Below are 57,671 nucleotides of genomic sequence, written 5' to 3' on the forward strand. Positions count from 1 at the left end.
AGAGGCTGAGAAATTTGCGACACCTTCGCCGTTACCCAACTTCTTAACTTGAGCATCAACGTTTAGCGGGATAGTGCCAGCACTTGAACGTGAGGTAAATGCGAATGTCAGTACCGGTAGAATTTTCTTCAGGTAACGAATTGGGTTTACGCCCACAAAAGAAACCAGCACCAAGTGCATGACTAATATTAAGCCAAGGCCGACATAAGATGCGACGACAAAATTAATTAAGCTAAGGATATCGCTGTAGTTTGAACCGGCAACGACCTTGGTCATTAGTGCAAGCACACCATAGGGTGTTAGGTTCAGCACCATACGTACGAGTGTACGAACGATTTCTTGAGCAACGTTAACGAATTTTTCAAAGCTCTGGCCTAATTCAGGCTGAGTGCGAATTACCGTTAAACCTGCAACACCAATAAAGGCTGAGAAGATAACAACCGCAATCGTCGACGTTGGGCGACTGCCAGCTAAATCCGCAAAAGGGTTGCCAGGGAAGAAAGAAATGATCATGTCAGCAAAAGACAATGCTTGTACGGCAGTTAGGCGTGTTTCTAGCGCTTCACCGCGTGCAATTTCACGGGCGCCTTGAACAATCCCTTCAGCATTAAGGCCGAACATATTGGTGACAAGAATACCAATCAGTGCAGAAACGGCTGTTGTCGCTAGTAGAATACCGATTGTTAAACCAGAAATCTTACCCAGTGAGCCTGAATCTTTTACTTTGATAATCGCGCCAATAATAGACACCATGATCAGTGGCATGATGATCATTTTTAGCAAGCTAACATAGCCAGCACCAACGATATTAACGTACTCAAGGGTACTTGCTATAACGTCACTTCCACCGCCATAGACAAGCTGTAAAACACCACCAAACATTACGCCTAAACCAAGGCTAGTAAAAACACGTTTCGATAACGTGCTCTCGGTTTTTTGTTGTTTATAAAGAAGGCCAATTAGAAGGGCGAAAATCGCCAAGTTAAGTATTTGGTACATCATAAAAGTTGATCCTACATCTCACTGTGACCTGAAAATCCGTTTACAGGCTTATTAATAACGAATAGGTGGCAATCTTATGATGTGCATCGCAATTCTGGAATACTTTTCGGTTGATTTTGATATGAACTAATTCCCTATGATATTACCAAAAGGTATATGTGGAAGTGTTTGCGTGTAATTTAAGCATATGGGTGATTTCTTCGGTTTTTTTATCGTTTTTCTTTAGATATGGAGCCGGATGGTCGTCTGAAGTTTGGGAGGGTATTAGAAAAATGAGAGAACAATAATGGTTCGTTATTACGCACAGTTTTCATTTGGTCGACCATGGGCACATCGTCTGTTGTTACTGATTATTGTTATATTGCTGATGGGCTCTGTATATCAATTGCTGGCAAATGAGTCTTTGGTTTATATCATCAACATTGGGCTAGTGGCTTGTATTGTACCTGTATTTGCAATGTCTTCAGATTATAAGCGCAAATACTTACACGGTTAGAACACGTTATTGATTCACGCGAATGATGGGTGTTTAGCATTAGTGGCAGGGTATATCAAAGCGATAGAGCGGCTAAAAAACCACCACCCGTGATGAACAGGTGGTGGTTCGACGAAGTAATTGGTAGGCAACTACTTGTTGACTAAGATGTCTTTACATCTGATTGCTGTTCAGGTGTTACGGGTTCTTGAATCTCAGGCGCTTTGGGTTTCACAATGGTTCTTAGTTGTTGCCACCAGCGCCCCATTTTCTCGTACCAGTAACGTTCTGTTTGTTCTAGGTACTTAGCTTGTGGGCGATAGCGTTCCCATGGTTGCTCTATTTTATTACTGGCCAAAAAGTTAGTCGGTGCTGCTGCTGGGTCTAACCCTACCTCTTTAAATTCGTTTATTGCTCGTGTCATATGGCTTGCCGAGGTTACAACGACTAATTTCTTGTCACCCACAACAGACGCGGCCTGAAATGCTTCCTCCCAGGTATCTTTTGCTGTCTCCAGCAATAAGATGTCATTTTTATTCACCCCGAGCGCTAATGCTACTTTTGCCATCATTCGAGCTTGGCTGGTTTCTGTCCCACCTCCATAACCGGATAAGATCATTTTAGAACCTGGGAACAGGCGGTGAATGCGAATACCCTCAGAGAGACGCATTAATGACGTCCGTGATAGCTGTGAGGTTATAGGCATTGCATTATCGATGACATGCCCACTACCGAGTACCATGACATATTCCACTGCTCGACTAGAAGGGACATACGGTGGGTATGCTTTCTCTAATGGGCGGAGTAAGCTAGTTGCGATAGGTTGGAATGACACCAAAAATATCCCTATAAACGCAAAGGCGATGAAAAATGATGCGAGTCCTTTACGGCGGGTGAACCATAAAAGCATTAACCCGAATAACCCAAGAAGTAGCATCGCGGGTAGGGGCATCAAAAAGGTTGAAACAATTTTTTTTAGTTCAAACATGCAATGTCGTCCGAAAAATCAGCAGTTGAGCTCGAAAAAGCATCACAAGCCTTTATTCCTATTTCGCTTGTGAGAAAATAAGCCATATATTTAGAATCACTATCATAACGTAAAGCAGCCGTGATCGAAGATCGAAATTTTGACGACTTAGCGCAAAAATTTGCAAAAAATATTTACGGTACTGCCAAAGGGCAAATTCGCCAAACGGTAGTATGGCAAGATCTTGAGCAAATTTTAGCCGTATTAAAACCGAATGAGCCACTGCATGTATTAGATGCGGGTGGGGGTGTTGGCCAGCTATCGCAAAAAATTGCTGAGTTGGGACATCATGTCACGTTATGTGATCTTTCTGGCGAAATGCTGAAATTGGCTGAGCAAGAAATTGCTAAAAATGGTCTTCTTGAGCAATATCGCCTGGTTCATAGCCCAGTGCAGGAAATCGGCAAGCACCTTGATGAACCTGTAGACCTTATTTTGTTTCATGCGGTGATGGAATGGCTATCAGATCCTAAAGAGGCCTTAGACCGTTTATTAGAGCAAACCAAACCTGGCGGTGTTATTTCAGTCATGTTCTATAACTACAATGGTTTGCTGTTTAAGAACCTGATTTGTGRCAACCTCAGACATATAGAAGAGGGGATGCCACACCGTAAACGCTTTAAGCTGCAACCTCAGCAAGGGATAAAACCCGATGAAGTGTACAGTTGGTTAATCGATGCTGGTTTCACCATTTTGGGAAAAACCGGTGTACGTACCTTCCATGATTACATGCAAACAACCATGGTAGGTGATTACAGTTTTGAGCAGGTTCTTGAGATGGAGCAAAAACTTTGCCGTCAAGAACCTTATTTATCTCTAGGACGTTATATTCACGTCTATGCACAAAAGCCACTGGCTGGCAGTGAGATAAATAAAAACAACAGCAATAAGGACAACGGATGAGTGAAGTTACCCAGACCGTTCCCGAGTTGGTTAATTGGGTTAAGCAACATCAATTAGAGCTTAACCTGCCAACCGAGCGGCTGGCGTTCTTGTTGGCGATTGCGGTGTTAAGCGGCGATCGTTTCGATGAAGAATTAGGTGAAGGTGAGTTAATCGACGCATTTCGTATTGTTAGCGACATGTTTGATCAAACACCGGAAACCGTGGCATTTCGTGCCAATAACGCCATAAATGAGTTGGTTCGCCAACGTTTGATATCCCGCTTTACCAGTGAAGTCACAGACGGTGCGAGTATTTACCGTTTAAGCCCACTTGCGTTGGGCATCACCGATTATTACGCGCGTCACCGTGAGTATTCGACCCTGAAATTGTCAATCCAATTGGCAATGGTGGCAGATGAAATCAATAAAGCAGCTTTAGCTGCCCAAGAGGGCGGTGACGAAAAACACTGGCGTCAAAATGTACATGCTGTTTTGAAGTACTCGGTTGCCGAGATTTTCGATCGCATTGATCTGAACCAACGCACCATGGATGAGCAGCAACAGCAGGTAAAGCATGATATTGCTGAGCTGCTGAATCAAGATTGGCGTGCCGCTATCACCAGCTGTGAAACGTTACTGAATGAGACATCAAGCACGTTACGTGAGTTGCAAGACACTTTGCAGGCTGCGGGTGATCAATTGCAAACGCAACTGCTGATTATTCAGGAAGAAACACAAGGCAATTTTGATTTGGATTTTGTTGATGCAATGGTTTTCAACTTACAAGCGAAGTTGGATCGGATCATCAACTGGGGCCAACAGGCCATTGACTTATGGATTGGCTATGACCGCCATGTCCATAAATTTATCCGTACTGCGATTGATATGGATAAGAACCGTGCGTTCAGTCAGCGTCTTCGCCAATCGGTTACCGACTACTTTGATGCACCATGGGTACTCACATATGCCGATACTGAACGTTTGCTCGATATGCGTGATGAAACCTTGGTGCTACGTGACGATGAAGTGACGGGGATTGTGCCGGAAGAGATGGAGTTTGAAGAACTCAATCTGGTTCAGGATCAGTTAGCTGAAAAAATTGCTGTCATGCTGCAAGCCCATAAAGAAACGGGCGCTGCAATTAACTTAAGTTTGCTTCTTAAAGATTATTTGGCTCAGCACACACAAGCGCAACACTTTGATGTTTCACGCATTGTGATTGATCAGGCTGTAAGACTGGGTTATTCCGAATCGGATTTCAACGCCATTCAACCTGACTGGGAAGCAATTAATGACTACGGAGCCAAGGTACAAGCAAATGTCATTGACAAATATTGAAGAATTTATGCCTGAAAAGCTGGCCAAGGCGATTGCCAACCCGCTTTTCCCTGCTTTAGATAATGCCCTGCGCTCAGGCCGCCATATCTCAAGTGAAGATTTAGACAATCACGCATTCTTGATCGAGTTTGAACAAGAGCTGGTGATGTTTTATAAGCGTTATAACGCAGAGCTCGTTCGTGCGCCAGAAGGTTTCTTGTACCTTCGCCCACGTTCCACCTCGTTAATTGGCCGCTCGGTACTATCTGAAATTGATATGCTGGTGGGTAAAGTATTGTGTTTCCTTTATTTGAGCCCAGAGCGATTGGCAAATGAAGGTATTTTCACCAATCAAGAGATGTTTGAAGAGCTGCTGGCGTTAGCGGACGAGAAGAAGCTAATGAAGCTGGTGACTAACCGTGCAACAGGCTCTGATCTTGACCGAGAAAAACTATACGACAAGGTAAAAACGTCTTTGCGTCGCCTTCGTCGCATTGGAATGCTGATCCCTGTGGGTGAAAACGGCAAGTTCCGTATTAGCGAAGCGGTATTCCGTTTTGGCGCCGATGTGCGTGCTGGCGATGATATGCGTGAAGCACAAATTCGCTTGATCCGTGATGGTGAAGCAGTTGTTGTTCACCAAGAAGAGCCAAGCCAATCAAGCTTGCTTGATGCTGGTTCTATTTATGAACAAGACCAGAAGCAAGATCTAGAACACAGCGAGCAGGAGGGTGAAGCCTAATGGAACGCGGTAAGTATCAATCGCTAACAATGGTCAACTGGAACGGCTTTTTTGCACGTACTTTTGACATTGATAATCTGGTAACGACACTGTCGGGTGGTAATGGCGCGGGTAAATCGACCACCATGGCGGCATTTATCACCTCGTTGATCCCCGATCAGAGTCTACTGCATTTTCGTAATACCACTGAAGCGGGCAGCTCCAATGCATCTCGTGATAAAGGCCTACACGGTAAACTAAAGCCGGGAGCCTGTTACGCGGCACTGGATGTGGTGAACTCTAAAAAACAGCGCATTATCTTTGCGGTGAAATTACAGCAAGTGGCGGGCCGTGATAAGAAAGTCGATATTAAGCCTTTCATTATCCAAGGTTTACCTTCACACGTTAAACCAACGGAATTACTGGTTGAAACCTTGTCTGAAAATCAGGCTCGTGTTCGCCAAATCAATGAAGTTAAAGATATCATCGCCGCTGATTACGAAGGCGTAGTATTTAAAGCTTTCAGTTCGGTGACTGATTACCACGCACAGATGTTTGAGTTTGGTGTGCTGCCTAAGAAACTGCGCAATAGTTCAGACCGCTCGAAGTTCTACCGTTTGATTGAAGCCTCGCTTTACGGTGGTATTTCTAGTGCGATTACACGCTCGCTGCGTGATTACCTACTGCCACAAAATGGTGGTGTGAAAAAAGCATTCCAAGATATGGAAGCGGCGCTGCGTGAAAACCGCATGACGCTTGAAGCCATAAAATTAACGCAAAGCGATCGTGACCTATTTAAGCACTTGATCACTGAAGCAACCAACTATGTTGCTGCTGACTACATGCGTCATGCCAATGAGCGTCGCAAGAAGTTAGAAAAAACCTTAAGTTTACGTAGTGAATTACTAGGTTCACGCAAATCGTTAGATGATCAGCAAGCATCAATGATCAATATGACAGCTGAGTTAGATGAACTGACCGAGCGCGAAGGTGCGCTTGAGCAAGATCATCAAGCTGCATCTGATCACCTGCAATTGGTTCAAACTGCCGTACGTCAGCAAGAAAAAATCGAGCGTTACCGTGAAGATCTTGAAGAGCTGACAGAGCGTCTTGAAGAGCAGGTGATGGTGGTTGAAGAAGCCGCTGAACAGTTGGCGATGGCAGAAGAGCAATCACTATTAACCGAAGAAGAGGTTGATAGCTTAAAAACTCAACTGGCAGATTATCAACAAGCGCTTGATATGCAGCAAACCCGTGCTCTTCAGTACCAGCAAGCGGTACAGGCATTGGAAAAAGCACGTGAGCTATCGGGTGACCATCAGCTACTTGCTGACAAGGCTGTGCCTTACCTTGCGCAGCTTAAGCAAGAGCAAGACACGCAAACAACCGCGTTACTGGCATTGAAGCATAAGCTTGATATGTCATCTGCAGCAGCACAACAGTTTGAGAAAGGCCTGCAAATTGTTACTACCATTGCTGGGGCTGTTGAGCGCGGTGAGGTAAGTACGAAAGCCAAAGAATTGATTGCTAAAGCGCGCCAGCTTCGCTCAGTAACTGAGCGTGGCGAGCAACTTAAAGCGCAATACCGCGATCTTGAGCGTGCAGTTCGTCAGCAACGTCAAGCGACAGAATTAGCGGAAACGTATACCAAGCGTTTTGCAGTAACCCTTGATGGTGAGTTGGCGTTAGCCGAAGAGCAAGCGCGTCATGAAGCAACAATTGAAGCCCTTGAGCAAGAGCAAGAAATTCTTGTTGAACAGCGTAGTGAGCAGCGCCGACACGATCAGCAGTTAGCGGTTCAAATTTCGACATTAGAAGCGGCGGCTCCAGCGTGGATTGCAGCCTCTGATGCGTTAGAAAAACTAGCCGATCAATCAGAGCGTGAGTTGTATGACAGCCAAGCTGTAATGGAAGCCATGCAGCAAACGCTGGATAAAGAGCGTGAAGTATCAAGCAACCGTGATCAACTTGCAGCGCGGAAAAAGCAGCTTGAGCTTGATATTGAACGTTTAGCACAGCCTGGTGGTAGTGACGATGCGCGCCTTCGTGGGTTGGCTGATACCCTAGGCGGTTCATTACTGTCTGAGATTTATGACGACATCACTTTAGCTGATGCCCCTTATTTCAGTGCAATGTACGGCCCGGCTCGCCACGCGATTGTGGTGCCTGATCTAAAAGGGATCAAAGATAAGCTGGTTGCGTTGGACGATTGCCCTGATGATTTGTATATCATTGAAGGTGAAGCTGAATCATTCGATGACAGTGGTTTTGATGTCGATGAGCTTGAAGATGCGGTTTGCGTTCACCTTAATGACCGTCAGCTACGTTATTCTCGCTTCCCTAAAGTGCCATTGTTCGGCCGTGCGGCACGTGAACAACGCTTAGAGATTTTGCGTGATGAGCGTGAACAAGTTGTAGAAAATCACGCCAAAGCGTCGTTTGATTCTCAGAAATTGCAGCGTTTGTATCAAAGCTTCAACAGCTTTGTTGCAAGCCATATGTCAGTGGCTTTCAACGATGATCCTGAAGCAGCATTGAAAGTTGCTCGTGACAAGCGTAACCAAATTGCTCGCCAGCTATCGGAAACTGATGCGAAAGAGCAACAGCAGCGTAGTCAATTGACCTCGGCTCGTGAAGGTTTGGCATTACTCGGCAAAATTAACCCATTGGTTAACTTGCTCGAAGATGACACGTTAACTGCACGATTTGACGAGATTGAACAGCAGTTGGCGCAATTGGATGAAGCAAAATACTTCATCACAACGCACGGTAAAGCAATTGCTGAGCTAGAGTCGCTGGTAACAGCACTCGAAGCCGATCCAGAGCAATTCGATACATTACAAGCTGATTATGAACAGGCTGATGAGAAGCTTCAGGCTCTGAAGACCAAAATCTTTGCGGTTGCCGATTTGGTTGAGCGTCGTCATCACTTTAGCTATGCCGATTCGGTTGAATTGTTGAGCAAGAGCTCTGAGCTGAATGAACAGCTTAAAGCGAAACTTGTTGCAGCTGAGCGTGAACGCACACGCTGCCGTAATGCGTTGAAGCAATCTCGTGCGCAAGCAAATCAGTATAACCAATTACTGGCTTCTCTGAAGAGTTCACATCAGGCGAAACTGGAAACGGTACAAGAGTTTGAGCGTGAGCTACAAGAGCTGGGTGTACGTGCCGATGTTGAAGCGGAAGAACGTGCACGTGTACGTCGTGATGAACTTAATGAGCGCCTGCATTCTTCTCGTACTCGCCGTAGTCAACTTGAAAAAGCCATCACTTCGGTAGAGCTTGAAATGAAAGGCTTGGTAAAGCGCCTACGTAAAGTAGGTAAAGAGTACCAAGAAATTCGTAAGTTGGTGGTAACCGCCAAGGCAGGTTGGTGTGCAGTATTGCGTTTAGCGCGTGAAAGCGATGTTGAACGACGTCTACATCGCCGTGAAATGGCGTATATGTCTGCCGATGAGTTGCGTTCACTATCAGATAAATCGTTGGGTGCGCTTCGTTTAGCCGTCGCTGATAATGAAGATCTGCGTGATGCATTACGTGCATCGGAAGATGTGTCACGACCTGAACGTAAAGTACTGTTCTATATTGCGGTGTACCAACACCTGCGTGAACGTATCCGTCACGATATAATCCGTACTGATGATCCGGTTGAAGCAATCGAAGAAATGGAAGTGGAGCTGGCGCGCTTAAGTGAAGAGCTAACAGCGCGTGAACAGCGTCTGGCGATCAGTTCTGATTCAGTTGCGAATATTATTCGTAAGACGATTCAGCGTGAACAAAACCGTATCCGTATGCTAAACCAAGGTTTGCAGAATATCGGCTTTGGTCAGGTGAAGGGGGTACGTCTGAATGTGAAAGTGCGTGATACGCACGAATCATTATTACATGGCCTAGCTGAACAGCAAGATCAACACCAGGATCTGTTTGGTAATCAACGCTTGTCATTCTCTGAAGCGATTGCCAAATTATTCCAGCGCTTGAATCCGCATATTGATATGGGCCAGCGTTCACCGCAGATCATGGGTGAAGAGTTGCTGGATTACCGTAACTACCTAGAGTTAAGCATTGAAGTAAACCGTGGTACCGATGGTTGGCTACAGGCTGAGTCTGGTGCGTTATCAACCGGTGAGGCGATTGGTACTGGCCAGGCTATTCTGCTGATGGTTGTACAAAGCTGGGAAGAAGAATCACGACGTCTACGTGGTAAGGATATTATCCCTTGTCGTTTATTATTCCTGGATGAGGCAGCACGCCTTGATGCTAAGTCAATTGCGACTCTGTTTGAACTGTGTGATCGTCTTGATATGCAGTTACTGATTGCGGCACCCGAGAATATTAGCCCGGAAAAAGGTACAACCTACAAGTTGGTACGCAAGATCTTTAAAGATCGTGAACACGTGCATGTGGTTGGTTTGCGTGGTTTCGGTCAAGAGCCGAAGCCACAGGCAAATATTCAGGAAGTCCTAGAGCTTAATCCGGTGTAACTGGGTTAGACACAATGCGTTTTTAGCTCGTATTTGACAAGGAAAAGGTAATAGGCCGGTTGTGAAACCGGCCTTTTTTTCGTCTTGTAAGTAAGAACTTTTTCTCATTACTTAATTAGCCTTCGGATAATTTTTTTGCCCTGTCATTAGCTCCTAAAATTTGAACTGTCAGATTCAGATCCGGCCATTTATAACAATACAGCCAAACACTCAGCGGCCAGCAGATTGATTTGGTAACGGCCAGTTTTTACATTGTCGTAGGGGTGATGACATGAACAAAATACTATTACCTATGCTCGCCACGCTTGTCGTAGCCGGGTGTGGCGGTTCAGATGGCGATTCATCAACAGCAGCAGGTGCATCAGCGAACCAGGACAGCGGAACGGCACCTGTGTCGGTTGATATTTCTGTACCGCCGGAAGAAGTACCAAAAGGAGCCGATGATCTCCAAGCCTGTGTAGCCATTGATGCTGTTTCAATTACGGACTTATCAGGTACTATCATTGAATGGACAACAAAAAGTATGAGCGACCCTTATGGGGTGAACTCGCAGCAATGTATTCCTGCTGATTCAGAAATTCCGACTTATAACGATGGTTATCCTAAATTTATCGTGATCGATTTATATGATATTACAGGTATTGATCTCGCTAATTTAATCTCGGAACAGTTAGTACCTGTCGGTGAATATACATCAATGGCATTGTCAGTATTACAAGGTAGCTATGGTGATTTCTTAGATACGCCGTATTCGTATGTGGGGAACCCAGTCGATAAGCTGAAAATGGACATTGTTGATGATCTTAAATTTGATGGTTTGAACATTAATATTGATGTGCCTGAAAAATTCATCATGTCTTTTGACCTTCGTAGCATGATCCAATTAATTAATGATGCTTACGTGCTTAAAGCTGAAGGCTTCCGGGTTGCAAATGAAGCATTATCAGGCACGATTTTAGGTGATGTTGATCTGGGTTCATGTGTTACACCTACCAAAGATGCGTATGTGTACTTGTATGACAAAGATACGAATTACGGTGATTTAGGCTCACAGTATGCGCCCGTTATGACAGCGAAAGTGTCTGACGATAGCCAGTACTCAATGCAATACGTGCCTGAAGGTGATTATGACGTAGTGTTGGTGTGTGACGCTTTGTTAGACTTACCTAACCAAATTGATTTAGATATCGATTTAGATGGTGATGCGCCTAAATACCAAAGCAAGTATATAAAAGCAGGTGAGGAACACTACCTTAACTTGTAACGGCCAGATTGCTGAAGAATGATGTACCGCCAAGATCCTATCTTGGCGGTTTTCTTTTTATGGAGCTAAAAGTGACTCACCAAAAAGAGAACTATGCTGCTGATTAAGTCTATATTCAGCATAATTCCTTATAATCCACAGTAGAAAATCACGATCTATCTCTCATTTCAGACAATCCCCTTCTTTTTTATGCTCTACCTAACACCCTGACAGAAAATGTAATAACTCCAATTGTCTATATTGTTAGGTGTTACTGCCTAATAATGGCTGGTTGTTTTTTAATCGTACATTGATTAAATTGCTTTCCAGAGAAAACGCCTTCGAAAAAAGAGACCACGATATGCCTGCAGTTATGACCCTAAAAAAAGTTGTGTTCGGTGCAATGTTTGGCCTTGCGGTGATGGGCACTACAACGGTTAGTGCATCTGTTACGACTTCACCGGAACATCACCTGTTATCAACATTGAATTATGTTGAGCTAGAAGCAGAACAAGGTGATAAAAACATGCAGCTCTTCCTAGGTCGTGCTTATCTTGAAGGCTCGAATGGCTTGAAAGCAGATCCGCTTAAAGGCATGTATTGGCTTGAAAAAGCGGCAGTTGATATGCCCCAAGTAAAAACCATGATTGGTGATTTATTTAAGTTGGGACAAATGTTGCCACAAGATAATACACAGGCGTTACATTGGTATACTGAAGCCGCGAAAGAAGGTGACGTGCCTGCAATGGTCGAGTTAGGTATGTACTATGCCTCTGGTGCAACAGGCTCAGTTGATTGTGGCAATGCTATCAAATGGTTTAATGAAGCATCAAATGGCGGTTCATTAGAATCAAAACGTAATCTTGTGTGGTTATATGCAACGTGTTCTGATGAACGTATGCGAGATGGTGAACGAGCATTAAAGCTTGCGAAACAAGTATTAAGCCGCTCAGGTGCTGGTGATGCCGGTGATTATGATAACCTTGCTGCCGCTTATGCTGCGTGCGGTGAATTCCGTCAAGCGATAAAAGCACAAGAAAAAGCAATCGGTAAGCTCGATAACACTAGTGAACAGCGAATCGCAAAATTTGAACAGCGTTTGAAGTTATATCAACAGAGTCAAACACTCTATAGTGTTTCGCTGTAAATCTTTCATCGCTGTTTCCCCTCTAAAAATGACGCTTTCAAGCGTCATTTTTTGTTAAGCAAACCTATTCCTCACCACCATTCCCTTAGCTTCGAATGACACATCTCACCTGATATCTGTAGGGATATAAATGTGCCTGCGATCAAATATTTGCTCCGTCCATAACCTTAAGTAACATTGCTATAACATCTTTAACTATACTTACTCGTTATAGCCCTTTCACTGCTGGGCTGACCTATTAGTGAGCATAATAAAAAGGATGTCAGCATGAGTACTCCAGAAGCTGTAAGTGACAAAGATAGAGCTAAATATGAGTGGCGCTCTTTCCTCTTTATAACCATTTTCCTCTTTCCTATTCTTGCTGTTGCCCTTGTCGGAGGTTACGGCTTTATTGTCTGGGCAATGCAAGTGTTCTTATTAGGCCCTCCTGGGCACGGCTAACCGTTAAGCATGCATTTTTAGCCAAATTAAGGAAATAGGTAACGCGTATGATAAGTTTTTTGAAAAAACTGTGGGCAACATTCTGGCGGCCAGCAGTCCATATTAGCCTGGGTGTATTAACGTTAGGCGGGTTCGTCGCTGGGATTATATTTTGGGGAGGATTTAATACTGCACTTGAAGTAACCAATACTGAAAAATTCTGTATTGGTTGTCATGAAATGCGTGACAACGTATACGAAGAGCTAAAAGGTACGGTTCACTGGTCGAATCATTCGGGCGTAAGGGCAACCTGTCCGGACTGTCACGTTCCACATAATTGGACGGATAAGATTGCGCGTAAAATGCAGGCGAGCAAAGAAGTTTATGGTGCGATTTTTGGCACTATCAATACACGTGAAAAATTTTTAGAGAAACGAATTGAGTTAGCTAACCATGAATGGGAGCGTTTCTCTGCTAACGGCTCTTTAGAGTGTAAAAACTGCCATGCATACGAGAGTATGAACTGGGATGAAATGTCAGACATAGCCAGAACGCAGATGAAGCAAGCCGCTGAACGGGATCAAAGCTGTATCGATTGCCATAAAGGTATTGCCCATGAACTACCTGGCAATATGGAAGCGTCAGGTGGGATGATTGCTGGCTTAATACAAAAAGCCGAACGCACATCATTCTCCGAAGGCAAAGATTACTACAGTGTACGCTACCTGCCAATGTACGAAGATGAAGGCTTAACCATTGACGGTGGTCAGCTAAACCCAGCTTCTGCCGTTAAGGTTGTTCAAGTTAAAGATAATACTGTACAGGTTGAAATTGCGGGTTGGCGTAAAACCAAGGGCTTTGGCCGGGTAATCAATGAAGACTTTGGCATGAATATTCCAACAGCAGCTTTAAGTAAAGATGCAGCCTTAAATGAAACACTAGTGGAAAAATTTGAAGAGAAAGAAGACGACTTAACGGGACTTGGGTGGCAACGCGTTTCTGTAAAACTGTGGATGCCGAAAGAATCACTGATTGACGATGTTGAAGTGATTTGGGCGGAGGCTCGCCCTGCTTATAACGACAACTGTAGTGTCTGTCATACCCAACCAGCAGAGAATCATTTCGATGCGAATACTTGGCCTGGTATGTTCAACGGAATGCTCGCGTTCATCAACCTTGACCGTGATAGTGAAGCATTAGTGTTGAAATATTTACAGAAGCACTCGTCAGATTTTTCTGACGCCGACCATTAAAAGAAGCGAAGTGAGGTTAACTATGTCTCTGAGTCGACGACATTTTCTTAAAGGGCTAGCAACAACTAGTGCGGTAGCGGTTATTGGCCCGAGTTTACTAACATCCGCTGCACGGGCTGCAGAAGAGGTTTCATCTCCTTATTCTGCTGATGGTGTTTGGAAAGTATCAGGATCGCACTGGGGTGCGTTCCGCGCCAGAATTTATAACGGTAAAGTGACAGATATCGAACCGTTAGCGCGTGACAAATACCCGACAGATATGCTGAAAGGAATAAAAGGGATCATTTATAACCCTTCACGGGTGAAATACCCAATGGTCCGCCTAGATTGGTTAAAAAAACATAAATACAGTGGGGATACTCGAGGAAACAATCGCTTTGTAAGGGTTACTTGGGATGAAGCACTCGATTTGTTTTACCAAGAACTGGAACGTGTGCAGAAAGACTATGGTCCATGGGCATTGCACGCTGGCATGACAGGCTGGCGTCAAACAGGGCAGTTTCACAGCTGTGGTAACCATATGCAGCGTGCCGTCGGGATGCACGGTAATTTCATGACTAAAATCGGTGACTACTCAACGGGTGCTGGTCAAACGATTATGCCATATATACTTGGCTCAACTGAGGTTTATGCGCAGGGGACGTCGTGGCCTGAAATCTTGGAGAACAGTCAAAATGTTATTTTATGGGCAAATGATCCCATTAAAAATACGCAAGTAGGTTGGCAGTGTGAAACACATGACTCTTACGAATATTATGAACAGCTGAAAGATAAAGTGGCAAAAGGGGAGATCAAAGTGATCTCTATTGATCCAGTTAAGTCAAAAAGCCAAAATTACCTTGGCTGCGATCAGATCTACGTTAACCCCCAAACTGATGTGCCTTTCATGCTTGCCATTGCACATACTCTTTACACTGAAGATCTGTACGATAAAGAATTTATTGATACCTATGCATTAGGTTTTGATGAATTTATTCCATATGTTATTGGTGAAGCTGACGATAAGACTGCGAAAACACCGGAATGGGCTGAGTCTATTTGTGGTGTAAAGGCTGATCAAATCCGTGATTTTGCGCGAATGATCGCGAAAGAACGTACCCAAATTATTTTTGGCTGGGCAGCACAGCGCCAGCAACACGGCGAACAACCTTATTGGATGGGTGCTGTTATCGCGACCATGCTTGGGCAAATCGGTCTTCCTGGTGGTGGTATTTCTTATTCTCACCATTACAGTGGTGTCGGGATCCCACCAACTGGGGCTGCTGGTCCTGGTGGTTTTCCCCGTAATGTTGATGAGGGTAAGAAACCCAAATGGGATAACACCGACTTCAATGGTTACAGTCGGACAATTCCTGTTGCCCGTTGGATTGATGCTATTTTAGAGCCGGGTAAAGAGATCAACTACAACGGCAGTAAGGTGATTTTACCTGACACTAAAATGCTGGTGGTTAGTGGTTGTAATCCGTGGCATCACCATCAAGATCGTAATCGGATGAAACTTGCTTTTCAAAAACTGCAAACTGTTGTCACTATAGAGTTTGCTTGGACAGCCACATGCCGCTTTTCAGACATCGTTTTACCCGCATGTACCCAATTTGAGCGTAATGATATTGACCTTTATGGTGCATACTCAGCGACAGGCATACTGGCTATGCATAAATTGGTTGATCCACTTTATCAATCGCGATCCGATTTCGATATTTTCACTGATTTTTGTCGTCGATTTGGACGTGAAAAAGAGTACACCCGTGGTATGGATGAGATGGAGTGGGTGAGACGTTTATATGATGACTGCCGAGAAGCGAACAAAGCTAATTTTGAAATGCCGGAATTCGAGAAATTCTGGGATATTAATGCAGCTGGCTGGGTCGACTTTGGTGTGGGTAAAAACTTTGTACGCCACGCAGATTTTAGGGAAGACCCGGAAATTAACCCATTAGGCACCCCGTCTGGTTTCATCGAAGTTTATAGCCGAAAAATTGCAAGTTACAACTACGAGCATTGCCAAGGGCATCCAATGTGGTTTGAAAAGGCTGAACGTTCTCATGGCGGCCCTGGTTCAGATAAGCATCCATTATGGTTACAGTCATGCCACCCAGACCAACGTCTTCATTCGCAAATGTGTGAGTCAGATGAATACCGTGCGACATACACTGTACAGGGGCGAGAACCTGTTTATATGAGCCCAGAAGATGCGAAAGCCAGAGGTATTAAAGACGGTGATTTGGTTCGGGTATTTAATGACCGAGGGCAGTTATTAGCAGGGGCACGTGTTTCAGCTGATTATCCTCCGGGTGTTGTGCGCATTTATGAGGGGGCATGGTATGGCCCACTGAATGAAAAGGTTGGGGCAATTGATACTTATGGTGACCCAAATACTGTCACCATGGATGTGGGAACATCCGAGTTGGCTCAGGCAACCAGCGCCAATACAGTAATCGTTGAGATAGAGAAGTTTGTTGGTGACGCTCCGCCAGTAACGGCATTTGGTGGGCCGATATACGAAGCTTGATAACAGGATAGAGACAGAATAAAAAGCCCTTTAACAAAGGGCTTTTTTCGTTAGAGTAGGAGCTTTTTATTTTGACGCCAGCCAAGGACAAACAGCCCTAATGCGATGACGCTTGATGTTGTCGGTTCGGGGATAAAAGGTGTGTCATCTGGCATCGCACCTGAAAAGATCGGACCCCAGATTTTGCCGTATTGGTAATGTTTGTTAACCACCACTGAACCTTTTATTTCAGTATGGTTGGTTAGTGTTGCAAGTGGCGCAAGTACATTGCCATAAATAGCTTTGGTTAAATTAAGTGTTTCTGATTGGTGAAAGTTCCAAATTATTAATTCAGAGATAGCCGAATTAACAAATTCGCTGATTGCATTGGCTGTGTAGGTTGAATCATCGATATCTGTACCGGCGACATTAATGACAATGGCTGAAGGGGCTTGAGTGTTTAGGTTAAGCGAATAACTTTGCACAAAGGGGTTTTCGAATAAATCACTACTATCGATATTAAAGACAGCAAGATCATGACCAACAGAACTACCAACATCGAAACTGGCATTGCCGCAGCATGCTGAAGGCTGTGTTAGCAGCGAGTTAGACGAAAGTGAGGCGAGAAAAGAAGAGTATTGTAATAGATCAGTCTGTATTTGAGCAAAGTTGTAACTACTGGTATCGCTAGTGAGCACTCCTCCGACACCGTTGAGGGATACAACCCCATTGTTGTTACCGCCAACAATAGCACTATAACCATTGTTAACTTGTACATTAACATTGAGGTCTCCACCAACAACTAACCCGACCTCATTTGCCAAAGCCTGTGGCTGCTGAGTTGTATAGTTAGAGGCGGTGCCGTTGAGATCACCCATGATCAGTGCTTTTCCATCCACCTCGCTAGTCGACTCAAGATCGTTGAACACAATGAGTTGATAGTTATTCAATAGGTCAATTGGGCCTGCGAGCAATGAGGGTGCGCAGACAAAGCACAGGGCTGTTAAAAAAATCGAGGTTGGCTTTAGCACGTTATAATGCTCCTTGAAAACAAGTACGACATAGCATGTACTTGTTAGGCAAAACTTAGACCATTTATTTTTTTCGTCTTAAATTGACGATTTCATTTATTGATTGTTATTCAGAGCCTTATGTTGTTTAGATTTTATCTAAACAACACAGCTGTTCATTTTGGTGCGTTTAGAGTGTCAGTTTTATTTACAATTAAAGTCTTCTTAAACACGCTATTCACTAATTCTTATAGTTATAAAGTGAGAAAAATAGGCGTTAAAGCGAGATCGTACGTATCGTTACGTTAATGTGTCAGCCTTTTTTACACGATTAAATATTGTCTTCATGCTGTGTTATTAACCGATGATAAACACAGTTAAGTACAACAGACTTGTTTTTGGGACATTTTGGGTGGTGGCAGTGAGGTATACTTTGCTTACTCCATGTACGTTTGATTAAGCTGTTTTTGCACGCAGAGTGGTATAAATAAGTGATCCAGTGCTTATGGCAGTTTCTCTATCTAAGTAGCAATACCGATATTTATATATTATATTTCAGCCTATTATGAAACCTTACCGACCAGACTGCTCAATGATGAAAAATAAAACAACACCAACTTATGGCTTAGGTGATTCGACCCTGCAGGCTGCTGGTGGTGAAAATGGTGTGAAAACTTTGGTAGATAGTTTTTATCTGCATATGGACACCTTACCTGAAGCTGCTGCTATTCGAGCAATGCACGCTGATGACCTAACGGAGTCAAGTGAAAAACTAACTACGTTCCTAATTGGTTGGATGGGCGGTCCATCACGCTATAGTGAAAAATACGGCTCAATGAACATCCCTGGAGCCCACCGCCACCTCTCAATAGGAATTGCCGAAAAAGAGGCTTGGTTGCTGTGCATGCAAAAAGCGTTGGACGACCAAGGGTATGATGAGGTTTTCAAACGTTACATCATGGTTCAGCTATCATTTCCTGCTGAAATGTGTCGAAATCGGACTTGATCATAAATTCCCGTTCTATGAATTATGCACACTAAGTTTGCGTGCAAAAAAGAGAAAACTGGCACCTAAAAATGCTAACGGTGCTGGCTCTGGTATTTGTGTAGGCGGGATCATCGCTCTCTCATAAGACATTACTTTTGCCGTGATGATAGCTTCATTATCTGCTACTTCTTTGGTTAGGAAGCTAGAAATTGTATTACCGCTGACTTTAAACCCTTCAACCGCAATGGTGTATTGTACGCTGTCGATTAGAAATGTCTGCGTTGCAGCCGCCGAGCTAACGAGTACTCGGTCAGCACAGCCATTATCGTTAACATCTGGTTGTTGGACTGTTTCGGGGTAAGCACATGGCGTGTCATTGTTTGGTGTCTCTTCGTGGTTAAAATCAAACACGAATTCAATGGGAGAAGACGCGGCACCGCCAAGAGAGACTGTTGTCGTTAGTTTTAATTGAGCGTTGTCTAAACTAGGTGGGTAAACGGGGTTATTGGCGTGGGTGAATGTCCCTAAATTGAAGACATCGCTTTGCTCTGTTGCAGAATCAAAGGTTGTGACAAATGTATCTTCCGACTCAAAAGTATAGCCACTTTGCCCGTAGCCAGCACTTCCCCCCCAGCTAATCATTGGGTCGGTTGCCGTTCCTGATTCTGTTGTCGTATTACCTCCATCAGATGTGACGACGTTCTGCCACTCTGCAGTAAAACTACCAAAGGTGATGTCTATTGTTGCCGAATTAGCCCCAAATGAAGTCAGGGCTATTAAAGGAAAGATGTATTTATTAATCATCATACAGGTCGTCCGTTCTGTCATTAAGTGCTGAAGTCGAGTTACCTTAGAACGACTAAGCAAGATGAGTGCCATTAATTTAATTGTTTTTATTCAGGCACTTAATTGCATCTGGTTTCCCGTCATTCTCATTGTGTAGAATTTGAGATTTCATTTAGCGAATCACGATTAAGTCGTTAAAGGAATAGGTTACGGCTTTAGTTTTTCTTTTCTTTATTTAACTAGCACGTAATCTATGCCGCCAGTATTGATGTTGATTGATTAATTAGGTGGTTTAGGTAGTGATGGACATTTCGTGGGATGTGATTGGTGTACTCTTTCTTGTTGCGAGTTTAGCTGGCTTTATTGATGCCTTAGCTGGAGGGGGAGGAATGCTCACAGTTCCGGCGTTACTTGCTGTTGGTATACCACCCGCACAGGCACTTGCGACTAATAAATTACAAAGTTCATTTGGTAGCTTTTCAGCTTCGCTGTATTTTGTCCGTAATGGCCTCGTGAAGCTCAGTGATATGCGTTTGGCCATTTGTTGTACTTTTGTCGGCTCTGCAATCGGGGCGCTGTTGGTACAAGTGATTAACCCTGGGCTTCTTACAAACCTGATCCCTGTGTTACTTGTCTGTATTGCTTTCTATTTTTTATTTGCGCCTGAAGCTGGAAGCGGTGGCGGCCAGCCTAAAATGAGCGAGGCTGGTTTTGCATTAACGGTTGGGGCGGGTATCGGCTTTTATGATGGCTTCTTTGGTCCAGGCACCGGCTCTTTGTTTGCAGTGTGTTTTGTATTGATCGCTCAAGTAGGGATTGTTGAAGCCACAGCTAAAACCAAAGTACTCAACTTCACCTCAAATTTTGCAGCTTTATTGTTTTTCATTTTGGCTGGACTGCCGATTTGGGAAATAGGCTTGATCATGGCAATTGGTGGATTTATAGGGGCTCGCTTAGGCGCGAAAGTCGTCGTAACGAAAGGACGTAAACTTATTCGCCCGTTAGTCGTGGTTGTATCAATGATAATGGCAGCAAAGCTTTTACTTGAACAAAATTCAGAATGGCTTACTTCATTATCCTCGTAGCGGAATACGTAAGCCATGGAATGTATGATATTGGTGGTATGAACCCTGATAACTAAGGGCTATGCCACAAGCTCTACAGTATCTTCGGTTGCCCATTCGATACATGCTTTTGCAAGGATATTCAGTGAATCAAGGCAAAGCTCTGGTTGGTTATGAGCTAATTCTGCCAGTGCGACTGGAATTTCGGTGCAACCTAAGATCACTGCCTCAGCACCCTGAGCGATCAGTGAGTCAAAGACCGGCTTCATTAGCTGGTGGCCAAGCTTTATATCGCCTGCTTTAACGGCATAAATCCCTTCCATAACGGCTTGTTGCTGGGGGGATGTTGTCCCGATTGCCGATATTTGTTTTTGCGCGAGTTTGGTTTGGTACATGCGGGTTTGCATTGTAGCCGTTGTCGCCATAATACCGACTTTCCGGTAATTTCGGCAGTGCGCTTCTTTAACAACGCTATCAAGAATACTGATTGTATGTACGTTGCAGCTATTTGCGAGGCGAGGATACCAATAGTGCGCAGTATTACATGGCATGACAATACATTCTGCGCCTGCTTGCTGTAACTGTTCCATACCTTGCTTAAGTGCTGGATAAGGGTCTGCGCCATTGCTGATGAGAAAGGCAGTGCGATCTGGGATCTGCGGGTTATTACTAACAAGCATAGGGATATGCTGCTGATCGTTATGTGCTGGCGTCTGTGCGATTATTTTCTGCATAAACTCAACGGTCGCCAACGGTCCCATACCACCTAAAATACCCAACTTCCTGCTCATAATGCTGTTCCTACAGTATTTTTAACTGAATTCACTATAAGTTAGCTGTTGCCCTGTGAGAAATGCCGTTGCTGAGCCTGTTATGCATAATCGGTATGACTTGATGGTGAAAGTGTGATCTATATGCCTTGAAATCTCTCTTTGTGTGAAACATGTTTCGTTATACTACGCTTTTCTTTTTATTCGACGTTTATGAATATTGAAAGCAAGTGGTTAGAAGACTTTTTAGTGTTAGCTGAAGTCAGGAATTTTTCATTGGCTGCTGAAAAGCGTAATGTCACCCAACCTGCATTTAGCCGGCGCATTAAAGCACTTGAACATACTGTTGGTGCAGAGTTAATCGATCGGAGCAAAACCCCAGTGGCGTTGACGCCGAGTGGCCGCTTGTTTCGAATTACAGCTCGCACGTTGATGAATCAAATGATGGATGGGATCGGGCAATTGTCTGATCTGTCTAAACTGGGCGGCAATATTGTAAGGGTTGCTGCTGCACACTCGTTAGCAACTAGCCTTGTCCCCTCGGTCCAATCGAAATTATTGGCTGGAAAACATAACCCGTTGTTAAGCGTAGAAGCCATTGATGTCGATCAGGCCATTGAAGAGTTACAAGAAGGGGGCTGTGATTTATTACTGGCTTTTGATGATGAACTACTTCGATTACCCCCTTACCAGTCATTACAAATAGGTGAAGCTGAGCTCTTACCTGTTTGTGCCTGTGATAATGAGGGAAATCCGCTTTATTGTTTTACAAACCGTCAAGAAGTGCCTTGGCTCGCGTATAGCCCAAGTTCTTATATGGGGCGTCAAGTTGAAGCTATACGTGATCAGGTAAGGCTAAAGCCGATCTTTTCATCCTCAATGACAGACTTGTTAAAGATACTTGTTTTGCAAGGGCTTGGGGTTGCATGGCTGCCTGACTATGCCATAAGGGAAGAGTTAAAAACGGGGAAGGTTGCTATTGTCGGTGACACTCACCTGAGACTACCAATTACTTATTATGCCTATCGTTATCAAGCTCGTTTGCATCCTGCAGGAGAGCAAGTTTGGCGGGCACTACGAGAGCATATAGCGGAATAGCATTGAAGCAATAACCAGACAGTTATTGCTTCAATGACAGAATTATCGCGTCATATTAAACAATCATTGGAGCGAGAAGGAAACCGCAAACTGTTGAAACGGCGACCCCAACTAAACCCGGTAATAAGAATGGGTGATCAAAGATATTCTTACCCATTCGAGTCGAGCCTGTTGAATCAAACTCAATGGCAGCTAGCGACGTTGGATAAGTCGGTAAAACAAACACACCAGTCACAGCGACAAACGACGCGAGTATTGCCCAATGAGGCACTTGTAAGCTTAACGCTAAAGGGATGATCAGTGGTGTAGTTGCACCTTGAGAAAGCAGTAATGTACAAGTGCCAAATAATACCAGTGATAGCAGCATTGGGTAAGATTGCAGGAGTGTACCTGCAAACTCTTTAATTTCAGGCAAGTAAGCATTCACCATCGTCGAACCCATTGTCACAATACCCAGAATGACTGCCACAGAGCTCATACCGGAGCGGAATGTTGTTGTACGGATGATTTTGTCTGGGTGAACGTTACACATTGGTACCATCAGACAAGCGACGGCAAACATTGAGACGATAATGATATCGCGTGTCGACATCATGCTGCCATCGGCAAAGTGTGGGCGTAGAGCCGGAAATGCCGCATAGATAACAATGGCAACCGTTGCTAACAAAAACAGCATGACGGAGTATTTAGCTTTTGGATCTAAGGATATATTTTGGCTGGTGTGTTGCTTATGTTCTTGTTGTAACCGCGAGAGATAAACAGGATCATCTTTGAGTTCACAGCCTTGGCGTGAAGCAATGAATGCGCCAACCATGGCTGCAATAAACGAAGCGGGAAGACAAACGGCCATTATTTCAAGGAAGCTTACTCCAATGGGTTCCATGATGGAGATCATCGCAGCCATAGCGGCAGAAATAGGAGAGCCTGAAATAGCGACTTGTGACGCCACAACGGCACCAGCAAGGGGGCGTGAGGGTCTTACCCCAATTTCTTTCGCGACTTCTGATATTACAGGTAATGTTGAAAAAACAGTGTATCCAGTACCTGCCATAATCGTCATTAACCAAGTGATCATCGGCGCTAAAAAGCAAATATAACGAGGGTTACGTCGCATGAGGTTGCCAGCGTGGTGTACCAGCCAGTCCATCCCTCCAGCAGCTTGCATGGTAGAGGCTGCCGTTACAACTGCCATGATGATCAAAATAACATTAACGGCAGGAGCACTAGGCTCGAGCCCGAACCCCAGAGTTAAAATGGCTAAACCTAGTCCCCCAGCTAAACCTACGCCAAGGCCTCCCATTTTGAGTCCCCAATAGATACAGCCCAATACCACCATGAGTTGCAATACTACAAACATAACCCGTCCTCTCCCTAAGGGATGAAATAAAAACCATCAATAACTTGTGGGTATGGTGCGCAAACTGGTCGGCGCTGTTAAATGCTAAATACTGCTTCTCAATAACGAATCGGCATGGCGGTATGGAAATAGTTGAGATTCGGTTAACAGAATAAGTCTATTAAGTCTGATTTTGTGTGAATAATGGCCGGTTAAAGGTTGAAAAATAGGCACTTATTTCTTTCTAGCACAAAATTGACGTATCAGAAGAGCATGATAAAAATACAATCAATTCCTAACTGGAATAGGTTGTCGTCCTTAGTTTCACTGTTCCTTATTGCGTTGCAGTGCTAGTTTCATGCACCTTAACCAGTTGATAGAAGAGATAGTATTTAATGGATTTGTCACTCGACGTGCTTGGGTTACTTTTTTTAGTCGCGGGACTTGCTGGTTTTATTGATGCCATTGCAGGTGGTGGTGGGTTGTTAACAGTGCCAGCTTTACTTGCAGCGGGTATACCGCCGACACAAGCGCTCGCAACGAACAAGCTTCAAGGCTCATTTGGTAGTTTTTCAGCCTCGCTATATTTCGTACGAAATGGTTTTGTCAGTTTACGTGAAATGCGTAATGCAATTGTTTTTACTTTTATTGGTGCTGCGCTAGGTGCTGAGCTTGTACAGCGTATTGATGCCGGGCTACTAACGAGCCTCATCCCTATTTTATTAGTTTGTATTTCACTCTATTTTCTTTTTGCCCCCCAAGCAGGCCAAGGCGGTGGAACGCCTAAATTATCAGAAAACGTTTTTGCACTAACGGTTGGTACGAGTATTGGCTTTTATGATGGTTTTTTTGGCCCCGGTGCTGGTGCGCTATATACCATTTGCTTTGTGGCTATTGCACAATTTGGTTTGGTTGAGGCAACGGCTAGAACCAAAATCTTAAACTTTACTTCAAACTTCGCTGCACTTTTATTTTTCATTGCCGCAGGGCTACCGGTGTGGGAAGTCGGCTTGGTGATGGCTGTCGGAGGCTTTATTGGGGCACGCATGGGGGCAAAAGTTGTAATAGCGAAAGGACGAAAGTTGATCAGACCTATGGTTGTGATTATTTCAATGGTAATGGCGATTAAATTACTGTTGGAACAGAACCCGCAATGGTTTCAATAAGTGTGCGAATGCGTTCTGATTGGTAACTATTTTGCCGATAGCACAGGTGAACTGGGCGAGTGAGAGCATGTAAAAAGTCAAAATGATGGCAATGCTCAGGGCTTATTTTTAAGGTTTTCGTGATTGAAATTGGTACAAGAGCGGGAGCCACACCACCTAATGCGAGCTGAGCGGCGGCTGTGTATGAGTCCATTTCCATTAAAGGAAGGATCCCTGCCTTTTGAAGTATGCCTGCTTGGTTTGCATTTGCTGGGTTATTGAAGTCATTCACCAGTAGCTGGGTTGGTTGTTGTTCAAGTGGCTGTAGACTAACAATTGCAAACGGCTCATCAAACAGATGCTGAGTTGATAAACCATGTTGTGGGGGTAAATGGCCAGCACAAAACCCAACGGTTGCATCGCCAGATTGAACCCTTTCGACGATAACAGGTGTGTGATGTGTGGTGATTGATATATAAGGATCACATTTAAAATAGCGTCCCATTAAGTTGCCGAGGTAGCCTGCGACTAACGTTTCTGAGCAGGCAAGGCGAATGAGAGAATGATCTTGGATACGCTGTTGATCGAAGATTAGCCCTTTCATTGCTTTATAGCTTGGCCCTATATTGTCGATAAGGGCGATGGCATCCGCGGTCAATTTAATGTGGCGTCCTGCGGGTTCGATGAGCTTTTTCCCTAGACGTTGCTCTAGCTTGGCGATTCGCTTACTGACAGCACTTTGACTGAGATAAAGGCGGCTTCCTGCCCGGCTCATCGTTCCTTCTTCAGCAAGAACTAATAATGTTTCAATTCCTTCGAGTAACAAAACGGTACTTCCTGCTGACTATTGATTGCTTATCGTAACGGCTTGTGGAATAACGAGTACTCCACTTAACATTAGTTACCAGCTTCTTGCTGGGTAATGCTACCGACTTCAAGCATCGCTGCGACTTCAAGGTGCTCGGCATTCATCATAGAAGATATACGCTGCACTGAAGAAAGTAACAACGATTGTTCCCATTCTTCTAACTTTTGAAAGCGTGCCACAAAATCTTCTTGAAGAGGTGGTGGTGCTTTTGCTAACACTTCCTTACCTTCCTCTGTTAAATAAGCGTGCACTTTTCGTTTATCAAGTTTGCTACGTTCACGAACAACGAGTTGGCGCTTCTCTAATCGGTCAAGGATCGTTGTCGCTGTTGCCTGGCTCATGTTCGTATTGTTAGAAAGTTGCCTGATAGTCACTTCACCAGAATCTCGGATAGCACGCATTAGTACTAATTGTGGCCCCGTTAAGCCCGCGACCTTATTTAGCTTGCGCGAATGCAGGTCGATGGCTCGGATGATCTGTCGAAGGGCGATCAGGACTTCGTCATGCTTGTCCATAAAACTCTCCTGAAATATTGTTCGGCGAAATTACAACAAACGAGCACAAGTTGGAAGTGTTAGTTTTCAGAATGTTGCACAAACCCGCGATGTGACATTTGTCGTCCTTTTAATAATGACCGCTAATGGCAGGTTTACAAGTTGTTACAATTATGGATATCATAAATGTAATAAAAATAATTATCACTTAGATTTCTATTTAGTTATATCTATAAACAGCTTTCACATGGACGAAAACAATAATGAAAACACCTTTTACACTTAATCTTTTTATGGCTTCATTACTCACGATGCCACTTGCAGCCAATGCAGAGATCACTAAAAGTGATGTGGTTGAACACTATGCCGATATTGCTCACGCGGTCTACAGTGATTCTCTGGCCACAGCGCAGTCACTTGATAAAGCCATTGATTCCCTTATTGCTTCACCTTCGCAAGACAGCCTAGAGAAGGCTCGAAAAGCATGGAAGCAAGCCCGAGTGCCTTACCAGCAATCTGAGGTCTTCCGTTTTGGCAACGCTGTCGTTGATGATTGGGAAGGGCAACTGAATGCGTGGCCATTAGATGAGGGGTTAATTGATTATGTGGCTGACGACTATCAGTATGAATTAGGCAATGAGGGGGCTCAGGCTAATATTGTTGCCAGTCAATCAATCCAAGTCGGCAACCGTAAAGTAAGTGCTGCTAAGATAACGCCTGAGTTATTGGCTGATCTTAATGAAATTGGCGGTTCTGAAGCGAATGTTGCAACGGGTTACCATGCGATTGAATTTTTACTTTGGGGCCAAGATTTAAATGGCACGGGAGAAGGGGCAGGCGAACGGCCGTACACGGATTTTGCTTATGGCGAAGCATGTACCAATGATAACTGTGACCGTCGGCGTGAATATTTGAAAGCTACGTCGGTACTACTTCAACGTGATTTGAGTTGGATGGAGCAACAGTGGTCTGCTAATTCAACGACTAATTACCGAACCGAATTGCTTGCTGATTCAAGCGATAATGGTTTACGTAAAATGCTATTTGGAATGGGGTCTCTATCGCTCGGTGAACTGGCGGGAGAGCGCATGAAGGTGGCACTAGAAGCTAATTCAACAGAAGATGAGCACGATTGCTTCTCTGATAACACCCATAACTCCCATTACTATAATGAGCAGGGTATTTATAACGTTTATACAGGCAACTACATGCGTGTAAACGGTGAGTTGCTATCAGGCCCAAGCATTCATGATTTAGTTGAAAAGAAAGACAAGCAAGCTGCAATGGCCATTCAGGCCGAATTTGATCAGGCCCGCTCACAAGTCTATACCTTGGTGCAATCAGCTGAAAAAGATAACCAGTCATTTGATCAGTTAATCGCTTCAGGTAACAAGGAAGGCCACGCTTTAGTGAACGGTGCCATTATTGCACTGGTTAAGCAAACTGAAGGTATCGAGAAAGCTGCCGGTATTCTTGGGGTGAGTAACCTTAATCCAGACACTGCTGATCACCAGTTTTAATCTTTTATTTTAAATGAAGAATAAATAGGCGAGTTGCGTAGGTGAAATCGTATTCGCCTATGCATGAAGTAAGGGCTCATTAGGCTTTTTCCTAGGAGCCCTTTTGCCGTTATAACGAGTATGTGAGCTATGAAGTTATCGTCATCTTTTTTATTAATTTCGTGGGTATTACTGACATTTGATGCCTTTGCGACCCCTTCTGAACCAGAGAAAAAACGATCAGCAGATCAAATAAAAATAATGAAGTCAGGGGGTAATACGACCGTTAGAAAGTCAGGCCCGAATGCATTTTCTTTGCCTGCTGCTAATTTACCGCTATCAAAACGTTTAGATTTCAGTGTTGGAAACAGTTTCTTTCGCAATCCGTGGGTACAAGCACCTGCAACGACCGATGCGCGCGATGGCCTTGGTCCTCTGTTTAATACCAATGGTTGCCAGAATTGCCACATTAAAGATGGCCGAGGCCATCCTCCTGAAAGTGGTGATAGCAATGCCGTTTCGATGCTTGTGCGTTTGAGTATTCCTGCGGTAACTGACGAACAAAAACGCGCCATCATCACGGATGGCGTGATCCCTGATCCTATCTATGGCGGCCAGTTGCAAGACTTTGCGCTTTCTGGGGCAAAACCAGAAGGGCAAATAGCGATAACCTATCAAGAATTAGCTGTAACTTTCGCTGATGGCGAGGTTGTAATGTTGCGCAAACCAACATTAAAGATAACTGACTTGAATTATGGCCCGATCCACCCTGATGCCATGATGTCGGCACGCGTGGCGCCACCCATGATTGGGCTGGGTTTATTAGAGCAAATTCCAGAAGAAACGTTGATAGAAATGGCGAGTCATCAGTTAACTGAGGGCAAGGGCGTCACAGGTAAAATAAATAAAGTCTGGGATGTTGAACAGCAGAAATTGGTGGCAGGGCGTTTTGGCTGGAAAGCGGGCCAGCCAAACCTGATGCAGCAGAATGCCGCCGCATTTAATGGCGATCTTGGTTTAACGAGCCACCTATTTCCTGTTGAAAACTGTACCAGCATGCAAACAATTTGTCAGGAATTACCCAATGGTGGCGATATTGAAGTGAGTCAAAATGTACTGACATTCGTTGAGTTTTATTCTCGTCACCTTGCTGTGCCTGCAAGGCGCAATATTGATGATCCCCAAGTACAAAAAGGCGAAGTGTTATTTGAAGATGTGGGTTGCAAAAGTTGCCACCAAACGCAATTGAAAACAGCCGCTAACACAGCGCTTCCCGCCTTGTCTGAACAGTTAATAAACCCTTATACAGACTTGTTGTTACATGACATGGGAGAGGGGCTTGCCGATGATCGCGGTGAATATTTAGCGAACGGTCGTGAGTGGCGTACCGCACCGTTATGGGGGCTGGGTTATACCAAAGAAGTTAACGGGCATACAACACTGCTGCATGATGGTCGGGCAAGAACCGTGATGGAAGCCGTGCTATGGCATGGTGGGGAAGCGCAACCAAGTCGTGACAAAGTATTGGCATTGTCGAAAGATAACCGTGATGCCCTAATTGCCTTCCTTGGCTCACTTTAAGGGATTATGTATGAAGCAAACATTGAGGTTAGCCGTGCTGGCGATAGTGACGACAATTATCGGGGGGTGTCAATCAGATGCAGAAACTACTCCAAAAGTCATTCATCAGCAACATACAGTCGCTGCAGAAACATTTTCAGAGGCTGCTAACGAGTTGTCTGCGAGTGTTAACAGGGTATGCCGTAATTACTCCAATGCAGCACTTATTGATGCACAACAAGCATGGCAACGCGCAATGCAGCATTGGATGTTTTTTCAAGGGCGAGAAAAAGGCAGTGAGAATGCACTGGCGTTAAGCTGGGATATTCAGTTTTGGCCAGACAAGAAAAACACCACGGGCCGTAAATTGACTCAACTGTTAGAGCAAGATGTTCAATGGACTGCAACATTGCTAAGTGAGCAGAGTGTGGCGGTGCAGGGTTTAGGAGCCGCAGAGTGGTTTTTATTCGAACATTCAGAGTTGCTAAAACAACCAAAGGGGTGTGAGTTAGCAATAGCGGTTGGGCAGCGTATTACCCAAAACGCAATCCAACTGGAGGCTGCGTGGCAATCTAACCCTTGGCAACAACTGACGCCTCAATTGGCATTAGTTGAATACTTAGGCGCGTTAAGTAATCAGCTTGATTACAGTATGAAAAAATTGACGCGTCCTCTGGGTAAACCCGGTTTCCCAAAGCCTTACCAAGCTGAGTCTTGGCGTTCAGGTACGTCATTAGCAAACTTAAAATTCAGTGTTGAGGCAATGCAACAGCTCTATATTGCAGAGGGAAAAGGTCTTGATGCGTTATTAAGAAGTAAAGAGCACTTTAGTACTGCAGACCGAATAGCACTGAGGTTTCAAACATTGCTAGACAGTTGGCCGACAGAGCCAAGTATGGGGGAGATGTTAACAACACGAGAGGGGTATCGCTCACTCTTGAAGATATCAAATAGCTTAGAGTACATCCAAATTGCACTGCAAGATGACGTTGCACCAGAGCTAGGAATTGTTGTGGGGTTCAATGCAACCGATGGTGACTGATCAAACAAGGCGGAAGTTGTTACAAGGTGCTCTGGGCGGAATTGTACTTTCCCCGTTTGCCAGTGTTCTGAGTGGTTGTAGTCAGCCCCTTCCAGTTATTAATGCTTCTGATAAACCGAACGTTGCCAATAGTAGGGAAGCTATTATTGGCTGTAGCCGTCAGCCAAACGGGCAGTTTGACGTTGTTGTTGCTAAGCCCAATGGAATGCCAATTTATCAGCTGAACTTACCTGCGCGAGGCCACGGGGTTGCTATTCAGCCGAATGGCACGTTAGCGGCGGCATTCAGTCGCCGTCCTGGCCGTTATTTGCAAGTTTTTGACTATCGTACTGGTGAACGTTGGCCTTTAAAACAAGCCGATCAGGACAGACACTATTATGGGCACGGTGTATTTTCACCTGATGGGCAATGGCTTTATGCTACAGAAGGAAAAGCACACACTAGCGAAGGTGTTATCGGGGTATATGCGCTAAACCACGAGGCCTCGACACAGCCTAAGCTAATTAAAGTCGCTGAATTTACGGGTTTTGGTATTGGTCCTCATGAGGTTGTTCTCGCGGATCAAGATACACTTGCTATCGGTGTTGGAGGTGTGCATACGCAGGGTAGAACACCGCTGAACTTAGATACAATGCAGCCCGCATTGGTTTACATTAACCGCCATACCGGTGAGTTGGTCGATCAGGCTGAGTTGGCAGATAAACGGTTGAGTATTCGCCACCTTAGTGTGACCGAGTCAGGAGACATTGCTTGCGGCCAGCAATACCGTGGCGAACCTGAAGATGCCGTACCGCTGGTGGCTTTACACCGTCGAGGTGGGCCACTTAATAGTTTGGTCGCAGAAGATGAAGAGTGGCAGCGCTTTAATCACTATATTGCAAGTATTGCCAGTCTCGATGGCTATTTGCTTGCAACGTCTCCAAGGGGAAACTGCTACGGTATTTGGAATGAGGCCTCAAAGGAATTAGTGGCGCTAAACCCCTTGATAGATGCATCTGGAGTTGGTGTCTTGAACGGGGCATGGCGAGTGGGTTCCGGCTCAGGAAAAATTGCGTCAGTGAGTCCACCAGCGACCAGTGTGACCTTCCAAAGCCCTATCATGTGGGATAATCATTGGCATATTGTGGGGACAAATAAGAAATCCAGTTGATTTTCGAATAATTGAAACATTGCTGACTGACGTTGAAGGCTAAATTTAACTCGTCATTTATTGTATTTGCCATAATTAAAAGAATGGTGATGAGGAGTCAGTTGGCGATGACAAAGCTTAGTCGGATTGGCCTTGTTCTAATAGTTGCTTGTTCTCAGACACTTTTGGCTGAAGAGTTTCAACCGGTACAGCCACTATCTGCTCAAGCAGAGATAGAACAACGATTTTCTGAAGATATTATTCAGAGCAGAAAAGCACAACAATGGGTTCACGAGGTGGCCAATAACATTGTGGCGATACGCTATGTCGATAAACTTGCTGAACTCTATCATGCCATTGGTTTTGTTCCCCTTTGGCAAGATACTTTTACGGCCTCAGAATTTGAAGAGCAGCTCCGTATTATTGCGCTTTCTGGCGTGAGTAGTGATTTTTCGAATCGATATAGGCTACTGAAAAGTTACAAACAAAGTAATGATTGGCGGCAATACGACTTGCTTGCGTCCGATACGCTATTTGCGTATATGAGCTATGTTGAAGGCATGCCTACACACGGGCGTGGCTGGTTATTTGGTGCAGGCGTTGATAACAGGCTGTCACTCCCCTCAGATACTTATATTGCTCATTTGTTCAAAGCCATTGAATCAGAGCGTTTAAGGTATTTTATCAGTGCGATGAAGCCCGCGGGTGATAGCTACAGCCAGTTACTCCATGCGATTGAACAGCAAAAGCAGGCTGCACAATCGGCATGGCCAGGGTTTTATCAGTCGGGTATGGTCCGTTTAGGCACTCGTTTAATAAATCCCGAAGGGTTGATAACCATTCTTGAGAGCCAAGGTGATTTGCGAGATTTTGAAGCTGACCAAATTCGGGCTGCGGGTGTAAGAACGTACAATATCGATTTAGCGAACGCGGTCAAAAGCTTTCAGTTACGGCATGGCTTAAAACCTGACGGTGTAATTGGCCCACAGACACGCTACTGGTTGGCATTATCTCCTCAATCTCGCGTGCGTGTTTTAGCCCTAAATGCAGAGCGCACTCGCTTATGGTCAGATACGTCAAGCTCCGTCTTGATTGTGAATATTCCCAATTTTGAAATGAGCCTATGGTTAGACAATAAGCATATTATGGACAGCAAAGTCATAGTGGGACGGCCGAGTCGTCGTACCCCACTGATGACATCAAAAGTCTCTTCCGTGGTGTTTAACCCTTATTGGAACGTCCCAATGTCAATTATGCGTAAAGATATCCTACCGAAGGCGCAGAGAGATAGGGGCTATTTGTATCGTAATGATTACGCGGTGATCCGGAGCTGGACTAGCTCTGAGCAAATTCCGATTCATACTATTGATTGGCGCATTGTGAACGCTAAATCTTTTCCATATCGTTTACGTCAAAAACCGGGTAAAAAGAATGCGTTAGGTCGCTTTAAATTCAATATCCCTAATGACAATGCTATTTATCTGCATGATACCCCGGCAAAGAGTCTATTTAACAAGGATGCGAGGGCATTTAGCTCGGGTTGTGTCCGTGTAGAGCAAGCTGAAAATCTTGCGATGATCCTGCTCAATCACTCGGGTGTCTCTGAGGGGCGGGTAAACCAGCTTAAGTCGCGTACGAAAACAAAGACAGTGGGCTTACAAACCAACGTTAAGGTGTATGTGATTTATCAGACGGCTTGGGTAGATGAACAAGGTATCGTTAATTACCGCAATGATGTCTACGACTATGACAAATTTGTTGTGTCGTCTCAAAACCAAGAATTATTTACAACAATTTACAATGAATAAAATGCTTTGTAGTCAATAATTAGACATTAAATGCGCCATTTTCCGTCACTTTTTTGTCCAATTGGGGTTTGACTGAATAAATACTGAACGTTATCTTCCCTCTTGTGTTTGGGTATACCGCTTCGCTTGTTGAGGAATGCGCAGAGAGTACAAGAAAGTGGTGTTCGTTTAGTTATGTCTGGAATTGATTACACGCGTCGTCAGCTGCTTGTTGCTGGCGGGCTAACAATGGCGGCTAGCCTAGTGCCGGGAATCGCACTCGCTAGCCCATATAAAGCAAGAAGCATCCGTAAGATTTCGTTATGCAACATTCACACTCGCGAAGAGCTTGATAGTGAATACTTCGACGGGACTTACTACCTTAAGGAAGAGTTGCAAAAGATTAACCATATCTGCCGAGACTTCCGTCGAAACGAAGTCGCTAACATGGATCGTCGCCTGTTTGATGCAATTACTCGCATTCAATCAAGCTTGGGCCATACAGGGCAAGTACGGGTTATTTCAGGGTACAGGTCACCTGCAACGAACAAAGCGCTACAAAAAAATGGCGGTGTTGCAACCAAGAGCTACCATATGAAAGGGCAGGCCATCGACTTCAGCTTAGAAGGGGTGTCTTTGTCTCGTATTCGTAATGCAGCTTTAGAGCAACGATTAGGCGGGGTAGGGTATTACCCTAGAAGCGGTTTCGTTCATATCGATACCGGGCCTGTCCGCCGCTGGTAATTTTACTGGCGAGTAACATGAATAATTACAAAGCCGACACTACCTCCCTCTCTTGGTGGTTGTCGGCTTTGCTGTATTTGGCATTTGAACATGGCCTTGTGGTATCCTGCGGCAAGTCATGTAATTGCTAGGAAAATGTAAATGAGCCTTCAGTTTGAAATTGTGCCTGTTACCCCATTCCAACAAAACTGCTCCATTATCTGGTGTGATGAAACAAAAGAAGCCGCAATGGTCGATCCCGGTGGCGACATTCACCTACTAAAAGCGAAGGTACAACAGTTGGGGTTAACAGTTACTAAGTTAATTTTAACGCATGGTCACCTAGACCATGTTGGTGGCACTGAACCATTGGCAAAAGAGTTGGGAGTCCCTGTTATTGGCCCACATAAGGACGATGCGTTTTGGCTACAAGGCTTACCGCGTCAAAGTGAAATGTTTGGCTTTCCTATGACAGAGGCGTTTGACCCTGATCAGTGGCTTGATGAAGGTGATACGGTACAGGTTGGCAACCAATCGTTGGCTGTACTTCACACTCCAGGGCATACGCCTGGCCACGTTGTTTTGCATAACGCCCAAGCTAAAATAGCGTTTGTTGGTGATGTGCTATTCAAAGGTGGTATTGGTCGTACAGACTTCCCTAAAGGCGATCACCAGACTTTGATTGAGTCGATAAAAGGCAAACTATGGTCATTAGGTGATGAGACCACCTTTGTACCTGGTCATGGTCCAATGTCGACATTTGGTCATGAGCGAGTATCAAATCCATTTGTTGCTGACGAAATGCCACTGTATTAGGCATATCCCCAAATAAAGTAAGATCCGCGGTTATAGCGCAAAAACGAGTGTCCTTTGTGGCACTCGTTCTTGATTCCTACAATCATACTTGGTTGTTGTGTTTTGCCAATGATCGACGAGCAATCGTCGCATGCGTGTCTCTGGTTTTGAATATTAGGTTTTGTTTATTATTGTAATGTAAGAGTTTTTTTACATTAGGGGGATTGCGCACAAATTATCGGTATAGCTCTTGTTTCTTAATCACTATTTAGTCACAGTAGATCGGATAATTATTCTTATCGAGGTGACCATGGAAAATAAGACTATCTTAGTGGTCGATGATAGTCAGGAGATCCTTGACGCACTGAGTGAGTACCTTGAACGCTCAAGTTTCCACGTTCACACTGCTCATGATGGTGAAGAAATGTGGAAAAAATTGGATCATATTTTACCCGATCTAATTATTCTAGATATTATGCTCCCTGGAGATGATGGCTTAACGCTTTGTCAAAAGTTGAGACATAACTCCCAAGTCCCTATCATTATGTTAACAGCTGTCACCGATGATGCTGATCGAATTGCCGGTCTTGAAATTGGTGCCGATGATTACATTACAAAGTCATTTAATCCACGTGAACTATTAGCTCGTATTAAAGCATTATTACGCCGAAGCCGTTACAGTGATAGCCAAACTGATCATAAAGTCCGTTTTCTTGACTGGACATTTGACACGTTGAAGAGGCAGTTACGGAATGATGATGGAGAGATCGTTTCTTTATCTGGCGCCGATTATTCCGTGCTTAGCTTAATGTTAGACTCTCCCAATCAGTTGTTAAGCCGTAATGATATATCCCAAACGCTATGGGGAAGGGATGCAGAGCCATTAGAGCGTGGTATTGATGTTCAAATTAGCCGACTAAGAAGGCAGCTTAGAGATGATGATAGAACCACGATAATTACAGTTCGCAACCGTGGCTATATGCTTGCAATTAATGCTAATTCTTACGGACGAGCATGAGCCATAAAAGCTTTTTACAGTCCATGGTGGCACGTATTACGCTTTCCATGCTCGCTGTTATAATCGTTGCCGAGGTGTTTGCGGGGATTGTTTGGTTTACAACTACATCTGCGTCAAAGCGAGATTCGGCATGGCAAGCGATGTCAGCGATTACCTCTGCGGCTTTTGAGACAATTGATTATTTCTCCGATCTTCCTGTAAATTATAGGTACTTAGTGTTAGAACAGTTGCGAAATGTAGGAGGTACCCGCTTCTTTATTTCAATCAATAATCGTTCACTTGAAATCCCTTCACTTGTTAATCACTCTTTAGTTCCTGAACTAGAACAACGTTCAATGCTGCTCCTCAGAGAAAAACTCAACGCTGCTGAACATGATATTGTTTTTACACTCACACATAGAGATGACTTATTACTTTTTAACTCAGGAATAAAGCTCAAAGAGCTCCCTGCTTTATGGAAGGATTATAGTTTGGTGCTTGGTGAACTTGAGCTACCAATTGCGGTGGTACAAGTTCGGCTTGCACAAGGTGAGTGGCTTTATTTAGCTACCGTACTACCGCTCTCATACAGCTCGTTGACTGAAACCTTTATCGATGGGCGTCAACTTGTATTTTTAATGATCGCCACCGTATTACTTGTTGGTGTGTCTTATATTTTGGTTCAAAAAGAAGTACGCCCGTTTCGCTCATTAGCGCGCTCTGCAACGTTAATGGGGGCACAAATGCAAATAGAGGAAATAAAGGAAGAGGGGAGCAGTGAAACTCGAGCGGCGATTCATGCTTTCAATAAAATGAACCGTCGTATAAAAGCTTACTTACGGGATAGGGATACCTTCTTTAATGCGATTTCTCACGATATTAAAACACCGTTAGCTTGCTTGAAGCTAAGGACAGAAATGTTGGATGATGAATCTACTCGTTTACGATTTGCTAAGTTATTAAGTGAAATTGAAATGATGCTCAATGGCGCTTTGCAATGTATGAAAGATAACGATATACACGAAGAATTAGCGTGGATTGATATCAATGACTTGTTTGAGCAGTGTGCAGCAGTGTACAACAAAGACTCCCACCGAGTTGCATTATCGGTGGCACCTCAAATCAAACTTTATGGCAAACCTCTAGCGATTAAACGTTGTGTGTTCAACTTAGTTGATAACGGAGTGAAGTACGGTGATTTTGTCAGTGTAGATGTTAAATCTAACGAAGGCAGCATCCTAATTGTTATTCAAGATTCAGGACCTGGGATTGAAGAGGGTTTACTTGAAAAAGTCTTCGCCCCCTATTTTAGAGCGGCGAACGAACAGGTGGATGGGTCCGGTTTAGGACTCTCTATTTCTCGCAGTATCGCACGTGCGCATGGAGGGGATATTCAATTGGAAAGTGGTCTCGATAGCGGCCTTACAGTGAGAATGACACTGGTGAATTTGTTATGAAAATTTGGCTGTATTTTGCAGCGGTATTTTTGATGAAACCTGCCTTTAGTAATCAGACCGTTGAATTACTGCATTGGTGGACATCCAGTGGTGAAGAGGCTGCATTTTCAGTGGTTGAAAAGGTATTTGATGATATACCTGAGACGCTTAAAAGCGAACCTATCGTAGGCGGTGGAGGGGCTCCTGCAAAGACAATATTACAAGCCAAGGCGATAGCTGGCACACCTCCAGATATTGCGCAAATGGAAGGGCCATCTATTCAGTCTTGGGCTGCGTTGGGTTTTCTTCATGAACTCGACATTCCTGCAGCGCAGTATCGCTGGGATTCAACGTTATATCCAGAAATCCAATCTATACATAAATATAAAGGCGTATATGTTGCCATCCCGATAAATATACATCGATTGAACTGGATGTGGGCGAATAAAAAGCTTCTTGATGCACACGGTATTCCTTTGCCTACAAATTGGGAGGCGTTATTAAACGCTTTTATGGCATTAAAAAACAAAGGAGTAAAGCCATTGGCGATTGGGGATGAACCGTGGCAAATTGTTCAAATTTTCGAGAATATCGCCTACGGCGTCGGTGGCGCCGATTATTATCGCCGCGCTTTTGTTGACCTTGAACCACTCGCATTGAATAGCAAAGAAACAGCTGAATCATTGAAGCGATTTCGAGAGATTGCAACTATTGTTGGTAATCGCTTACCTAAGTTGACCTGGAATCAGGCAACCGATGCATTATTAGACGGGGAGTATGCGTTTCAATTAACAGGTGATTGGGCTTTAGGAGAAATGATTCACCAGTATGGTGGACTACCTGATTTTATAGAGTGTGCACCGTTCCCATCAACGGGAAATGGGTATATATACAATATCGATAGCTTGGCCTTCTTTAAAACTGCTGGGAACAGAGAAGTCGATATTTCAATGATTGCCGCCACTCTTTCATCACCAAATTTTCTTATTGAGTTTAGCCGAAAAAAGGGCTCGATTCCTGCACTACATAATGTCTCAGTTGATGAGTTAAATAGATGTCAGCAACGATCGTTCAAAGATTTTAATCAAGCTAGTGAGTCAGGTACAGCCATACCTAGTTTTATTGATTCTATGGCAGTAAACCCAACGATTCAAAATGCGGTATCTAAAGAGCTATATCATTACTTTTTGGACTCCTCAGTATCAGCTACTACTATTGTCAGTCATTTGAATGCGATTAATGTTGAAAAAATGCGTTAGTTGGGAAATGTAAGTGGTTTATTAAGAGCAACTTACATTTCACCAACAAAATTAACCCACGTGTGTATTTAAGTCAGCTTGTTTAAGCTGGCTTTTTATATTTTTGGAATGTTAACTTTAATAATAAATTCTTAATCTGGTGAGTACGCCTGTACGATTGCTTTTATTGTTTTTTGATTATCATCGTGAAGTTTGTAAGCTCATAGTTACAAACTGATTGCTATTTGTAACCTTCACCAAAGCTTTAATCGGTATTATTTGATGGTATGTAAAACCCTCATCAAGGATATGATTATGGTTAATAAAATTAAAAACGCTTTATCCCAGCTTTCTTTAATAGGGAAAGCGCTCATGCTACCTATTTCGATATTACCCGCAGCAGGTTTATTACTTGCGTTTGGTGCAAAATTGGATATTCCATTGATGCTTCGTGCCGGCGGCGTAATTTTCGATAATTTGGCATTACTTTTTGCTGTTGGTGCTGCGGTGGGACTAACAAAAGAATCTGGAATCGCAGCTTTAGCAGCAATTGTTGCTATGGTCGTAATGAATGGAACGATGGGAGTCGCATTAGGCATTACGCCTGAAATGGCAATGAGTGGTGGACGTTATGCTATGGTTATGGGGATTCCGACTCTACAAACTGGCGTATTTGGTGGCTTGATTGCTGGTATCCTCGCTGCAACGATGTATAAGCGATTCTTCGATACCCAATTACCCGAATTCCTGGGTTTCTTTGCGGGTAAACGGTTTGTACCAATTGTAACTGCATTCTCTGCATTTATTATAGGTTTGATACTTCCTTATATTTGGTCATATATACAATCTGGAATTGATGCACTTTCACATATGGCAAATAGCGGAAACATGTATTTATCGACGTTTATTTATGGTTTCATGGAACGAGCTTTAATTCCGGTGGGGTTACATCATATTTTTTACAGCCCTTATTGGTTCTCTTTTGGTGAATATACAACTGCAGCAGGTACTGTCGTCAATGGTGATCATACAATCTGGTTTAAGATGCTGGAAGACGGTGTAACTAGTTTTTCAACTCCAGAGTATCAAAATGCGGGTAAGTTTCTATCAGGTAATTTTGCTATCTATATGTTTGCTTTCCCTGCAGCGTGCTTAGCAATGTATCACGAAGCAAAAGATAGAAATAAGAAGATTGCTGCTGGTATTTTAGGCTCTGCAGCACTGACTTCCTTTGTTACTGGAATAACAGAACCCGTTGAGTTTGCGTTTATTTTTGTTGCACCGGTACTTTATATATTCTCAGCTATCATGGCGGGTATTTCTTATGCTGTGACTTATGCGTTGGATATACATATAGGTAAAACCTTCTCTGCCGGTATTATCGACTTTGTTTCTTTCGGTGTGTTACCAGCAATGGATGGTTTCAAAACAAATTGGGTCAACCTGTTTATCTGGGGGCCTGCAATGGCGGTTATTTACTATGGTGTGTTCCGTTTTACGATTCGTCGGTTCGACCTGAAAACCGTGGGGCGTGACAGCACTGAAAGCAAAGCAATCACTCTAGATAATGAGGAGCTCGCTCGTGAGATCACTGGCCTTATTGGTGGCAAACCGAATATTGTGACTGTTGGTGCTTGCATTACGAGATTACGCTTGCAAATCAAAGACCTCTCACTCGTCGATGACGATGGGATTAAAGCACTAGGTGCTATGGGTGTAATACATGTAGGCTCGAACGGGCTGCAGATCATTCTCGGCGCTCGGGCTCAATTTGTTGCGGATATTATGAGTGGCGACATAGACAATATTGACGGAACGCTCACAACTGAATTGGTGTAATGTCTAGCAAGTCTGAGTATACCGCTAGCATACATGTCTATCTTTTCTACCGAAACCCCTCACTGATGTGAGGGTTTTTTCGTTTTGCGATTGCAATCATAATGTAGCGCTTCCTTATAATTGGCAAAGCTCACTATAAGGCTGCTAAATATCGTCGTGCAAGCCCTGCAAAATCAGCGGCTGGACGATCAAGCACATCTTCAGAAATAAAAAAATCATAACCTAGGTAGGCACGGTTATAGCGCATCCGATTCGCCAGCATGGCCTGTAGCCCTTTGAATGTTTTTCCTGAAGCTAATGTAGTACGGTTGTCATCAAACAGAATATCTTCCAGTTGCTCATTAGTATTGCTTGAGCGCTTATGTGCCATAACCAATAAAGGCCGTTGTTCAATCAGCAATTTGCTGGCCACTCTTGGGCAAATATCTTCAATAAAGCCTTCATAATCTTTTAGTTTGATACCAACCCATGGTATTGGCTGGTGCCAGCCATCTTGCTCGATAGTCGCTTGTGCGATTTGTTCAATGTTAGTCCAGCGTGTTGTCCAGCCTCCATTAGGAGAGTGAAACTGGATGTGCATAAACGTCAGAGTGAAAGAAAGTGCGGCATCTTGGTAAGAGGCATACCCGATTAAGGCAAGCATCGACGCAGATATCAATAATAGTATAATCGCAGCAGGCGCAATACCCGGTAGAGAAAAACTAAGAATAGCGGTCAGAAGAATACCAATAAGCCCTAGAAGGCAAAGGTATTGGCCGTTGGGGATATGTGTTGGCCGAATATACTGTGTTTTTAATTCAGTGTTCATAATCATAGTATGAATCAAGCTTGCGTCTTTACCATTGTACGAAGAAGGACTCTTATAGGATTAGTTATATTTTTACGTCTAATGAACTTCTCTTGGATATGAATAAGCCACAGGATGGCTTTTGTAAGTTGTTTATATGCCCTTGTATGCATTTGGTTTTTTTATGTACGTTAGCTTCATAATAGCGGAAGTTTGTTATTTTTCAGTACTTTTTATAGCCAATGAAAAGGTGTGAAAATGCGACTTTTTCGCCTGTTTTTGAGTAAAGTCATCTTTTGTTGCAGCTTAAATAACCGTTTGCTGGCATTTCTCTGACATCCTTGGTATAACACGCGCTTACTTTTTCCCGCTGGAAATGTCGGGTAGTCCCACCGGGCCACTTGATAGATAGTGGTGACTGAAAGTAGTGCAACGGAGTAGGAAATTTAATGAGAATCTCTCACAAACGTAACGTTCAGCTTAAGCTGCAAAAACGCCTTAAAGGCATTGTAGTTGAAGCAAAACCAGCAGCAAAAACTGCTGTGAAAAAAGCACCAACTGCAGAAACAGCAAAAGCTGCTCCAGCGGCGAAACCTGTTGTTAAAGAGCAAAAGCCAGTTGAAGCGGCAGCACCTGTTGCGGCTCAAGTGTCTTTAACTCCAAAGCAGCAGCAAGTGCTGGATATTGTTGTTAAGAATATTGAAGGTCTTAATCCGAAAGGTATTGGTCTTCAAGCTGGCCAAGAAGATGCGAAAGCGGCTTCATGGGCAACTGGTGCGCTTAAAAAACTGGCTGAAGAAGGCTTGGTTGAGCGCATTCAGCTAGCAGGTAACAAGGTGCTTTACAAAGCGCTTTAATTGCTTGTTAGACCCGTTCCTGTTACATAACAGGAACGGGTATTACTTGATTTTTTTGCTTCTTCTTTTTCATTCTATGCTTCCCCCTCCTGCGGTAAATCACCTGTCTCATTATTGAACCTTTCGCCGACTAAATTGAACTTGCCTTGTTTTCATCTGCCGTTATGTCTCATTTCTGCTATAACTTATTAAGAATGGACTCTAATTAGGCTTATTACATTCTGTTTTTGAGGGACGTAAAAACACGGAGGCGATATATGACAATGATAAGTGCTAGAGAGTTTTCTGACTGGCTGCGCGATCGCTTTGCCGAAGATGATCAAGGGGTCTGCCTGACCCGTGACGATATTAATCAGCTAACTGGCAGACAAAGTTTCTCGTTAGGTTTCGTAAATGATATTCACTATGAATTAATGCAGCATGGGATGGCATTTGTCACCGACACATCTCGAGAGGCATTTTATCTTGTACCTATATCGAAAAAACCGTGGCGCGAGCAGTTAGAACATCAGTATGAGAGGGAGCTTTTTTGCAATGTCCTGCCCCTCGATAAATCTGGCTGAAGAAGTTAAAAATACTAAAAAGCGTCAGGGGAAGAAAAAACGCGACTGATTTTATATATGTTATTTGGCTTGTTATCAATCGGGTAAGCTGGGATGCTCGTGATTGGTACCAATTAAAAACGGACCCTTTGGGTCCGTTTGCGTATCTTACGTTCTAGCTATGATTAAAGAACCGCAGCAATGCCTTTACACAGTGGAAGCATGTTTGACTTGGTCATCCCTGCAACACTGATACGGCCTGAGCCGACAATATAAATACCGAACTCTTCTTTAAGGCGAGTCACTTGATCTTTATTTAGGCCAGAAAATGAGAACATACCGTTTTGGCGTTCAATGAAGCTGAAATCTTTATCAACACCAAGATCTTTTAGTGTTTGTACGAATAAGGTACGCATTTCTTGAATGCGGTCACGCATGTCAGCGACTTCTTGTTCCCACTCGGCACGTAAAGCGGCATCGTTAAGGATCTCTGTTACAACCGCTGCACCATGCGCTGGTGGATTAGAGTAAATTACGCGAGCAATGCTTTTTACTTGGCTAAATGCTGTTACACCTTCTTCGTTTGATTTAGCCACAAGGGTAAACGCACCAACACGTTCATTATATAAGCCAAAGTTTTTTGAGAACGAACTCGCAATCAGTAGTTCTTCACACTGATCAGCGAAAATACGCAGACCTTGGGCATCTTCTTCAACGCCTGAAGCAAAGCCTTGGTAGGCAAAGTCGAACATGGGAAGCAGCTGTTTCTCTTTACATAGAGTCGCAAGCTGTTGCCATTGCTCTACCACAGGGTCAATGCCTGTTGGGTTATGGCAGCAACCATGTAGCAAAACGATATCGCCTGGTGCAGCCTTGGCTAGATCTGCAAGAGCCGCATCAAAATCCATGTCTTTCGTTTCTGCGTTGTAGTAGCTGTACTGCACGGTTTCTAGACCTGCAGCAGCGAATACACCGTTATGGTTAGCCCAAGTCGGGTTACTAATCCAAACTTTCGCATCACCTAGTTGACGCTTGATAAATTCTGCCGCTAGACGCAGTGCACCAGTACCTCCCGGCGCTTGTGCTGTAAGTGCGCGCTTAGATGAGATAATCGGTGAATCAGCACCAAAAAGAAGTTGCTGCACGGCTAGGCCATATTCGGCTGTTCCCGGAATACTCAGGTACGATTTGGTCGTTTCTTTTTCCAGTAAGATTGCTTCCGCTTTTTTAACGGTTGCAAGTACTGGCGTATTACCTGCTTCATTTTTATAAATACCAACACCAAGGTTAATTTTCTCAGGGCGGGTATCACTTTTGAATTCTTCAGTTAGACCAAGAATTGGATCGGCGGGAGCAGCAGAAATTTTTTCAAACATTGTCATCATCCATGCAGGTAAAAATAAACAGTCATTAGGGTATTTATACCTTCATAAGCGGGGGCTTGACAAGAAATTGTAATAATTACATTAAATAAAAATTCAGAGTGGCTAATTGTTGTAGCTTTTTAGTAACGCCACGTAGCTTTGATTAAAGAATAATCAATTACAGACGTATCAAAATGACGGTATAAATTTACAGGTTAGCCGTTATTATGTGATAAATACCGTATTTTATGAGCTATATGGACAGGAATGACGTCATTTTATGAAATTAGTTTCAATATTCGTCATGTCGTGTGAAATTATTCTCATAATATGCAGGTAGGGTTTAGCTCTGCATTAGATGGAAAAGAAAGCGGGTAAATAGCATAAATTAGACAAGGTATTGCGAGGCAAGCATACAGAAACCTTGGCTTCACCCTGTTAGTTTATGAAATAGGTCAAAACAAAGCTTGTTACACGGTTATTTAATCTTGATGTTAGTTAAATAGGCAAAAGACCTGCATTGAGATACAGGCCTTTCGTTCCATCTATAAGCCGAACATTTCACTAAAGATTACTGTTTAAGGGTAACCCCCGTTGATATCGAGTTATATTATTATGAGCAAATGGCACTTTTTTCTAAAAAGAGACGAAAAGCTTTCATTGCTTCAGGTTGCTTTATTTGGCGTGTTAATTGCTCATTCTCTTGCTTTACGAGTTTCAGTAGTGTTTCTCTATCTGGCGTTGAGAGCATGGCTTTTGTTATTCGCATCGCGTTGGGGGGAAGTTGACTGATTGTATTTGCACATGCTGTTGCGGCTTGTTCAGGGTCTGGACTGATCTCATTAACAAAACCAAGGCGAACCGCTTCTGTTGCGTCCATTGGCTCACCAAGCATTAGCATTGCTTTTGCCTTTCGCTGGCCAATGATTTTTGACAGTTGAACACTCGAAGCCATTTCTGGGCATAGACCAAGGGACACGAAAGGTGTTTGAAAACGGGCGTTATGCGAACAATAGATAAAATCGAAAAATTGCAGCATGGTAGTCCCTATGCCAATTGCGGGTCCATCTACAGCGGCAATAAGTGGTGTGTCGCAATTGATGAGTGATTTCATAAATCGCTCTCCCGCGAAGTCAGCTAAACCCTCAGCCATCGCAATGAAATCTTTGATATCGTTTCCGCTACAAAAGATGCCGGGTAAGCCTGCGAGCACAATCGCACGTACTTCTTTGGCTTTATCGCCTTGCTCTATTGCAATAGCAAGTTTTTCATACATGGCTTGGTTTAGGGCATTCTTTGCGTCAGGGCGGTTTATTTTGATGTATAAAACATGCCGTTCATGATGATGTTGAATTTCTCTGCTCATAGCTTGTATACCACAGTGGTCTGATGAGCTATTTAATATCAAATTGGTTGAGTAAATCTGTGATTAAAATATCAAACCGAACAAAAAGTAGACATCTTCAGTTTTGTATTGCGTCTAAACTTTATTAAGTGCTTATTTAATGGCGAGAAGGTGAAGAAATGAAGCCAATAATGTTCGTAATAGCATGTCTTTATTTTGGGGGGCTGTATGGCTGCTCAACGCCAAATAATGGTTATGATTGGTCGCCAGACGAGGACATTCAAACAGATAGCAGTGGAGAGGTGATCGTACCAGAAGCGATTGTATTACCCCAAGAAGATATCGATGCCATTAATAAGCTTTAAATTGGTTCGTACCCCATCGCGACTTTGTTAAACCTACATTCATTTTACCTTCCTGTATAATCGACAAAACGGCCATGATTGAAAGGACAAAAACGTTGAATAAGAATACAGGTTTCCATGCTCAAGTGATTACCGATGCTTTAAGTACACTGCGCTCTCAAAAACCATTAGTTGTTAATGTAACAAACTACGTAGTCATGAATAACACGGCGAATGCACTATTGGCGCTAGGAGCGTCACCAATCATGGCACACAGTCGTGATGAGATGGCTGAAATGATGGGCTTCGCGGGGGCTTTAGTTATCAATATCGGCACACTAGATAGTGTTTGGTTACCACGTATGCTGCATGCCGTGGAGCAGGCAAACACCAATAACAAACCAGTAGTTTTAGATCCGGTTGGCTGTGGTGCGAGTCAATTAAGAACAAATGCATCGCGTGAAATTGCCTCTTTAGCTGACACGTTAATCATCCGTGCCAATGCGTCTGAAGTTATTGCCCTTGCGGGTGAACAAGCACAATCAAAAGGTGTTGATGCCTTAGACAGTAGCGATGCTGCGGTGAATGCTGCTCGCCATTTAGCAATGACTCACCAGTGCACTGTCGTTATTTCTGGCGCGACAGATTACGTGGTTTCAAAAGACGCAACTATAGCGTTAGACAATGGTCACGAGATGATGCCGTTTGTCACGGGAATGGGCTGTACGCATACTGCGCTAACAGGGGCATTCTCCGCCGTATGTGAGCATGCAGGGCTTGCTGCAACAGCGGTATTAGGTGTGGCGGGAGAAATGGCAGCAGAGCTATCTGCTGGACCTGGTAGCTTACAGGTGAATTTGCTTGATGTGCTGTATCAGCTAGATGAAGCAACGTTGCAGCAGCGTTTGCGTGTACGTGTTGTTAATTAAGGATATGCGTTATGCACAATTACCAACTTTATCTTGTTACTGATGAGTACCAAGACATTGAGCAACTGAAGTTCGTCATTAAAGAAGCTGTAGCTGGTGGCGTTACAATGGTTCAGCTGCGCGAAAAGCATGGTGACGTTCGTGAATTTATTCAGCGTGCCATGGTGGTCAAAGCGCTTTTGTTAGATACCGCAGTACCATTAATTATTAATGATCGTGTTGATGTCGCTTTAGCCGTTGATGCTGACGGGGTTCACCTTGGGCAATCTGATATGCCGGCAGCGATTGCACGCCGCCTGATTGGTGAGGATAAAATTCTTGGTTTGTCAGTCGAAAATGAAAAGCAATTGCGACATGCCCAGTCACTCCCGGTTGATTACTTAGGGCTGAGTACGATTTTCCCCACGCCGACAAAAAAAGACACCGTGTATGCATGGGGAATCGATGGTTTAGTTAAAGCGGTGGAATCAAGCTCGTTACCACTTGTGGCCATTGGTGGTATTAATGAGGGTAACATTAAAGCGGTCGCTGATACGGGCACTGCAGGCATTGCACTTGTATCAGCCATTTGCCATGCGGCTTCACCAGCAAAGGCTAGCCAGCATTTACTCGCGTTAATGGCTTAGCCTAAACTACCTCAGAACAGGTGGGTGTGTTAGATGAAAAAAGTATTCACATAAAGTTGTTCAACTTTTTCTCTTGCCCACTCTGTTTTACGCAAAAACTTTAGGCTTGATTTAATGCTTGGGTCGCTAAGGAAACAACGGATCTTCGTGATTTCACCAAGCTCTTCCCAACCATAATGGTCAACAAGCTCACCGAGTAGAGTTTGAAGGGTAATGCCGTGTAACGGGTTTTTTGGTTGGTTATTCATGTCGTCTGCTTCTTTGCGTGATCTAAGGCGGCACTATACCAGCTTGGAATGTGCGATTAAATCACCGTTTGTAAACTAATCGCAGATATATCTGATAAAATACATAAGAACCTCGCAGTAAGTCATATTGACGATGCTGCACTATTTTTAGGATATATTGTGCTCAATAACGACATCTTGCGACGTATTCGCTACACCTTCGATTTTAATGATTCAGCAATGATCAATATTTTTGCTGCGGCAGAACACGAAGTGACGCGTGAGCAGGTTAGTAATTGGCTGAAAAAAGAAGATGATTCAGCATTTGTAAAATGTACGGATCGCGAACTTGCTATCTTTTTGAATGGCTTGATTAATGAAAAGCGCGGCAAAAAAGAGGGTGCTCAACCAGAGCCAGAGTCTCGCCTAACCAACAACATGATTTTCATGAAGCTTCGTATCGCGTTGAACTTCAAAGCAGAAGATATTCTTGATGTGATGCAGAGCGAAGACTTCAATATGAGTAAGCATGAGTTGAGTGCTTTTTTCAGAAAGCCCGATAATAAGCACTACCGTGAGTGCAAAGACCAGATTTTACGTAATTTCTTGTTAGGTGTGCAGCACAAGCTACGCCCTCAAGAGCCAGAAGAGAGTGCAGAGTAATATCAACTAGTTAGTTAGGTTGATGTTGCAGTCTACTCAAAAGTAAAAGGCGGCTAAGCCCTACCTCTTCTTATATAAATCCTCAGCATTTGCTGGGGATTTTTTTCGCCTTTTAATTAGCGAAATCTGCACTTTACCCTTTTAAGAATGAGGTCATCATGCATATTTCGACACACCATGACCAGATTACGAGAGCAAATTATCGACTACATATTACATGGGTATTTAACCTAATGTAATTTCACCTTCGTGCGTATTTAGCAGCATTCTTTGGATGTTAAAACCGCATAACATTAAGATCAAACACCAATTTAAGAAAGGCAGTGTGCCTTTTTCAAGGCTTTCTGATAGTTGGGCTGGTTTCCATTGAAATGTATCGCAAAGGTTTTCTACAGTGATTCCAGTAAACGTGTTGTCACCGATAATACGTTTAAATTCTTTCTCACTTGGCATTTCAAACGCGCTATTGTTTTTAAAGGCTGTTGGCTTAAATGCACGCATTACTTTCTTTGCATCGACCTCAATCGGGTTACCATCATTTTGAATGTTAGGTCGGCCAGCAAGTGCAGCAAGGAAGCACCAGCAAGGGTAAGGGATATCCGAAACATTCTCAGGCTCACGCTTATAGCGCGACATCCAAGCAGACAGCTTTTTCTCTTGCATGCCAGTTAAACGGGCAAGGGTAGCTGAATCATAATCATACTCTTTTAGTAGATTAATAATTTCAGCAACTTCTGAAACGAAGGGCTTTGCCCACTGGTTTGCAGACGTAAAAGTTATATCTCTGATCATAATAAGCTCATCTGGTTTTGTGTTGCTGCTTAATACATGTAAGCGGATAGGCTTAAGCTTATTCTAACGAAGTAAGCAAGTCTATTGACGCTGACCTGTTTGCTATTAATGCCACCACATTTGTTGGTATAACGTTCGAGTTATGTACCTGAGGTAAGTGTGATAGGTGCTTTTTTCTTTCGACGGAACAATATGAATGGTAAGTAGAGGCTAGCGTTCAGCCCTAGAGCAAGGACAATGCAAATGACAATATTTTCAATACCAAGTGGAATACCCAGCTTGAAGTGTATCAATACCCGTTGAAGTTCGTCGGTTCGGATTGGATTAAACATAAAAAAGGCCTTTTCTACGATATGGCCTGTTGAGAGCGTTGTTATGGCCTGTTCCAACATTTTATGTTGTTGCAATACGAGTTGTTTTTGCTCGGCATCGACTCGTACGATAGAACTCTTTTCTTTTAATAAGACGCTAATCATACTTTCGGGGCTATCGAAGCCATGAAGGCGCGCATTGTCTTTATAGGCATTCACCTGTTGAGTTGTCGCATCGTAAAAACCAGACAGGTACTGCAGGTAGTGATCGGCCAGCATTGGTATTTGTAAGCATGCGATTAGCAACCCAGAAAAAATGAGCCTATCAAGCAGCCGTTTTATCATATAGCCTCCGTGCGATTTGTCCTTCGAGCAATCTCGTTACAGTTACTATACCTAGTTATAGCGCATCTGTGTTAAATCGATTATCGGGCGAATGAGGTGTTTAGTATGACTAAAGTGAGAGATTAGACTGCCATAAATGAATAAGACGAGCCAAATGGCTCGTCTTATGGGGAAGGTTATTTGAGTTCAAATACCCTCTGAGGCTAATATTTGGCTCAATAAGTTGAGTTAAAGCAGCCTATATGTTCGCTACTAGCTTCTGTCTTAGAAGTTTGCAGAGCGAGGTGCACGTGGGAATGGGATCACATCACGGATGTTCGCCATACCAGTTACGTACGTTACTAGACGCTCGAAACCAAGACCGAAGCCAGCATGTGGCACAGTACCGTAGCGACGAAGGTCAAGGTACCAGCTCATGTGCTCAGGGTCGATGTTCATTTCAACCATACGCTTTTCTAGAATATCGATACGCTCTTCACGTTGAGCACCACCGATGATCTCACCAATACCTGGTGCAAGAACATCCATCGCTGCGACTGTCTTACCATCGTCATTTTGACGCATGTAGAACGCTTTGATGTCTTTCGGGTAGTTTTTAACAACAACAGGTGCTTTGAAGTGTTCTTCTGCAAGGTAACGCTCGTGTTCAGAAGACATATCAATGCCCCACTCAACATCGAATTCGAACTTACGACCAGAGTCTTTTAGAATCTGAATTGCGTCAGTGTAGTCAACCTGTGCGAAGTCAGAATCAACGAAGTTTTCTAGGCGTGAGATTGCTTCTTTGTTGATGCGCTGAGCAAAGAACTCAAGATCGTCACGACGCTCTTCAAGTACTGCTTTGAATACGTATTTCAGCATGTCTTCAGCCAGTTTCGCTGCATCATCAAGATCGGCGAAAGCGACTTCAGGTTCAACCATCCAGAATTCAGCAAGGTGACGGCTAGTATTTGAGTTCTCAGCACGGAAAGTAGGACCGAACGTGTAAACTTTGCTTAGTGCACAAGCATAAGCTTCAGCATTAAGTTGGCCAGAAACCGTTAGGAATGTTTCTTTACCGAAGAAGTCTTTATCGAAATCGACTTCACCAGCATCAGTCATTGGTGTGTTCACCATATCTAGAGTCGATACGCGGAACATTTCACCAGCACCTTCTGCATCAGATGCAGTGATCAGTGGTGCAGACATCCAGAAGTAACCTTGTTCGTGGTAGAAACGGTGAATTGCTTGAGACAAGCAGTTACGAACACGTGCTACCGCGCCAATCACGTTTGTACGTGGGCGTAGGTGAGCAACTTCACGAAGGTATTCGATTGAGTGGCGAGTTTTCGCCATTGGGTAAGTATCAGCATCTTCAACCCAACCAACAACTTTAACTTCAGTTGCTGCAAGTTCGAAATCTTGACCTTTAGCAGGAGACTCTACAATCTTACCAGTTACTTCAACAGAGCAGCCAGTTGTTAGCTTTAATACTTCATTGTCGTAATTATTAAGATTATTAGGGACCACGGCCTGAATCGGGTCGAAACAAGAGCCGTCATAAATGGCAAGAAAAGAGATTCCAGCTTTGGAATCACGACGTGAACGGATCCAGCCGCGAACAGTGACTTCACTGTCTACCGCTAGCTTGCCGCCAAGTACGTCTGTTACAGGCGCGTAAGTCATGTTTAAATTATTCTCCGTTAAGGCACTTTGATAGTGCGCTTTAAGATACAGTCCAAAGGACTAATATTACCTGTCTTACGTCAAGCATCAAGCTTTGATATTCATTGAAAGGCTAAATAGGTGCAGTAATTTCACGATTGGACACTTGAAGTGGTTAACTTTTGTGCTGATTAGTCAGAATGTCGCAACTAGGCAAAAATTTATGCGTTTACCACGTTGAGTTGGGCTTGGGTATGAATATCAACATTTATACCCAAGCCACTTCAAGGTGCCGATTTAGCGAGAATCTCTAAGCTTGTATATAGGGCTTAGAAAACTCGCTCTTCAGGAGGGGGAGCCCGTTATACGGGCTATATCAGGGATATGAATCGTTTATGGTGCTGGGAATGCGCATGCTTGACCATCATTGAGTATCGTTCCGGCAGGTGGCGGAGCATTTGGGTCGGGTGGTGGCGCATTCGGATCTGGCGCAGGCTCTTCAATTGGGGTGACATTCGGTACACTGCTGGCTGGTATTAGTGTGACGATGTCGCTCCAAATCTCGCCTTCAGTCGCTGCAAATAATAAGCTGTCATCTGTTTGCCAACGGGTTTGGTGATTAAAGGCTTTTATTGAGAGTTGTAAGCCATCTGTGTCAGTTAGCTGTATGCGTTCGTTGAGTGAGCCATCAATAGCTTCATAATACAACGTACCATCTGCCTCTAACTTCCAACGTATATCGATATTAAAACCACAACCATCAGTATCGACATACTTACCGAGGAAGAAGTCGCCAGAAAAATTGTCGCTTAATTGTAGGAAGCGCGAACTATCACTTGAAAATGTTAACGCTTTATCATCAGAAAGCTCACCGGTCTGGCCGATAAGGAGTTTTTCTGTGAAAACAGGGTTGCGTTCAAACCAGATGACTTTGCATTGGTTAACCTGCTCTTGGTAATCAGTTAAGTTGCGTTTGGTTACTGGGGCAGTCGTTGCGGCATTCCACCCTGAATCAAGTGTGCTACAGCTTGTAAGATCACCCGCCGCATATTCTTTTCGCATGAGTGTGTCGATAATAGCGTCAGGTGGCGTAGCTTCGTATGTTTTTATCGCGAGCAGTTGCTGCGTATAGTCGTAAGCCGTCATCGCCCAATAGGTAAAATCTTCAGGTGAATTGTTGTTTTCAAAAAATTGCAGATAGCCAGTATCGGTTAACGACCAACTGCGCGTTGACGATGGCTGTAATAATGTATCGACGAAGTACTCCCAACTATTGTCGGCAAGTAAGCGTCGAGCGCTAATTTCCCCTTGTTCTGAAATATGAACCAAGGTTTTATCAATCAAACCGTCAACACTTGTTGTCGTAAAACGTTCATCCCCTCCGCACTCTGTGACGGCATTTAAGAATAAATCTTCGTTGGCTAGTGAAGTATTGCCAAATGCGCAAAGATCGAAAGCTGGGAGGTTGTCACGACTAGACGCATCTAAAATTTGTGCTAAAGCGTCGTTGTCAAAGCCTGAATAGTGGAGTTCTGTATTACCCAATAAGGTTTCACCTATATTGACGAAGCCACGATCTTCAACAAGGAATAGATTCACGCTGTTAAATGGGTAGTCGGAAGCAAGTTGCTTAATTATGTCAGGCACTTCAAAGCGAATTAGTGATTTAGAAGCAAAAGCGGTGCTAGCCCATACCCCCAATTCTTGAATGGTCCACTTGTCTGCAGCAATGTTTGTCCAGTAACGAATGGTGAAAAAACCATCATCAATGAATTCGACAATAACATTATCACTAAGTTTGAAGCCATTCACATCTTCTATATCTGGCCCGACGTTTTGTAGTTGAGTAATAACGTCATCTAAAGCTGTATAGGCAGTTTCAGGGCTCTGCCAAGGTGCTATTTTGCATGTATCTTGACTATTTGTATTATCACAAAGTAAATAGGTTTCATTTTGTGGCCGCCAGGTGAAATAAAACCCTGACGCACCTTCCGTAAAGGTTTGGTCCGACTGGATATAGCGTGTTATGAAATGATTTTCTTTACTCGATAAGAAGTCATGCATCTTTTTATCTTGTAGTGGATATACGCTGGCGCTCAAAATAACACCAGAATCATCATCTTTGGTTAGTGCCGCATCAGTGAGTAAGGCACTCGTTTGAGTGGCGCTAATGACTTTTAAGTAGTTGAATAGGCCGATCCAACCATCACTGGTAAGTATTTGGCCTTGAATATCTTCAGTACCAAAGCTTGTAGAGCCACTGAGATAGGTGAAAAATTCTGTTAGGTTGATATCGTCATTACCAGACTTATTCCAGCGAAATTCTGCGATGCTTGTTTCGTCTCCATCGTATTTTGTTACATCGGTCATTAATCCGCTGCCATTGTTATCGCTAAATGCAGCAACCTTCCAAAAGCCGTCGGTTAAAATAGCTTGAATATCAGCTTCGAGCGCAGCTTGTTCGGTAAAGAATCGTTCTATGCGACCTTTAGTCATTGATTGTACGATGGATAGTGACATTAAATCTTTTAAAGTAAGGCTTTCCATACCAATTTTAGGGAAAAGCGTGTCCCTGATATCTTCAGAAACAACTTGCAAATCTAAATAGGATAAGAGCGTTTTGCTCGAGGAGCCTGAAGTAAATGCCTCTGTAAAGACTCCCCAGCTCTCATCTGAAATTACCCGTTCGGCAAGGGCATAATAGGTCAGTGATGATTCTAATGTTAAGGCTAACCGTTCATTCGCGAGAGGGACCATATAAAGCCCCTGTGGTAATGCCTCTCCAAGGGTAAAATCAGGCTGCCCTTGAGGATCAATCAAAAGCACTGCATTTATGCGGATCCTCGTGCCTGCAGTAAAGGTATACGTACCGTCTTGTCTGGATTCCCAATTGGTGATGTCAATTCGCTCAAAAACCTTCCCTTTATCGTCGAGCCAAACGGCGGCAAAGTTAGTTTCAGAAAGGGTAGTTAATGCATCAGCATGGGCTTTTCCAACAAAGCTGAATGATGGGATATTCGCCGTTGTCAATTGTGCCGGAAGGTCGACTGAAACAGTAAAATTGGTCAAGATTGGTGCTGGTGTACCTGCAACTGGTTCAGGGCTGTCACTGCCCCCACCACAGGCGGTTAGAAATAGGCTGCAAACAACCAATAGGCAATATCCCAGATAACTGCGCATAGTTTTTCCCCAATAAAAGTTATGGCTGTGCTTTTAGTTTTTATATGTTTCAGGAACAATTATAGGAATGGGAAAGAGATCAGAAGTTAAGATAGAAGACATGTCTTGAATATTAAGCGAGAGTCTAATTATTAAGACTCTCACTTACAGTGTTTTTATTTGAAGTGCGTGTTAGGCAATAGCAAGGTATTTATGCGTTTGGATCGAAAGGCGCCAATTACGTTGAATACATGTTTCGATGCAAAGCTCAGTTGCTCTTGGTTTTTGGCTGATCGGTTGTAGGGCTATGGTAACGTCTGATTTGAGAGCCTTTCCAGACATCAACTCATCAAGCTGATCAATATCGTTTTGTGTACCGACAGGGTGCTTGATCTCATCAGCACGCTCAAGAGCTGATGCTAATACCGGTAACTTGGCTTTCATGTTGATTTTCGGTGATACAGTTACCCACGTCTTATCCGTTGCCAGTACCTCAGAGGTTCCACTTGTTTCGATTTGGCATTGATAGCCTGCATTCTCTAGTGCATGAGTCAGTGGGAGTAGATCATAAATACAAGGTTCTCCACCCGTAATTACAACGTGTTTCGCTGTATATTGTTGGGTTTTCAACAAATCTACGACGCCGCTAGCGTCCAGTTTTGTCCAAAGCGGTGAGTCACCTTTCTTAGCCATTACTTCATTAATTGAAACATGATCTTGCGGCTCGGCGGTCCAAGTTTGTTTTGTATCACACCAAGCACACCCTACAGGGCAAATTTGGAGACGAACAAAAATTGCAGGGACACCAGTAAAAACGCCTTCGCCTTGAATCGTTTCAAAGACTTCGTTAATTTTGTACACCGCTAACCTCATGGTGAGTTGAATTACTTTTTATGCAGCCGGTTATTATGACAGTTCAGTCCATGGCTGTCTTGAATAAATCGCGACAGTTAGCAAAACACATGTGCAAAAAGCATATGCCATGTTGTTATATCAGTGGCAATCCAATAAATTTTGTCAGCAAAAAAACCTCGAAAATACGATACTTTCATTAGGTGTAAAGCACAAAAATGACGGTGATTACATCTTTCATCGTGACCAATGTCACGTACTTTGAATAATCAGCTTCACAATTACTTCGCAAAGTAAAAAAATTAAAGGGATACTAATTTTTAGCACTTAACCTTTGGAGTACAGGCATGTATGTCGCCCAGCCTGGTCACATAGATCATATCAAAAGAAATAATGCCGGCAGCGTCTACAAGCTTATCGATCGGTACGGGCCGATATCACGTATCGAGCTATCAAAGCGTAGTCAGTTGGCTCCTGCAAGTATCACGAAAATTACTCGTGAGTTGATAGAAGCTCATTTAATAAAAGAAACCAATATCCAAGAAGCAGCAACGCGTGGCCGACCTGCGATTGGATTGGTGCCTGCGAACGAAGGTTGGCAGTTCTTATCACTTCGTTTAGGACGAGGTTATTTGACGATCGCACTGCATGAACTTGGTGGCGATATTCTTGTTGAAGAACGGAAAGATATCGATGTGCTGCAACAAGACGAAGTTTTGCAGCAACTATTAAAAGAGATCGAGACGTTTTTTGCCAACCATGTTGGCGAACTCGATAGAATAACCGCAATTGCAGTTTCTTTACCTGGACTGGTGAATGCCGATAAAGGCATGGTGCTGCAGATGCCGCATTATGAAGTCCATAATTTAGAACTAGGTCCAGCGATCCATCAGGCAACAGGCTTACCCGTTTTTATTGGTAATGACACACGCTCATGGGCGCTAGCCGAAAAGCTTTTTGGTAATTCACGTGATGTTGCTAACTCGATTCTGATTTCGATTTATCACGGCGTTGGAGCTGGCATTGTTCTCGATAATGTCGTACTACAAGGTCGTATTGGTAATATTGGTGAACTCGGGCATATTCAAATTAAGCCGTATGGTAAGAAGTGCTTTTGTGGTAATCACGGTTGCTTGGAAACGGTGGCAAGTTTGAAAGCCGTAATAGAGCAAGTCGAGCAACGTCTAAGAGAAGGCCACCCATCAACACTTCATGGTAAAGTATTAAGCATTGAAAAAATTTGTGACGCAGCTGTAGATGGTGACACATTAGCAAGACAGATCATTATTGAACTTGGCCATAATCTTGGTCAAGCGATAGCAATCATGGTTAACTTATTTAACCCAGAAAAAATCTTGATTGGCGGCGAGTTCAACCGTGCGAAAGCCGTGCTTTATCCCGCAATTATGGATTGTATTCGAACACAGTCATTACCTGTATATAATCGCGATTTAGTCATCGGTGAAAGTTCATTCTATACACAGGCGACGATGCCTGGAGCGGCACTGGTAAAACAAGCAATGTATGATGGACACCTACTTATGAAATTAATCGAAGAAGGCTAAACGGGCGTAAGTAAGCCAGCCCATTTGGATTGGCTTACTCTTTGTTTGCGGTTACGTAGAGTAGTCACAACTCCAAAACCAAATAGAGTTGTTCCGAAAATTGCTAAAATTGAAGGTTCTGGGATAACGCCCCAAGAATTGATGGAAATGTCAGTCCCTTCTTCAGTGCTCTTAAACCCAAATGCTATTGCCCCAATATCACTAAGGTCGACATTAGCTGGGTTAAATAAACTAAAATCAATGGCCATTCGACTAAGCACCCCACCAGGGTTTGCCCCCGTTATTTGATCAACACCACCTTGCATATCGAATACTTGTAAGTAGTAATCAAACGTACCCGCGGCATCACTTGTCACAACATCAAAGTAAAATGCCGTGTAAAGACCTGCAGGGTTTAATACATCTAAAGAATTGAGACCTTCACTAAAGACATTCATTTTAGGTGGCGTTGAGTAAAACGACGTTGCATTTTTTGGTTTGGTTGAATCACCATCATAGATGACTTCAGCGATTGAAAAGGCCCCAGAACCATTAGTCCAAGATAAAAAAGGAAAATCTGGATCACCCGCTTGTAGTGTTGAATCGGGATTAGCACTACCAGCTTGCGTTACTGTTAATTCGGCATCTCGTTGCCCACCTATGATGCCTGGGGTCATTATTGCTGTTGAACCTGACTCAGAACCGACTCCATTCTTTGCTAAGTCCATACCAGAGCCATGATTAACGGTAAAGTCATCAAATATCCATAGGCTTGCATTTGCACTAAATGCCGCGCAAGCCAAAGATACGGCGGTTAATATGTTCTTCATAAGTATCCTTGATAATAAAATCATAATGACTTCTTTAGATAAGCAATTTATGTACCATTATATGAAGGCACTTTATTTTAATTAGTTATAATCCAACAAATATTCTGATAGTGGATGTAGCACATAATATGGCAATCTAAAGTGGACGCTATTGTATTGATACTATAGATAATCTCCTATAAAAAAGCACAATAGTGTAACCGAGGGTAACGCCTAAGATATTTGATAATGCGTCGAGGCATGAGCCTTCACGGCCCTGCACAGCAAGTGACTGAATGACTTCAATTGCAATGCCATAAAAGCTAATTGCTGCGCAAAATAAGAATAAATGCGAGTGGAATACAAAAATAAAATGTGCGAGAAGGATGAAGCAGCAATAAGCACCTAAGTGCAATATTTTATCGAGAAAGAGAATACCATATTGCTCTAAGTCGGTGATTCC

General features: G+C 43.6%; 51 protein-coding genes (2 of these 51 cut by a window edge). 32 read left to right on the forward strand and 19 right to left on the reverse strand.

The features are described 5' to 3' along the window. Positions 1-1,002, reverse strand: the 5' portion of a protein-coding gene (locus tag L4D78_RS14085) for an L-cystine transporter (protein ID WP_428467507.1). It extends 390 nt beyond the left edge of the window; only the first 1,002 of its 1,392 coding nucleotides appear in the window; the start codon lies at positions 1,000-1,002; its stop codon lies beyond the left edge, outside the window. A 286-nt stretch (positions 1,003-1,288) separates the two neighbouring features. On the opposite strand from L4D78_RS14085, the gene L4D78_RS14090 reads away from it, so the two are divergent. After that, positions 1,289-1,498, forward strand: coding sequence for a hypothetical protein (locus L4D78_RS14090; RefSeq protein WP_428467508.1), 210 nt, complete (start codon positions 1,289-1,291; stop codon positions 1,496-1,498). Between the two features lie 142 nt (positions 1,499-1,640). Here L4D78_RS14090 and elyC read toward each other — a convergent pair whose 3' ends face one another. Then, the gene (gene elyC, locus L4D78_RS14095; protein ID WP_428467509.1) at positions 1,641-2,465 is read right to left on the reverse strand and encodes an envelope biogenesis factor ElyC; all 825 of its coding nucleotides are present in this window, start codon (positions 2,463-2,465) and stop codon (positions 1,641-1,643) included. A gap of 120 nt (positions 2,466-2,585) precedes the next feature. Here elyC and cmoM point away from each other — a divergent pair, with 120 nt between their 5' ends. The 9 genes from cmoM to torA all read left to right on the forward strand — a co-directional run bounded on the left by cmoM (position 2,586) and on the right by torA (position 16,485). Continuing rightward, positions 2,586-3,407: a tRNA uridine 5-oxyacetic acid(34) methyltransferase CmoM gene (gene cmoM / locus L4D78_RS14100; protein ID WP_428467510.1), complete on the forward strand. Its 822-nt coding sequence runs from the start codon at positions 2,586-2,588 to the stop codon at positions 3,405-3,407. After that, complete coding sequence (mukF, locus tag L4D78_RS14105; RefSeq protein ID WP_428467511.1) at positions 3,404-4,726, forward strand: chromosome partition protein MukF; 1,323 nt, start codon at positions 3,404-3,406, stop codon at positions 4,724-4,726. The genes cmoM and mukF overlap by 4 nt, the downstream gene beginning before the upstream one ends. Next, the gene (gene mukE, locus L4D78_RS14110) at positions 4,707-5,447 is read left to right on the forward strand and encodes a chromosome partition protein MukE (protein ID WP_428467512.1); all 741 of its coding nucleotides are present in this window, start codon (positions 4,707-4,709) and stop codon (positions 5,445-5,447) included. Before mukF ends, mukE begins: the two co-directional genes overlap by 20 nt. Beyond that, a complete protein-coding gene (gene mukB, locus L4D78_RS14115; protein WP_428467513.1) occupies positions 5,447-9,910 on the forward strand; it encodes a chromosome partition protein MukB in 4,464 nt (1,487 codons plus the stop codon). The genes mukE and mukB overlap by 1 nt, the downstream gene beginning before the upstream one ends. A 271-nt stretch (positions 9,911-10,181) precedes the next feature. Then, positions 10,182-11,174 (forward strand): DUF4382 domain-containing protein, encoded by a 993-nt coding sequence (locus tag L4D78_RS14120; protein ID WP_428467514.1) that lies wholly within the window; start codon positions 10,182-10,184, stop codon positions 11,172-11,174. A gap of 340 nt (positions 11,175-11,514) precedes the next feature. Continuing rightward, positions 11,515-12,300 carry a tetratricopeptide repeat protein gene (locus tag L4D78_RS14125; protein ID WP_428467515.1) on the forward strand — a complete coding sequence of 262 codons (786 nt, stop codon included), beginning with the start codon at positions 11,515-11,517 and terminating at the stop codon, positions 12,298-12,300. A gap of 267 nt (positions 12,301-12,567) precedes the next feature. Continuing rightward, positions 12,568-12,741 (forward strand): periplasmic nitrate reductase, NapE protein, encoded by a 174-nt coding sequence (locus tag L4D78_RS14130; protein ID WP_428457500.1) that lies wholly within the window; start codon positions 12,568-12,570, stop codon positions 12,739-12,741. 47 nt (positions 12,742-12,788) lie between these two features. Beyond that, a complete protein-coding gene (torC, locus tag L4D78_RS14135; RefSeq protein WP_428467516.1) occupies positions 12,789-13,973 on the forward strand; it encodes a pentaheme c-type cytochrome TorC in 1,185 nt (394 codons plus the stop codon). Between the two features lie 22 nt (positions 13,974-13,995). Further along, complete coding sequence (gene torA / locus L4D78_RS14140) at positions 13,996-16,485, forward strand: trimethylamine-N-oxide reductase TorA (protein WP_428467517.1); 2,490 nt, start codon at positions 13,996-13,998, stop codon at positions 16,483-16,485. Positions 16,486-16,535: 50 nt separating this feature from the next. On the opposite strand, the gene L4D78_RS14145 is transcribed toward torA, so the two are convergent. Next, a complete protein-coding gene (locus tag L4D78_RS14145) occupies positions 16,536-17,495 on the reverse strand; it encodes a collagen-binding domain-containing protein (protein ID WP_428467518.1) in 960 nt (319 codons plus the stop codon). A gap of 571 nt (positions 17,496-18,066) precedes the next feature. Here L4D78_RS14145 and L4D78_RS14150 point away from each other — a divergent pair. After that, complete coding sequence (locus L4D78_RS14150; protein ID WP_428457504.1) at positions 18,067-18,480, forward strand: group II truncated hemoglobin; 414 nt, start codon at positions 18,067-18,069, stop codon at positions 18,478-18,480. Between the two features lie 15 nt (positions 18,481-18,495). Here L4D78_RS14150 and L4D78_RS14155 read toward each other — a convergent pair whose 3' ends face one another. After that, positions 18,496-19,269 carry a THxN family PEP-CTERM protein gene (locus tag L4D78_RS14155; RefSeq protein WP_428467519.1) on the reverse strand — a complete coding sequence of 258 codons (774 nt, stop codon included), beginning with the start codon at positions 19,267-19,269 and terminating at the stop codon, positions 18,496-18,498. A 281-nt stretch (positions 19,270-19,550) separates the two neighbouring features. On the opposite strand from L4D78_RS14155, the gene L4D78_RS14160 reads away from it, so the two are divergent. Then, entirely contained in the window at positions 19,551-20,333 is a 783-nt protein-coding gene (locus L4D78_RS14160; RefSeq protein WP_428467520.1) for a TSUP family transporter, read from the forward strand. Positions 20,334-20,392: 59 nt separating this feature from the next. Here L4D78_RS14160 and cuyB read toward each other — a convergent pair whose 3' ends face one another. Next, positions 20,393-21,103 (reverse strand): cysteate racemase, encoded by a 711-nt coding sequence (cuyB, locus tag L4D78_RS14165; protein ID WP_428467521.1) that lies wholly within the window; start codon positions 21,101-21,103, stop codon positions 20,393-20,395. A 192-nt stretch (positions 21,104-21,295) separates the two neighbouring features. On the opposite strand from cuyB, the gene L4D78_RS14170 reads away from it, so the two are divergent. Beyond that, positions 21,296-22,180, forward strand: a complete 885-nt coding sequence (locus L4D78_RS14170) for a LysR substrate-binding domain-containing protein (RefSeq protein ID WP_428467522.1) — start codon at positions 21,296-21,298, stop codon at positions 22,178-22,180. A gap of 55 nt (positions 22,181-22,235) precedes the next feature. Here the strand turns inward: L4D78_RS14170 and L4D78_RS14175 are convergent, their stop codons facing one another. After that, on the reverse strand, positions 22,236-23,537 hold the full coding sequence (locus L4D78_RS14175; RefSeq protein WP_428467523.1) for an anaerobic C4-dicarboxylate transporter: 1,302 nt from the start codon (positions 23,535-23,537) through the stop codon (positions 22,236-22,238). A 374-nt stretch (positions 23,538-23,911) separates the two neighbouring features. Here L4D78_RS14175 and L4D78_RS14180 point away from each other — a divergent pair, with 374 nt between their 5' ends. Next, positions 23,912-24,682, forward strand: a complete 771-nt coding sequence (locus L4D78_RS14180) for a TSUP family transporter (protein ID WP_428467524.1) — start codon at positions 23,912-23,914, stop codon at positions 24,680-24,682. Here the strand turns inward: L4D78_RS14180 and L4D78_RS14185 are convergent. Beyond that, positions 24,642-25,487, reverse strand: coding sequence for a LysR family transcriptional regulator (locus L4D78_RS14185; RefSeq protein ID WP_428467525.1), 846 nt, complete (start codon positions 25,485-25,487; stop codon positions 24,642-24,644). The genes L4D78_RS14180 and L4D78_RS14185 overlap by 41 nt on opposite strands. 71 nt (positions 25,488-25,558) lie before the next feature. Continuing rightward, a complete protein-coding gene (locus L4D78_RS14190) occupies positions 25,559-26,044 on the reverse strand; it encodes a MarR family winged helix-turn-helix transcriptional regulator (protein WP_428457511.1) in 486 nt (161 codons plus the stop codon). A 242-nt stretch (positions 26,045-26,286) separates the two neighbouring features. Here L4D78_RS14190 and L4D78_RS14195 point away from each other — a divergent pair, with 242 nt between their 5' ends. From L4D78_RS14195 to L4D78_RS14245, 11 genes are all read left to right on the forward strand, one after another. Then, a complete protein-coding gene (locus L4D78_RS14195; protein ID WP_428467526.1) occupies positions 26,287-27,543 on the forward strand; it encodes an imelysin family protein in 1,257 nt (418 codons plus the stop codon). A gap of 240 nt (positions 27,544-27,783) precedes the next feature. Beyond that, positions 27,784-29,103: a di-heme oxidoreductase family protein gene (locus L4D78_RS14200; protein WP_428467558.1), complete on the forward strand. Its 1,320-nt coding sequence runs from the start codon at positions 27,784-27,786 to the stop codon at positions 29,101-29,103. Between the two features lie 10 nt (positions 29,104-29,113). Beyond that, positions 29,114-30,124 carry an imelysin family protein gene (locus tag L4D78_RS14205; protein WP_428467527.1) on the forward strand — a complete coding sequence of 337 codons (1,011 nt, stop codon included), beginning with the start codon at positions 29,114-29,116 and terminating at the stop codon, positions 30,122-30,124. Continuing rightward, positions 30,105-31,274: a DUF1513 domain-containing protein gene (locus L4D78_RS14210; protein WP_428467528.1), complete on the forward strand. Its 1,170-nt coding sequence runs from the start codon at positions 30,105-30,107 to the stop codon at positions 31,272-31,274. The genes L4D78_RS14205 and L4D78_RS14210 overlap by 20 nt, the downstream gene beginning before the upstream one ends. 107 nt (positions 31,275-31,381) lie before the next feature. Continuing rightward, positions 31,382-33,061: a L,D-transpeptidase family protein gene (locus L4D78_RS14215; RefSeq protein WP_428467529.1), complete on the forward strand. Its 1,680-nt coding sequence runs from the start codon at positions 31,382-31,384 to the stop codon at positions 33,059-33,061. A gap of 174 nt (positions 33,062-33,235) precedes the next feature. Continuing rightward, a complete protein-coding gene (gene mepK / locus L4D78_RS14220; RefSeq protein ID WP_428457515.1) occupies positions 33,236-33,784 on the forward strand; it encodes a peptidoglycan L,D-endopeptidase MepK in 549 nt (182 codons plus the stop codon). Between the two features lie 141 nt (positions 33,785-33,925). Continuing rightward, on the forward strand, positions 33,926-34,579 hold the full coding sequence (locus L4D78_RS14225) for an MBL fold metallo-hydrolase (protein ID WP_428457516.1): 654 nt from the start codon (positions 33,926-33,928) through the stop codon (positions 34,577-34,579). Between the two features lie 289 nt (positions 34,580-34,868). Continuing rightward, complete coding sequence (locus L4D78_RS14230; RefSeq protein ID WP_428467530.1) at positions 34,869-35,576, forward strand: response regulator; 708 nt, start codon at positions 34,869-34,871, stop codon at positions 35,574-35,576. After that, positions 35,573-37,012, forward strand: coding sequence for a sensor histidine kinase (locus tag L4D78_RS14235; protein ID WP_428467531.1), 1,440 nt, complete (start codon positions 35,573-35,575; stop codon positions 37,010-37,012). Before L4D78_RS14230 ends, L4D78_RS14235 begins: the two co-directional genes overlap by 4 nt. Continuing rightward, entirely contained in the window at positions 37,009-38,250 is a 1,242-nt protein-coding gene (locus L4D78_RS14240) for an ABC transporter substrate-binding protein (RefSeq protein WP_428467532.1), read from the forward strand. The genes L4D78_RS14235 and L4D78_RS14240 overlap by 4 nt, the downstream gene beginning before the upstream one ends. A 294-nt stretch (positions 38,251-38,544) precedes the next feature. After that, complete coding sequence (locus L4D78_RS14245; protein ID WP_428467533.1) at positions 38,545-40,068, forward strand: PTS transporter subunit EIIC; 1,524 nt, start codon at positions 38,545-38,547, stop codon at positions 40,066-40,068. Between the two features lie 133 nt (positions 40,069-40,201). Here the strand turns inward: L4D78_RS14245 and L4D78_RS14250 are convergent, their stop codons facing one another. Beyond that, positions 40,202-40,876 (reverse strand): DUF2982 domain-containing protein, encoded by a 675-nt coding sequence (locus tag L4D78_RS14250; protein WP_428467534.1) that lies wholly within the window; start codon positions 40,874-40,876, stop codon positions 40,202-40,204. Positions 40,877-41,304: 428 nt separating this feature from the next. On the opposite strand from L4D78_RS14250, the gene L4D78_RS14255 reads away from it, so the two are divergent. Continuing rightward, positions 41,305-41,712, forward strand: coding sequence for a MarR family transcriptional regulator (locus L4D78_RS14255; RefSeq protein WP_428467535.1), 408 nt, complete (start codon positions 41,305-41,307; stop codon positions 41,710-41,712). A 257-nt stretch (positions 41,713-41,969) separates the two neighbouring features. After that, the gene (locus L4D78_RS14260) at positions 41,970-42,275 is read left to right on the forward strand and encodes a hypothetical protein (RefSeq protein WP_428467536.1); all 306 of its coding nucleotides are present in this window, start codon (positions 41,970-41,972) and stop codon (positions 42,273-42,275) included. A 164-nt stretch (positions 42,276-42,439) separates the two neighbouring features. Here the strand turns inward: L4D78_RS14260 and L4D78_RS14265 are convergent, their stop codons facing one another. Both L4D78_RS14265 and L4D78_RS14270 read right to left on the reverse strand, forming a co-directional pair. Beyond that, a complete protein-coding gene (locus L4D78_RS14265) occupies positions 42,440-43,630 on the reverse strand; it encodes an amino acid aminotransferase (protein WP_428467537.1) in 1,191 nt (396 codons plus the stop codon). Between the two features lie 601 nt (positions 43,631-44,231). Further along, complete coding sequence (locus L4D78_RS14270; RefSeq protein ID WP_428467538.1) at positions 44,232-44,984, reverse strand: enoyl-CoA hydratase/isomerase family protein; 753 nt, start codon at positions 44,982-44,984, stop codon at positions 44,232-44,234. 158 nt (positions 44,985-45,142) lie between these two features. Between L4D78_RS14270 and L4D78_RS14275 the strand changes: the two genes are divergently transcribed. From L4D78_RS14275 to thiE, 3 genes are all read left to right on the forward strand, one after another. Next, positions 45,143-45,328 carry a hypothetical protein gene (locus L4D78_RS14275; RefSeq protein ID WP_428467539.1) on the forward strand — a complete coding sequence of 62 codons (186 nt, stop codon included), beginning with the start codon at positions 45,143-45,145 and terminating at the stop codon, positions 45,326-45,328. 74 nt (positions 45,329-45,402) lie between these two features. Further along, positions 45,403-46,236, forward strand: coding sequence for a hydroxyethylthiazole kinase (gene thiM / locus L4D78_RS14280; RefSeq protein WP_428467540.1), 834 nt, complete (start codon positions 45,403-45,405; stop codon positions 46,234-46,236). A gap of 11 nt (positions 46,237-46,247) precedes the next feature. Next, complete coding sequence (gene thiE, locus L4D78_RS14285; RefSeq protein ID WP_428467541.1) at positions 46,248-46,862, forward strand: thiamine phosphate synthase; 615 nt, start codon at positions 46,248-46,250, stop codon at positions 46,860-46,862. Positions 46,863-46,891: 29 nt separating this feature from the next. Here the strand turns inward: thiE and L4D78_RS14290 are convergent, their stop codons facing one another. Further along, the gene (locus tag L4D78_RS14290) at positions 46,892-47,110 is read right to left on the reverse strand and encodes a VF530 family protein (RefSeq protein WP_428467542.1); all 219 of its coding nucleotides are present in this window, start codon (positions 47,108-47,110) and stop codon (positions 46,892-46,894) included. Between the two features lie 159 nt (positions 47,111-47,269). Here L4D78_RS14290 and L4D78_RS14295 point away from each other — a divergent pair, with 159 nt between their 5' ends. Further along, the gene (locus L4D78_RS14295) at positions 47,270-47,752 is read left to right on the forward strand and encodes a YehS family protein (protein WP_428467543.1); all 483 of its coding nucleotides are present in this window, start codon (positions 47,270-47,272) and stop codon (positions 47,750-47,752) included. 225 nt (positions 47,753-47,977) lie between these two features. On the opposite strand, the gene L4D78_RS14300 is transcribed toward L4D78_RS14295, so the two are convergent. From L4D78_RS14300 to queE, 5 genes are all read right to left on the reverse strand, one after another. Next, complete coding sequence (locus L4D78_RS14300) at positions 47,978-48,544, reverse strand: hypothetical protein (RefSeq protein WP_428467544.1); 567 nt, start codon at positions 48,542-48,544, stop codon at positions 47,978-47,980. A gap of 140 nt (positions 48,545-48,684) precedes the next feature. Continuing rightward, a complete protein-coding gene (locus L4D78_RS14305; RefSeq protein ID WP_428467545.1) occupies positions 48,685-49,200 on the reverse strand; it encodes a DUF2937 family protein in 516 nt (171 codons plus the stop codon). A gap of 264 nt (positions 49,201-49,464) precedes the next feature. Next, positions 49,465-50,865, reverse strand: coding sequence for an asparagine--tRNA ligase (asnS, locus tag L4D78_RS14310; protein ID WP_428467546.1), 1,401 nt, complete (start codon positions 50,863-50,865; stop codon positions 49,465-49,467). A 372-nt stretch (positions 50,866-51,237) separates the two neighbouring features. Next, positions 51,238-54,024 carry a hydrogenase expression protein HypA gene (locus tag L4D78_RS14315; protein WP_428467547.1) on the reverse strand — a complete coding sequence of 929 codons (2,787 nt, stop codon included), beginning with the start codon at positions 54,022-54,024 and terminating at the stop codon, positions 51,238-51,240. A 171-nt stretch (positions 54,025-54,195) separates the two neighbouring features. Continuing rightward, on the reverse strand, positions 54,196-54,864 hold the full coding sequence (queE, locus tag L4D78_RS14320; RefSeq protein WP_428467548.1) for a 7-carboxy-7-deazaguanine synthase QueE: 669 nt from the start codon (positions 54,862-54,864) through the stop codon (positions 54,196-54,198). Positions 54,865-55,202: 338 nt separating this feature from the next. Between queE and mlc the strand changes: the two genes are divergently transcribed. Then, on the forward strand, positions 55,203-56,420 hold the full coding sequence (gene mlc, locus L4D78_RS14325) for a sugar metabolism global transcriptional regulator Mlc (RefSeq protein WP_428467549.1): 1,218 nt from the start codon (positions 55,203-55,205) through the stop codon (positions 56,418-56,420). On the opposite strand, the gene L4D78_RS14330 is transcribed toward mlc, so the two are convergent. Continuing rightward, positions 56,417-57,229: a hypothetical protein gene (locus tag L4D78_RS14330; protein WP_428467550.1), complete on the reverse strand. Its 813-nt coding sequence runs from the start codon at positions 57,227-57,229 to the stop codon at positions 56,417-56,419. The genes mlc and L4D78_RS14330 overlap by 4 nt on opposite strands. 148 nt (positions 57,230-57,377) lie before the next feature. Next, positions 57,378-57,671, reverse strand: the 3' portion of a protein-coding gene (locus L4D78_RS14335) for a VanZ family protein (RefSeq protein ID WP_428467551.1). Its footprint extends 99 nt past the window's final position; 294 of the gene's 393 nt are visible here — the last part of the coding sequence; its start codon lies beyond the right edge, outside the window; its stop codon occupies positions 57,378-57,380.

The organism is Photobacterium minamisatsumaniensis (genome assembly GCF_050336695.1).
GTDB lineage: Bacteria > Pseudomonadota > Gammaproteobacteria > Enterobacterales > Vibrionaceae > Photobacterium > Photobacterium minamisatsumaniensis.

What these genes read in the sequence shown, in the direction of transcription:
- mukF (WP_428467511.1), top strand. Translation starts at nt 3,404, where the DNA reads ATGAGTGAAGTTACCCAGACCGTTCCCGAGTTGGTTAATTGGGTTAAG.
- thiM (WP_428467540.1), top strand. Translation starts at nt 45,403, where the DNA reads ATGATTGAAAGGACAAAAACGTTGAATAAGAATACAGGTTTCCATGCT.
- L4D78_RS14265 (WP_428467537.1), bottom strand. Translation starts at nt 43,630, where the DNA reads ATGTTTGAAAAAATTTCTGCTGCTCCCGCCGATCCAATTCTTGGTCTA.
- mukE (WP_428467512.1), top strand. Translation starts at nt 4,707, where the DNA reads ATGTCATTGACAAATATTGAAGAATTTATGCCTGAAAAGCTGGCCAAG.
- L4D78_RS14330 (WP_428467550.1), bottom strand. Translation starts at nt 57,229, where the DNA reads ATGAAGAACATATTAACCGCCGTATCTTTGGCTTGCGCGGCATTTAGT.
- L4D78_RS14160 (WP_428467520.1), top strand. Translation starts at nt 19,551, where the DNA reads ATGGACATTTCGTGGGATGTGATTGGTGTACTCTTTCTTGTTGCGAGT.
- torA (WP_428467517.1), top strand. Translation starts at nt 13,996, where the DNA reads ATGTCTCTGAGTCGACGACATTTTCTTAAAGGGCTAGCAACAACTAGT.
- L4D78_RS14170 (WP_428467522.1), top strand. Translation starts at nt 21,296, where the DNA reads ATGAATATTGAAAGCAAGTGGTTAGAAGACTTTTTAGTGTTAGCTGAA.
- L4D78_RS14195 (WP_428467526.1), top strand. Translation starts at nt 26,287, where the DNA reads ATGAAAACACCTTTTACACTTAATCTTTTTATGGCTTCATTACTCACG.
- L4D78_RS14130 (WP_428457500.1), top strand. Translation starts at nt 12,568, where the DNA reads ATGAGTACTCCAGAAGCTGTAAGTGACAAAGATAGAGCTAAATATGAG.
- L4D78_RS14150 (WP_428457504.1), top strand. Translation starts at nt 18,067, where the DNA reads ATGATGAAAAATAAAACAACACCAACTTATGGCTTAGGTGATTCGACC.
- L4D78_RS14290 (WP_428467542.1), bottom strand. Translation starts at nt 47,110, where the DNA reads ATGAATAACCAACCAAAAAACCCGTTACACGGCATTACCCTTCAAACT.
- mlc (WP_428467549.1), top strand. Translation starts at nt 55,203, where the DNA reads ATGTATGTCGCCCAGCCTGGTCACATAGATCATATCAAAAGAAATAAT.
- L4D78_RS14215 (WP_428467529.1), top strand. Translation starts at nt 31,382, where the DNA reads ATGACAAAGCTTAGTCGGATTGGCCTTGTTCTAATAGTTGCTTGTTCT.
- L4D78_RS14305 (WP_428467545.1), bottom strand. Translation starts at nt 49,200, where the DNA reads ATGATAAAACGGCTGCTTGATAGGCTCATTTTTTCTGGGTTGCTAATC.
- L4D78_RS14250 (WP_428467534.1), bottom strand. Translation starts at nt 40,876, where the DNA reads ATGAACACTGAATTAAAAACACAGTATATTCGGCCAACACATATCCCC.
- L4D78_RS14270 (WP_428467538.1), bottom strand. Translation starts at nt 44,984, where the DNA reads ATGAGCAGAGAAATTCAACATCATCATGAACGGCATGTTTTATACATC.
- mepK (WP_428457515.1), top strand. Translation starts at nt 33,236, where the DNA reads ATGTCTGGAATTGATTACACGCGTCGTCAGCTGCTTGTTGCTGGCGGG.
- L4D78_RS14125 (WP_428467515.1), top strand. Translation starts at nt 11,515, where the DNA reads ATGCCTGCAGTTATGACCCTAAAAAAAGTTGTGTTCGGTGCAATGTTT.
- thiE (WP_428467541.1), top strand. Translation starts at nt 46,248, where the DNA reads ATGCACAATTACCAACTTTATCTTGTTACTGATGAGTACCAAGACATT.
- L4D78_RS14200 (WP_428467558.1), top strand. Translation starts at nt 27,784, where the DNA reads ATGAAGTCAGGGGGTAATACGACCGTTAGAAAGTCAGGCCCGAATGCA.
- L4D78_RS14225 (WP_428457516.1), top strand. Translation starts at nt 33,926, where the DNA reads ATGAGCCTTCAGTTTGAAATTGTGCCTGTTACCCCATTCCAACAAAAC.
- elyC (WP_428467509.1), bottom strand. Translation starts at nt 2,465, where the DNA reads ATGTTTGAACTAAAAAAAATTGTTTCAACCTTTTTGATGCCCCTACCC.
- L4D78_RS14300 (WP_428467544.1), bottom strand. Translation starts at nt 48,544, where the DNA reads ATGATCAGAGATATAACTTTTACGTCTGCAAACCAGTGGGCAAAGCCC.
- L4D78_RS14090 (WP_428467508.1), top strand. Translation starts at nt 1,289, where the DNA reads ATGGTTCGTTATTACGCACAGTTTTCATTTGGTCGACCATGGGCACAT.
- torC (WP_428467516.1), top strand. Translation starts at nt 12,789, where the DNA reads ATGATAAGTTTTTTGAAAAAACTGTGGGCAACATTCTGGCGGCCAGCA.
- L4D78_RS14190 (WP_428457511.1), bottom strand. Translation starts at nt 26,044, where the DNA reads ATGGACAAGCATGACGAAGTCCTGATCGCCCTTCGACAGATCATCCGA.
- L4D78_RS14235 (WP_428467531.1), top strand. Translation starts at nt 35,573, where the DNA reads ATGAGCCATAAAAGCTTTTTACAGTCCATGGTGGCACGTATTACGCTT.
- asnS (WP_428467546.1), bottom strand. Translation starts at nt 50,865, where the DNA reads ATGACTTACGCGCCTGTAACAGACGTACTTGGCGGCAAGCTAGCGGTA.
- L4D78_RS14240 (WP_428467532.1), top strand. Translation starts at nt 37,009, where the DNA reads ATGAAAATTTGGCTGTATTTTGCAGCGGTATTTTTGATGAAACCTGCC.
- L4D78_RS14175 (WP_428467523.1), bottom strand. Translation starts at nt 23,537, where the DNA reads ATGTTTGTAGTATTGCAACTCATGGTGGTATTGGGCTGTATCTATTGG.
- L4D78_RS14155 (WP_428467519.1), bottom strand. Translation starts at nt 19,269, where the DNA reads ATGATGATTAATAAATACATCTTTCCTTTAATAGCCCTGACTTCATTT.
- L4D78_RS14230 (WP_428467530.1), top strand. Translation starts at nt 34,869, where the DNA reads ATGGAAAATAAGACTATCTTAGTGGTCGATGATAGTCAGGAGATCCTT.
- mukB (WP_428467513.1), top strand. Translation starts at nt 5,447, where the DNA reads ATGGAACGCGGTAAGTATCAATCGCTAACAATGGTCAACTGGAACGGC.
- L4D78_RS14245 (WP_428467533.1), top strand. Translation starts at nt 38,545, where the DNA reads ATGGTTAATAAAATTAAAAACGCTTTATCCCAGCTTTCTTTAATAGGG.
- L4D78_RS14260 (WP_428467536.1), top strand. Translation starts at nt 41,970, where the DNA reads ATGACAATGATAAGTGCTAGAGAGTTTTCTGACTGGCTGCGCGATCGC.
- L4D78_RS14275 (WP_428467539.1), top strand. Translation starts at nt 45,143, where the DNA reads ATGAAGCCAATAATGTTCGTAATAGCATGTCTTTATTTTGGGGGGCTG.
- L4D78_RS14315 (WP_428467547.1), bottom strand. Translation starts at nt 54,024, where the DNA reads ATGCGCAGTTATCTGGGATATTGCCTATTGGTTGTTTGCAGCCTATTT.
- L4D78_RS14180 (WP_428467524.1), top strand. Translation starts at nt 23,912, where the DNA reads ATGGATTTGTCACTCGACGTGCTTGGGTTACTTTTTTTAGTCGCGGGA.
- L4D78_RS14210 (WP_428467528.1), top strand. Translation starts at nt 30,105, where the DNA reads ATGCAACCGATGGTGACTGATCAAACAAGGCGGAAGTTGTTACAAGGT.
- cuyB (WP_428467521.1), bottom strand. Translation starts at nt 21,103, where the DNA reads ATGAGCAGGAAGTTGGGTATTTTAGGTGGTATGGGACCGTTGGCGACC.
- L4D78_RS14205 (WP_428467527.1), top strand. Translation starts at nt 29,114, where the DNA reads ATGAAGCAAACATTGAGGTTAGCCGTGCTGGCGATAGTGACGACAATT.
- L4D78_RS14255 (WP_428467535.1), top strand. Translation starts at nt 41,305, where the DNA reads ATGAGAATCTCTCACAAACGTAACGTTCAGCTTAAGCTGCAAAAACGC.
- L4D78_RS14120 (WP_428467514.1), top strand. Translation starts at nt 10,182, where the DNA reads ATGAACAAAATACTATTACCTATGCTCGCCACGCTTGTCGTAGCCGGG.